This window comes from Brevundimonas sp. C43 (assembly GCF_030732185.1).
Classification (GTDB): Bacteria; Pseudomonadota; Alphaproteobacteria; order Caulobacterales; family Caulobacteraceae; genus Brevundimonas; species Brevundimonas diminuta_C.
Map to the genome: position 1 here is coordinate 332,864 of NZ_CP132231.1, position 55,545 is coordinate 388,408.

At 64.0% G+C, this 55,545-nt stretch carries 53 protein-coding genes, 3 tRNA genes, 3 rRNA genes and 1 pseudogene; 27 read left to right on the top strand and 33 right to left on the bottom strand.

Going from position 1 to position 55,545, the window contains the following annotated elements:
- Positions 1-718 precede the first annotated feature (718 nt).
- Positions 719-3,640 carry an isoleucine--tRNA ligase gene (ileS, locus tag Q9R14_RS01745; RefSeq protein ID WP_306003257.1) on the bottom strand — a complete coding sequence of 974 codons (2,922 nt, stop codon included), beginning with the start codon at positions 3,638-3,640 and terminating at the stop codon, positions 719-721.
- A 316-nt stretch (positions 3,641-3,956) separates the two neighbouring features.
- On the opposite strand from ileS, the gene Q9R14_RS01750 reads away from it, so the two are divergent.
- On the top strand, positions 3,957-4,865 hold the full coding sequence (locus Q9R14_RS01750; RefSeq protein WP_306003258.1) for a hypothetical protein: 909 nt from the start codon (positions 3,957-3,959) through the stop codon (positions 4,863-4,865).
- A gap of 128 nt (positions 4,866-4,993) precedes the next feature.
- On the opposite strand, the gene Q9R14_RS01755 is transcribed toward Q9R14_RS01750, so the two are convergent.
- The 4 genes from Q9R14_RS01755 to hfaA form a co-directional block, all read right to left on the bottom strand.
- Positions 4,994-7,879, bottom strand: coding sequence for an insulinase family protein (locus tag Q9R14_RS01755; RefSeq protein ID WP_306003259.1), 2,886 nt, complete (start codon positions 7,877-7,879; stop codon positions 4,994-4,996).
- Between the two features lie 110 nt (positions 7,880-7,989).
- Positions 7,990-9,249, bottom strand: a complete 1,260-nt coding sequence (gene hfaD, locus Q9R14_RS01760) for a holdfast anchor protein HfaD (protein ID WP_306003260.1) — start codon at positions 9,247-9,249, stop codon at positions 7,990-7,992.
- Positions 9,176-10,192 (bottom strand): holdfast anchoring protein HfaB, encoded by a 1,017-nt coding sequence (gene hfaB, locus Q9R14_RS01765; RefSeq protein WP_039247049.1) that lies wholly within the window; start codon positions 10,190-10,192, stop codon positions 9,176-9,178. The genes hfaD and hfaB overlap by 74 nt, the downstream gene beginning before the upstream one ends.
- Entirely contained in the window at positions 10,189-10,629 is a 441-nt protein-coding gene (hfaA, locus tag Q9R14_RS01770; protein ID WP_306003261.1) for a holdfast anchoring protein HfaA, read from the bottom strand. The genes hfaB and hfaA overlap by 4 nt, the downstream gene beginning before the upstream one ends.
- 119 nt (positions 10,630-10,748) lie before the next feature.
- Here hfaA and Q9R14_RS01775 point away from each other — a divergent pair, with 119 nt between their 5' ends.
- From Q9R14_RS01775 to Q9R14_RS01810, 8 genes are all read left to right on the top strand, one after another.
- Positions 10,749-11,420, top strand: coding sequence for a rhomboid family intramembrane serine protease (locus Q9R14_RS01775; RefSeq protein ID WP_306003262.1), 672 nt, complete (start codon positions 10,749-10,751; stop codon positions 11,418-11,420).
- A 103-nt stretch (positions 11,421-11,523) separates the two neighbouring features.
- Positions 11,524-11,949, top strand: a complete 426-nt coding sequence (locus Q9R14_RS01780) for a CBS domain-containing protein (protein WP_306003263.1) — start codon at positions 11,524-11,526, stop codon at positions 11,947-11,949.
- A 630-nt stretch (positions 11,950-12,579) separates the two neighbouring features.
- Positions 12,580-14,040 (top strand): 16S ribosomal RNA (locus tag Q9R14_RS01785).
- A 181-nt stretch (positions 14,041-14,221) separates the two neighbouring features.
- Positions 14,222-14,298 (top strand) — tRNA-Ile (locus Q9R14_RS01790).
- A 73-nt stretch (positions 14,299-14,371) separates the two neighbouring features.
- Positions 14,372-14,447 (top strand) — tRNA-Ala (locus Q9R14_RS01795).
- A 200-nt stretch (positions 14,448-14,647) separates the two neighbouring features.
- Positions 14,648-17,428 (top strand): 23S ribosomal RNA (locus Q9R14_RS01800).
- Between the two features lie 134 nt (positions 17,429-17,562).
- Positions 17,563-17,677: ribosomal RNA gene (rrf, locus tag Q9R14_RS01805) — 5S ribosomal RNA — on the top strand.
- Together the 16S, 23S and 5S rRNA genes with 3 tRNA genes alongside form the textbook arrangement of a ribosomal RNA operon.
- A gap of 81 nt (positions 17,678-17,758) precedes the next feature.
- Positions 17,759-17,835, top strand: a tRNA-Met gene (locus Q9R14_RS01810).
- Here Q9R14_RS01810 and Q9R14_RS16330 read toward each other — a convergent pair.
- A complete protein-coding gene (locus Q9R14_RS16330; RefSeq protein ID WP_371929774.1) occupies positions 17,792-19,429 on the bottom strand; it encodes a recombinase family protein in 1,638 nt (545 codons plus the stop codon). The genes Q9R14_RS01810 and Q9R14_RS16330 overlap by 44 nt on opposite strands.
- A 403-nt stretch (positions 19,430-19,832) precedes the next feature.
- Positions 19,833-20,063, bottom strand: a complete 231-nt coding sequence (locus Q9R14_RS01820; protein WP_306003265.1) for a helix-turn-helix transcriptional regulator — start codon at positions 20,061-20,063, stop codon at positions 19,833-19,835.
- Positions 20,064-20,580: 517 nt separating this feature from the next.
- Here Q9R14_RS01820 and Q9R14_RS01825 point away from each other — a divergent pair.
- Positions 20,581-20,853 (top strand): hypothetical protein, encoded by a 273-nt coding sequence (locus tag Q9R14_RS01825; protein WP_306003266.1) that lies wholly within the window; start codon positions 20,581-20,583, stop codon positions 20,851-20,853.
- Between the two features lie 468 nt (positions 20,854-21,321).
- Here the strand turns inward: Q9R14_RS01825 and Q9R14_RS01830 are convergent, their stop codons facing one another.
- The gene (locus Q9R14_RS01830) at positions 21,322-21,498 is read right to left on the bottom strand and encodes a hypothetical protein (protein WP_306003267.1); all 177 of its coding nucleotides are present in this window, start codon (positions 21,496-21,498) and stop codon (positions 21,322-21,324) included.
- 431 nt (positions 21,499-21,929) lie between these two features.
- Positions 21,930-25,184, bottom strand: coding sequence for an error-prone DNA polymerase (locus tag Q9R14_RS01835; RefSeq protein WP_306003268.1), 3,255 nt, complete (start codon positions 25,182-25,184; stop codon positions 21,930-21,932).
- 110 nt (positions 25,185-25,294) lie between these two features.
- Between Q9R14_RS01835 and dinB the strand changes: the two genes are divergently transcribed.
- The 3 genes and pseudogenes from dinB (at position 25,295) to Q9R14_RS01845 (ending at position 26,925) form a co-directional block, all read left to right on the top strand.
- Positions 25,295-26,125, top strand: a complete 831-nt coding sequence (gene dinB / locus Q9R14_RS01840) for a DNA polymerase IV (protein WP_371929744.1) — start codon at positions 25,295-25,297, stop codon at positions 26,123-26,125.
- Positions 26,126-26,140: 15 nt separating this feature from the next.
- Positions 26,141-26,368: pseudogene (locus Q9R14_RS16335) on the top strand (DNA polymerase IV); the annotation flags it as partial.
- Complete coding sequence (locus Q9R14_RS01845; RefSeq protein WP_306003269.1) at positions 26,365-26,925, top strand: alpha-ketoglutarate-dependent dioxygenase AlkB; 561 nt, start codon at positions 26,365-26,367, stop codon at positions 26,923-26,925. The pseudogene Q9R14_RS16335 and the gene Q9R14_RS01845, both read left to right, overlap by 4 nt.
- Positions 26,926-26,969: 44 nt before the next feature.
- Here the strand turns inward: Q9R14_RS01845 and Q9R14_RS01850 are convergent, their stop codons facing one another.
- The 6 genes from Q9R14_RS01850 to Q9R14_RS01875 form a co-directional block, all read right to left on the bottom strand.
- Positions 26,970-27,362, bottom strand: coding sequence for an exodeoxyribonuclease III (locus Q9R14_RS01850; RefSeq protein WP_371929775.1), 393 nt, complete (start codon positions 27,360-27,362; stop codon positions 26,970-26,972).
- Between the two features lie 9 nt (positions 27,363-27,371).
- Positions 27,372-27,743 (bottom strand): endonuclease/exonuclease/phosphatase family protein, encoded by a 372-nt coding sequence (locus Q9R14_RS01855; protein ID WP_306003270.1) that lies wholly within the window; start codon positions 27,741-27,743, stop codon positions 27,372-27,374.
- A 4-nt stretch (positions 27,744-27,747) separates the two neighbouring features.
- Complete coding sequence (locus tag Q9R14_RS01860) at positions 27,748-28,317, bottom strand: arylesterase (protein ID WP_306003271.1); 570 nt, start codon at positions 28,315-28,317, stop codon at positions 27,748-27,750.
- A gap of 223 nt (positions 28,318-28,540) precedes the next feature.
- Entirely contained in the window at positions 28,541-29,719 is a 1,179-nt protein-coding gene (locus tag Q9R14_RS01865; RefSeq protein ID WP_306003272.1) for a zinc-dependent alcohol dehydrogenase, read from the bottom strand.
- Positions 29,720-29,736: 17 nt separating this feature from the next.
- Entirely contained in the window at positions 29,737-30,303 is a 567-nt protein-coding gene (locus tag Q9R14_RS01870) for an SRPBCC family protein (protein ID WP_306003273.1), read from the bottom strand.
- A 33-nt stretch (positions 30,304-30,336) separates the two neighbouring features.
- Entirely contained in the window at positions 30,337-30,882 is a 546-nt protein-coding gene (locus Q9R14_RS01875) for a hemerythrin domain-containing protein (RefSeq protein ID WP_306003274.1), read from the bottom strand.
- Between the two features lie 178 nt (positions 30,883-31,060).
- Between Q9R14_RS01875 and Q9R14_RS01880 the strand changes: the two genes are divergently transcribed.
- Positions 31,061-31,975, top strand: a complete 915-nt coding sequence (locus tag Q9R14_RS01880; RefSeq protein WP_306003275.1) for a manganese catalase family protein — start codon at positions 31,061-31,063, stop codon at positions 31,973-31,975.
- Positions 31,976-32,018: 43 nt separating this feature from the next.
- Complete coding sequence (locus Q9R14_RS01885) at positions 32,019-32,732, top strand: Crp/Fnr family transcriptional regulator (RefSeq protein WP_306003276.1); 714 nt, start codon at positions 32,019-32,021, stop codon at positions 32,730-32,732.
- Between the two features lie 9 nt (positions 32,733-32,741).
- Here the strand turns inward: Q9R14_RS01885 and Q9R14_RS01890 are convergent, their stop codons facing one another.
- From Q9R14_RS01890 to Q9R14_RS01900, 3 genes are read right to left on the bottom strand one after another with little or no spacing between them, the layout of a single operon-like run.
- Positions 32,742-33,008 carry a hypothetical protein gene (locus tag Q9R14_RS01890; protein ID WP_306003277.1) on the bottom strand — a complete coding sequence of 89 codons (267 nt, stop codon included), beginning with the start codon at positions 33,006-33,008 and terminating at the stop codon, positions 32,742-32,744.
- On the bottom strand, positions 33,005-33,610 hold the full coding sequence (locus tag Q9R14_RS01895; protein ID WP_306003278.1) for a cysteine hydrolase: 606 nt from the start codon (positions 33,608-33,610) through the stop codon (positions 33,005-33,007). Before Q9R14_RS01895 ends, Q9R14_RS01890 begins: the two co-directional genes overlap by 4 nt.
- Positions 33,607-33,792, bottom strand: a complete 186-nt coding sequence (locus tag Q9R14_RS01900; RefSeq protein WP_306003279.1) for a hypothetical protein — start codon at positions 33,790-33,792, stop codon at positions 33,607-33,609. The genes Q9R14_RS01895 and Q9R14_RS01900 overlap by 4 nt, the downstream gene beginning before the upstream one ends.
- A 167-nt stretch (positions 33,793-33,959) precedes the next feature.
- On the opposite strand from Q9R14_RS01900, the gene Q9R14_RS16340 reads away from it, so the two are divergent.
- Positions 33,960-34,718 (top strand): Crp/Fnr family transcriptional regulator, encoded by a 759-nt coding sequence (locus Q9R14_RS16340; protein ID WP_371929745.1) that lies wholly within the window; start codon positions 33,960-33,962, stop codon positions 34,716-34,718.
- A 60-nt stretch (positions 34,719-34,778) separates the two neighbouring features.
- On the opposite strand, the gene Q9R14_RS01910 is transcribed toward Q9R14_RS16340, so the two are convergent.
- Positions 34,779-35,543, bottom strand: a complete 765-nt coding sequence (locus Q9R14_RS01910) for a Crp/Fnr family transcriptional regulator (RefSeq protein ID WP_371929746.1) — start codon at positions 35,541-35,543, stop codon at positions 34,779-34,781.
- Positions 35,544-35,625: 82 nt separating this feature from the next.
- On the bottom strand, positions 35,626-35,925 hold the full coding sequence (locus Q9R14_RS01915; RefSeq protein WP_306003282.1) for a hypothetical protein: 300 nt from the start codon (positions 35,923-35,925) through the stop codon (positions 35,626-35,628).
- Between the two features lie 245 nt (positions 35,926-36,170).
- Between Q9R14_RS01915 and Q9R14_RS01920 the strand changes: the two genes are divergently transcribed.
- The 7 genes from Q9R14_RS01920 to Q9R14_RS01950 are packed head-to-tail and all read left to right on the top strand — an operon-like array spanning position 36,171 to position 42,499.
- Positions 36,171-37,298 (top strand): glycosyltransferase, encoded by a 1,128-nt coding sequence (locus tag Q9R14_RS01920; protein ID WP_306003283.1) that lies wholly within the window; start codon positions 36,171-36,173, stop codon positions 37,296-37,298.
- 26 nt (positions 37,299-37,324) lie between these two features.
- A complete protein-coding gene (locus Q9R14_RS01925) occupies positions 37,325-38,248 on the top strand; it encodes a glycosyltransferase family 2 protein (RefSeq protein WP_371929776.1) in 924 nt (307 codons plus the stop codon).
- Positions 38,245-39,276: a glycosyltransferase gene (locus tag Q9R14_RS01930; RefSeq protein ID WP_306003285.1), complete on the top strand. Its 1,032-nt coding sequence runs from the start codon at positions 38,245-38,247 to the stop codon at positions 39,274-39,276. Before Q9R14_RS01925 ends, Q9R14_RS01930 begins: the two co-directional genes overlap by 4 nt.
- Positions 39,273-40,373, top strand: a complete 1,101-nt coding sequence (locus tag Q9R14_RS01935; protein WP_306003286.1) for an acyl-CoA dehydrogenase family protein — start codon at positions 39,273-39,275, stop codon at positions 40,371-40,373. Before Q9R14_RS01930 ends, Q9R14_RS01935 begins: the two co-directional genes overlap by 4 nt.
- Positions 40,370-41,074, top strand: a complete 705-nt coding sequence (locus tag Q9R14_RS01940; RefSeq protein ID WP_306003287.1) for a PIG-L family deacetylase — start codon at positions 40,370-40,372, stop codon at positions 41,072-41,074. The genes Q9R14_RS01935 and Q9R14_RS01940 overlap by 4 nt, the downstream gene beginning before the upstream one ends.
- Positions 41,067-41,648 (top strand): class I SAM-dependent methyltransferase, encoded by a 582-nt coding sequence (locus Q9R14_RS01945; protein WP_306003288.1) that lies wholly within the window; start codon positions 41,067-41,069, stop codon positions 41,646-41,648. The genes Q9R14_RS01940 and Q9R14_RS01945 overlap by 8 nt, the downstream gene beginning before the upstream one ends.
- Positions 41,645-42,499 carry a glycosyltransferase family 2 protein gene (locus Q9R14_RS01950; RefSeq protein WP_306003289.1) on the top strand — a complete coding sequence of 285 codons (855 nt, stop codon included), beginning with the start codon at positions 41,645-41,647 and terminating at the stop codon, positions 42,497-42,499. The genes Q9R14_RS01945 and Q9R14_RS01950 overlap by 4 nt, the downstream gene beginning before the upstream one ends.
- Before the next feature lie 140 nt (positions 42,500-42,639).
- On the opposite strand, the gene Q9R14_RS01955 is transcribed toward Q9R14_RS01950, so the two are convergent.
- From Q9R14_RS01955 to Q9R14_RS01975, 5 genes are all read right to left on the bottom strand, one after another.
- Positions 42,640-42,843, bottom strand: a complete 204-nt coding sequence (locus Q9R14_RS01955; RefSeq protein WP_306003290.1) for a helix-hairpin-helix domain-containing protein — start codon at positions 42,841-42,843, stop codon at positions 42,640-42,642.
- A complete protein-coding gene (locus Q9R14_RS01960; protein ID WP_306003291.1) occupies positions 42,840-43,055 on the bottom strand; it encodes a hypothetical protein in 216 nt (71 codons plus the stop codon). Before Q9R14_RS01960 ends, Q9R14_RS01955 begins: the two co-directional genes overlap by 4 nt.
- Positions 43,055-43,255, bottom strand: coding sequence for a DUF2171 domain-containing protein (locus tag Q9R14_RS01965; protein ID WP_306003292.1), 201 nt, complete (start codon positions 43,253-43,255; stop codon positions 43,055-43,057). Before Q9R14_RS01965 ends, Q9R14_RS01960 begins: the two co-directional genes overlap by 1 nt.
- A 109-nt stretch (positions 43,256-43,364) precedes the next feature.
- Positions 43,365-44,090 carry a S9 family peptidase gene (locus tag Q9R14_RS01970; protein ID WP_306003293.1) on the bottom strand — a complete coding sequence of 242 codons (726 nt, stop codon included), beginning with the start codon at positions 44,088-44,090 and terminating at the stop codon, positions 43,365-43,367.
- 29 nt (positions 44,091-44,119) lie between these two features.
- Positions 44,120-45,265 carry a DUF3182 family protein gene (locus Q9R14_RS01975; protein WP_306003294.1) on the bottom strand — a complete coding sequence of 382 codons (1,146 nt, stop codon included), beginning with the start codon at positions 45,263-45,265 and terminating at the stop codon, positions 44,120-44,122.
- 227 nt (positions 45,266-45,492) lie between these two features.
- Between Q9R14_RS01975 and Q9R14_RS01980 the strand changes: the two genes are divergently transcribed.
- Positions 45,493-45,774 carry a SemiSWEET family sugar transporter gene (locus Q9R14_RS01980; RefSeq protein WP_055807903.1) on the top strand — a complete coding sequence of 94 codons (282 nt, stop codon included), beginning with the start codon at positions 45,493-45,495 and terminating at the stop codon, positions 45,772-45,774.
- A 198-nt stretch (positions 45,775-45,972) separates the two neighbouring features.
- Here Q9R14_RS01980 and Q9R14_RS01985 read toward each other — a convergent pair whose 3' ends face one another.
- Both Q9R14_RS01985 and Q9R14_RS01990 read right to left on the bottom strand, forming a co-directional pair.
- A complete protein-coding gene (locus Q9R14_RS01985) occupies positions 45,973-47,397 on the bottom strand; it encodes a DNA polymerase Y family protein (RefSeq protein WP_371929747.1) in 1,425 nt (474 codons plus the stop codon).
- A gap of 7 nt (positions 47,398-47,404) precedes the next feature.
- Positions 47,405-48,160, bottom strand: a complete 756-nt coding sequence (locus Q9R14_RS01990; protein ID WP_306003296.1) for a damage-inducible protein — start codon at positions 48,158-48,160, stop codon at positions 47,405-47,407.
- Between the two features lie 139 nt (positions 48,161-48,299).
- Between Q9R14_RS01990 and Q9R14_RS01995 the strand changes: the two genes are divergently transcribed.
- Both Q9R14_RS01995 and Q9R14_RS02000 read left to right on the top strand, forming a co-directional pair.
- A complete protein-coding gene (locus Q9R14_RS01995; RefSeq protein ID WP_306003297.1) occupies positions 48,300-48,638 on the top strand; it encodes a hypothetical protein in 339 nt (112 codons plus the stop codon).
- Positions 48,635-49,075: a DUF1810 domain-containing protein gene (locus Q9R14_RS02000; RefSeq protein ID WP_306003298.1), complete on the top strand. Its 441-nt coding sequence runs from the start codon at positions 48,635-48,637 to the stop codon at positions 49,073-49,075. Before Q9R14_RS01995 ends, Q9R14_RS02000 begins: the two co-directional genes overlap by 4 nt.
- Before the next feature lie 360 nt (positions 49,076-49,435).
- Here Q9R14_RS02000 and Q9R14_RS02005 read toward each other — a convergent pair whose 3' ends face one another.
- From Q9R14_RS02005 to Q9R14_RS02020, 4 genes are read right to left on the bottom strand one after another with little or no spacing between them, the layout of a single operon-like run.
- Complete coding sequence (locus Q9R14_RS02005) at positions 49,436-49,633, bottom strand: hypothetical protein (RefSeq protein ID WP_306003299.1); 198 nt, start codon at positions 49,631-49,633, stop codon at positions 49,436-49,438.
- Positions 49,626-50,333, bottom strand: a complete 708-nt coding sequence (locus tag Q9R14_RS02010) for an SOS response-associated peptidase (RefSeq protein ID WP_306003300.1) — start codon at positions 50,331-50,333, stop codon at positions 49,626-49,628. The genes Q9R14_RS02005 and Q9R14_RS02010 overlap by 8 nt, the downstream gene beginning before the upstream one ends.
- Positions 50,333-50,779: a hypothetical protein gene (locus Q9R14_RS02015; RefSeq protein ID WP_306003301.1), complete on the bottom strand. Its 447-nt coding sequence runs from the start codon at positions 50,777-50,779 to the stop codon at positions 50,333-50,335. The genes Q9R14_RS02010 and Q9R14_RS02015 overlap by 1 nt, the downstream gene beginning before the upstream one ends.
- Before the next feature lies 1 nt (position 50,780).
- Positions 50,781-51,017, bottom strand: a complete 237-nt coding sequence (locus tag Q9R14_RS02020) for a hypothetical protein (protein WP_295191607.1) — start codon at positions 51,015-51,017, stop codon at positions 50,781-50,783.
- A 479-nt stretch (positions 51,018-51,496) separates the two neighbouring features.
- Here Q9R14_RS02020 and Q9R14_RS02025 point away from each other — a divergent pair, with 479 nt between their 5' ends.
- Positions 51,497-52,111 (top strand): helix-turn-helix domain-containing protein, encoded by a 615-nt coding sequence (locus Q9R14_RS02025; protein ID WP_306003302.1) that lies wholly within the window; start codon positions 51,497-51,499, stop codon positions 52,109-52,111.
- Here Q9R14_RS02025 and Q9R14_RS02030 read toward each other — a convergent pair.
- Positions 52,108-53,754, bottom strand: coding sequence for an amino acid ABC transporter ATP-binding/permease protein (locus Q9R14_RS02030; RefSeq protein WP_306003303.1), 1,647 nt, complete (start codon positions 53,752-53,754; stop codon positions 52,108-52,110). The two genes, Q9R14_RS02025 and Q9R14_RS02030, sit on opposite strands and share 4 nt — an antisense overlap.
- Positions 53,751-55,355, bottom strand: a complete 1,605-nt coding sequence (cydD, locus tag Q9R14_RS02035) for a thiol reductant ABC exporter subunit CydD (RefSeq protein ID WP_306003304.1) — start codon at positions 55,353-55,355, stop codon at positions 53,751-53,753. Before cydD ends, Q9R14_RS02030 begins: the two co-directional genes overlap by 4 nt.
- Positions 55,356-55,545 lie beyond the last annotated feature (190 nt).

Here is a 55,545-nt window from a genome sequence, read left to right on the forward strand (position 1 = left end):
GGTTTGACAAGATGACGCAGTGTCGCGCGGGACGGAAAACGGCTTTGTCTTCGCGGCTACTTGCCTGCGAAGTCTGGAGGGCTGGGCGAAGCGCCGGGACTTCGCCCGGAGTTCTGTTGTGTTGTTACCATTTCGACGAAGGGTGTGACGCTCCGCGCGGAAGGTTGGCCTGCAAGCTCGGGGTGCCGAGCGGTGGCGGTCTTATCGCCTAACCCCATAAGGCTGCGACGGGCGGGTCGGAGCAGCGATCCCCGATTCCCAGTGCGGCCGAGTATCCCCCTCGACCCTGCGACGCGACTGCGGACGTCGGGGCGATTCCCCGACCGATTAGCCCCGGCGCCGCGATGGGATTTCACCACCGCTCCCGTTCCCTCCGTTCTCGCCGCCGCAAGGCCGCAGGCCAAGCGAGCCCTCCATGCGACGAGACAGGGGCATTATGGGGCCGTTTGACTCCGTGGATGGGAGACGGGGGACATAAATCGGCAAGCGGTTGAAATCGCTGCGGATGGACCAGCAGCATTGCGATGGCGGAGCATCGTCTCCTCCCCATGTCATGAGGAGGTGGCTCGAAGCGCAGCGGAGAGACGGAGTCGCTCTTCGCGCATCCTGGCGCTTCAGCGGCGTCTAGAACCCCTCCACCGCTTCGCGGTCCCCCTCCCCACGCGTGGGGAGGAGACGATGTTGTGCTGTCCTTCTCCCCCGAGGGGAGAAGGGTTCGTCAGGCGTGCGTCTGGTCCCAATACCGAACCGCATCGGCGTCGCGGGCCGAAAGGTCGGGGTAGGCGGGGTCGGAGCCGACGTCGGGGACGCGGCGCCAGGAGCGGGCGCATTTGGGGTAATCGGCGACAGCAACCGTGACCGAGATGGTCTCGCCTTCGACAAGATCGGCACCGGATGTGCGGAAGATTTCGGCCGCGTCGAGGCCTTCGAAGGGGGCGAAGGCTGAGGCCGGGGCGGTGACGGTCGGCCACGCGTCCAGGGCGCCGCCGATCAGCTTCTCGCGGCGGGCGGCTTCAAGCGATTCATTGACCACTTCGAGGACTGTATTGATCGCCGCCCAACGCTCGGCTTCGGCCGGGTTGTTCCATTCGGCCGGGGTGTCGGGCATCACCCGCGCGCAGTTGGAGCCGACGTCGGGGAAGCGCGTGGTCCAGGCTTCTTCCATCGTGAAGGGCGTCAGCGGGGCCAGCCAGGCGGTGAGGCGCATGAAGACCTCGTCCATCACCGTGCGGGCGGCGCGGCGACGCACGGCGTCGGGGCGGTCGCAGTAGAGGGCGTCCTTGCGGATGTCGAAATACAGGGCCGACAGGTCGCCGGCGCAGAACTCCAGCACCGGACGGACGACGTCCTGGAAGCGGTATTCGCCATAGGCCGCACGGACCTGGGCGTCGAGTTCGTGCAGGCGGTGCAGGACGAACCGCTCCAGCGGCGGCATCTGGTCCAGCGGCAGGCGTTCCGCCTCGTCGAAATCGGCCAGGGCGCCCAGCAGATAGCGCACGGTGTTCCGAAGCTTGCGATAGGCGTCGACCGTGGTCTGCAGGATCTGTTTGCCGATCCGCTGGTCGTCCGAATAGTCGACCAGGGCCACCCACAGACGCAGGATGTCGGCGCCGGATTCCTTGATGATCGTCAGGGGGTCGGTCGTATTGCCCTTGGACTTGGACATCTTCTCCCCCTTTTCGTCGAGGGTGAAGCCGTGAGTCAGGACCGCCTTGAACGGGGCGCGGCCGCGCGTGCCGCAGCCCTCGAGCAGCGACGACTGGAACCAGCCGCGGTGCTGGTCCGAGCCTTCCAGGTAGAGGTCGGCGGGCCAGTGGGCGGGACGGTCCCCGGTGTAGCCGTTTTTCGGCAGGCGCGGGTCGAGCGTGAAGGCGTGGGTCGAACCGGAATCGAACCAGACGTCCAGAATGTCCTCGACCTTTTCGTAGCGCGCCGGGTCGTGGGCGCCCAGGAAATCGCTGTCGGGCGCGGTGAACCAGATATCGGCGCCGTGTTCGGCGACGGCCGCGACGATGCGGGCGTCGACCTCGGGGTCATGCAGGGGCTGGCCCGTCTGTTTGTCGATGAACATGGCCAGCGGCGTGCCCCAGGCGCGCTGGCGGCTGACCAGCCAGTCGGGACGGCCCTCGACCATCGAGCGGATGCGATTCTTCCCGGCGACCGGATGGAAGGCAGTGGCGTCGATGGCGTTCAGCGCCGTCTCGCGCAGGGTGTCGCCGCTCTTCAGCGGCTGATCCATGCGGATGAACCATTGGGGGGTGTTGCGAAAGATGATGGGCGCCTTGGAGCGCCAGCTGTGCGGATAGGAATGCTCCAGCCGCCCGCGCGCCAAAAGGTTGCCGGCCTCGATCAGCTTTTCCATCACCGCGCCATTGGCGGGGCCGAATTTGCCGGTCTTCTTGCCCTCGGTCTCCAGCACCTTCAGGCCTGCGAACAGGGGGACGCCGGGGTAGTAGGCGCCGTCGGGATCGACGGTGTCGGGCACCTCGTGATGACCGTGAGCCTTCCAGACCTCGAAGTCGTCGGCGCCGTGGCCGGGCGCGGTGTGGACGAAGCCGGTGCCGGCGTCGTCGGTGACGTGGTCGCCGGCCAGTAGAGGCACGGAGAAGCCATAGCCGCTGTCGAGCGCGGCCAGAGGGTGCGCGGTCTCGAGGCCCGACGGATTGATGTCATAGACGCGGGTCCAGGCGGCGATCTTGGCGGCCTTGAACACGTCCTCGGCCAGCTTGTCGGCCAGGATCAGGCGGTCGCCGGGCTTGGCCCAGGGCGCGAACTCCAGGCCCTCCTCCATGGCCGTGACCTCATACAGGCCATAGGCGATCTCGGGGCCGTAGGAGATGGCGCGGTTGGCCGGGATGGTCCAGGGCGTGGTTGTCCAGATGACGATGGACGGCGTGCTGGAGCGGAAGGCCAGCAGGTCGTCGGGATGGTCGTCCGACATGGCCGTGACCGGGAACTTGACCCAGATCGTCGGACTGACGTGGTCGTGATATTCGATCTCGGCGTCGGCAAGCGCGGTGCGCTCGACCGGCGACCACATGACGGGCTTGGAGCCACGATACAGCTGGCCCGAGTTCTTGAACTTGTGGAACTCGGCGACGATGGCCGCCTCGGACGTGAAGTCCATGGTGGCGTAGCGGTTGGCGAAGTCGCCGACGATGCCCAGTCGGTGGAACTGGTCCTTTTGCAGGTCGATGTATTTACCCGCGTATTCACGGCAGGCGCGGCGGAACTCGTCCTTGGACACCTCGTCCTTGCGGCGGCCCTTGGCGCGGAACTGCTCCTCGATCTTCCACTCGATCGGCAGGCCGTGGCAGTCCCACCCGGGGACGTAGTCGACATCGTAGCCCAGGAGGAACCGGCTGCGGACCACGAAGTCCTTCAGCGTCTTGTTCAGGGCGTGGCCGATGTGGATGTCGCCGTTGGCGTAGGGCGGGCCATCGTGAAGGACATAGAGCGGGGCGTTCTGCTTCTGCCGCTCGGCGCGCAGGGTCCCGTAGAGGTCGCCCCACTGTTCCAGAATGACCGGCTCCTTCTGGGGCAGGCCGCCGCGCATGGGGAAGGGCGTCTCGGGCAGGAAGACGGTGTCGCGATAGTCGCGGGCGGTGGATTCAGAGGTGTTTTCGGGGGCGTCGGCCATGGGTCGTCTCGGCGTCTTGAAAATTAGGTCGCTGTTCTCTTCGCCCTATCGCGCCTCGCGATGCTTGAGGGCTTTCGATCCCGGCGTGCACGGGGCCATGAGGCCCAGGAGCGCTACGCCGGGCGGCTAATCGAAATCAGGCGAATGGAGACGCGGACGGTCATTGTGCGGGCGGTCTAGCAGACGGATGCGGCATTGCGCCATCCCGAAGCGCAGACCTCATCAACGGAAACGAAAGGCTTTTGCGGTTTTGTGACGGGAGGATCGGCCGGAATCTTGTTCGGCCGACACGATATTCGCTTGGGAGTTCCCGCCGATGCGGCTGCGGATCACGAAATGGATGCTGGGCCTGGCGGCCGGTCTCGCCGTCTCGGCGGGCGCCGGAGCCGCGCTGGCGCAATGCACGTCCGGCTGCCAGCCGCCGCCCTGCACCTCGTGCGAGCCGCCGCCTCCGCCCGAGCCGCCGCCCTGCAACGGCGGTGGAAACTGCGGTCCCGGCGGCGGTGGAAGCTGGAACGGCAACATCAACACCAACGTCAATGTGAACGTGAACCTTGGCGCGAGCGCCAATGCGAACGCGGGCGCCGGGGCCAACGCCAACGCAAACGCGGGCGCGCGGTCCTACGTCAATGCGCGCGCCGGCGGGTTCTCGGGCAGCTTCGGCGGAGGCGGCGGCGCGGCCTATGTCAGCGTCGATCAGCCCTATCCGACCACCATCCAGGGCCTGGCCGTCGAGGGCGTGATCGCCCAGACCGTGCGCACCCCCTACAGCGCTTTCCGCAGCATGATGAAGCGGGTCGTCATCCAGGCCGTCTGCATCGACGACCGCCGGGTGCCGCACCCCGCCTCGCAGGTTCGGCCGGACCGCGAGATCGCCGAAGGATTCGAGGGCGAGCTGTATCGCTGCCTGTCGGGCACCTGGCTGCAGGCGACCATCGCCGACTACAATGGCGACATCAGCTTCGATCACGGCACGACCCTGACCTGCCGCAAGCATGAGGCGCTGTGGTATGGGACAGGCGGCAAGCTGGAATGCCGGCCCGAGAAGCCCGAGCGGGATTGCAACGAGCGTTCGCTGCTGCGTCGCTACGGCGCCGGGATCAAGATCCTGACGATGTATCGCGAAGAGGAATACACCGAATACCGTGAGGAGCAGGTCGAGAGCGCGACCGTGCTGACCGGGGTGATCACCCTGGACGGCGGCGTCGGCGGCCGGGTGTTCTGAACCGGACCCAAACACGCCCGTTCAGCCGCCGATCAGGCGGGACATGAGATAAGGCGACCGTCGGCTCTCCGTCGACGATCCTGACGACTGGCCCCGGTTCGCGAGAACCGGGGCCTTTTTCGTGGGCGTTATTGCGCCGCCGGCTGAGCCGTGACGGTGGCGCGCCAGGCGCTGTCGGACTTCAGATACTGGCGCGCCAGGGCCTGAAGGTCGGCGGCGGTGACGGCTTCCAGGGTGGCGATCTGGTTGCGGGTCTGGTCCAGCGTGGCCGGATCGCTCTGGGCTTGCGACAGCTGGGTCAGCCAATAGCCGTTGTCGGCCATGCTGCGACGGATGCGCTCGACCGCCGGGCGGCGGGCGCGGTTCAGTTCGTCCTCGCTGATCGGATTGTCACGCAGGTCGGCGGCGATGGCGTCCACCGTCTCGAACAGCTTGGGCAGGGCGGCCGGCGGAGTTTCCGCGGTCACCGAGATGAAGCCGTAGCCCGGATAGGTGTCCGAGGCGGTCGAGCCGGCGCTGGGCGAATAGGCCAGGCCCTGTTTCTCGCGGATTTCGTCGTTCAGGCGCAGTTGCAGCACGTCCGACAGGATCGACAGCTGACGCGCGGTCTTGCGATCTTCGACCTGATCGGTGGTCGGCCAGGCAACGAAGCCCAGCGCCTGTTCGGCGGGCCCGGTGTGATACAGCTGAACCGGCGTCGCGGTCGGAGCCGGGAACTTGCGCACCGTCGAGCCGGCGGGCGGCGTGGGCGCCTCGCCGCGCGAGGGCAGGGCGCCGAAGGTCGAGCCGACGGCGGCGATGACCGCGTCGACATCGACGTCGCCGACGACTGTGATCTCGACCGGACCCTGGGCCAGGGCCGAGCGAACGCCCGAGCGGATGTCGTCGATCTGAATCGCCGCGATCTGCTCGGCGGTCGGGGTCGTCTCACGCGCGTCGCCGCTGGCCAGCAGGCCCGAGGCATCGCGTTGGAAGACGCCGCGCGGCGTGGCGCCCAGCTGAGCCAGAATCTGCGGGAACATGGCCTTGGTCTGCTCGAACGAGGCGCCGCGCAGACCCGGATCGGTCAGATAGGCGGCCAGGACCTGAAGCTCCAGCTGGAGATCGGCCGGCTTGGTGGCGCCGGCGAAGATATAGGCGTCGCCGGCCTGATTGACGGCGGCGCTGTAGGTGCGGCCGCTGAGGACGCGGTTCATTTCGTCCAAACTGAGCTTGCCCAGACCGCCCGGCGCCAGGACGGTGCTGGCCATCGACAGGGGCGACAGGGTGTCGGCAGGCAAGCCCAGTTCGCCAAGACCGGTGCGGGCGCTGACCAGAATCTGGTCGGCGCGGAAGTCCGTCTTCTTGATGTTCAGCAAGGTGCCGTTCGGGAAGCGAACCAGGGTCGCGCCCAGGTCTGCGACTTCGGAACGGGCGGCGGGAACCGCCGGGGCGCCAAAGTCAGCATAGGGCCATTTCAGTTCGGCCTCGGCGGCGCGGGCTTGCACCGGGGTATTGCGCGAGGCCTCCAGCGCCGCGGTGACGGCGGCTTCGCCGCCCTCGACCGGCACGGGGGAGCTGAACAGAAGCAGCGGGCCCTGGCCCTCGAAGACGGCCTTGGTCGCCTGATTGACCTGATCGACGGTCAGGCCTTCGACGGCCTTGTTGAACAGATCGAGATTGGTCTGGGGCGAGCTGAACACCTGGTCGTCGTTCACCGCGCCCAGAAGGCCGTTGGCCAGCGCCGAGGTCGAACGGGTCGCGGCCGAGGCGACGGCGTTCTGAAGCGCGGTGCGGGTGTTGACGATCTCGCGCTGAAGCTCGGCGTCGCTGACGCCGTATTCGGCCAGGCGACGGCTTTCCTGCTCGACGCTTTCCAGCGCGCGCTGCCAGCCGCCGGGATTGAAGGCGACCGACAGGGTGCCGGCGTCCAGGCTGTCGAACAGCGACTGATAACCGGCGCCGGCGCCGATGAAGGGCGGGTTGTCGGCGCGGGCGATCTCGCCCAGGCGACGGTTTAGCACGGCCAGGCCCAGGCCGCGGCGGACGTCGGCGGCGCGCTTGGCGGCCGTGTCGGGGCTGAGGTCCGGGGCCTTGATCCAGTTGATCTGAATGGAGGACTGGATGCCCGGCTCGACCAGGATGCTGGTCTGCGGTTGGCGCGGGGCGACGGTTCCCAGGTCGGGCTCGGGACCATCGGCGGCGGTCGGCTTCCAGTCGCCGAAGGCCGCGCGGACCTTGGCCTCCATCGCATCCACGTCGAAGTCGCCCACGGCGATGAAGGTGGCGCGCGAGGGGCGATAGTAGGCGTCGTAGAAGTCGACGAAGCGCTGGCGCGGCGCGGTGCGGATGATGTCGAGGTCGCCGATGGGCAGGCGTTCCGACAGACGCTGGCCAGGCGCCAGGAGGCCCAGCTGAGTCTTTAAAACGCGATACTGCGGCGTGTCGCGCGTGCGCTCTTCGCCGACGATAACGCCGCGTTCGGAATCGATCGAGTCCGAGGCCATGAGCGCCGCCGACATCATCTCGCGCAGGATGTGCAGGCTGGGATCGACCGTCTCGTCCTTGGTATTGGGCAGCTCCAGCATATAGGCGGTCTGATCGAAGCTGGTGAAGGCGTTGGTGTCGGCGCCGAAGGCGAGGCCCAGGCGTTCGAGGATGCGAAGCATCTCGTTTTCCGGCACGTCCTTGGTGCCGTTGAAGGCCATGTGCTCCATGAAGTGAGCCAGACCCTTCTGATCGTCGCGCTCCATCAGCGAGCCGGCGTCGATGCGCAGACGGAATGAGGCCTGACCCGGAGGCGTCGCATTGTGCAGCAGGGCGTAGCGCATGCCGTTGGGCAGCAGGCCGTAACGGACGGCCGGATCGGCGGGAATGTCGCTGGCGGCCTGGGCCCAGGGGGCGGACGGCGCGACCTGACCGGCGGCCGCCGCAGCGGGCGGCGCGGTCTGGGCGAGAGCAGGGGCGGCGAACGCCCCGGTGGTCAGGGCCAGTCCCGAGACGGCGACAAGCAGCAGATGACGCGCAGAACGCATAATATCACTCCGAAACCGCAACCCCCGATGGCGCGATGCCGGATGTGTAAAGTGTGCTTGCCTTCGCCACAAGCGGGGCCGGCAAACCTTACCGACTTGTCATGTTCGGATCAGCCGCCGGGGCGGCTGATGTAGAAGCTGGCGCTGTTGCCGACGGCGTTGGCGCCCACCACGGCGGTGCGTCCGGACGTGGCCGTGGCGTTGGTGGTCGCGGTGACATTGCCGCTGTTGGTCTGGTTGTTGTTGACGTTGACGTCGCCGCCGCACTGGGAACAGGCATAGCCCGTCACCGCATTGCCGACCGCGTCGGAGCCGACATAGGCGTCATAGCCGTTGACGCCGACATAGGTCGCGTTGGCCTCGACCCCGCCGGTGTTCAGCTGAGTGTTGTCCAGCTTCAGATAGATGTCGTTGTTGCCGGCGACGGTCTCGTTGGCGACGCTGCGGGCCGCCAGAACCGTCTGGCCCTGGAGATTGGTCTGGACGCGGGCGTCGGCGCGGACGCGGCCGGCGTTGGCCTGGTCCGTCTGGATCAGCATGGAGCCGCCGGCGTTGGCGGTGATCGCCTGATTGGCCCCGGCATTGGCGCCGACCGTCAGGTCCCAGCCGTTGTCGACATAGACATCGGTGCGCGCCTCGGTCGTCGAGGCGGCGTTGGACTGACGAATAGCCAGATCCTGGTGCGAGGCGCCGGTCGTATTGGTCTGGACCGCATTGGCGACGGCCTGGGACGAGAAGGTCGCAGGCGCGGGGATGTATTGAACGTCGGCGACGGTCTCGGCGAAGACGGTGGTCTGGGCCCTCTGGTCGATGACGCCGGTCAGGGACGACGAGGGGCCGCCCAGGGCGACGGTGTTGGCGACGGCGGTGCTGGTGGCGAAACCGCCTTGCAGCACGCGGCCGTTCGGCGCCTGGACATAGGTTCCGGCCTCGACCCGGTCGCCGGTCGCGGACTGGCTGGAGTCCACGGCGAAGGTTGCGCGATCGGTGGTAACGCCGAGATAGTTGCCGCGCGCGGTCGTATCGACGCTGAGTTGGCCGTCGGCCTCTCCGTTCACGATAACGGTGCTGGGGGCCACAGTGGCTCCGGTCATCGACTGGCGCGACACTAGGCTGGCCGACGTCCCCGTAACCCCACCCGAGAGCGCATTGCCCTGGGCGCTAGTGCTGACCGTAAGCTGGTCCACAGACACATTGAGATCGACCTGGCCGGTGACATCGCCAGTCTGCGTCTGGGTGCTGGAGCAGGTTTCGCCGGCTTGCGGATCGCAGGTCGGCGTTTGCTGGGCGCTCGCCTCAGTGGCGAGTGCGGCGAACGTCGCCGTCGCGGCCATCATGCCAACGAGACGGATCGGCGCGGGTCTGGCCATTGTTGGTGTCCTGAGTGGGATAGGCCGGATAATAGCCGCCGGTCGGGCCGACCGTGGAATCGCCGAGCGGGTCGTTGGCGGGGTTCAGGCAGATTTCGGGGCCTGGCGCGCCATAGAGGTTGGCCATGAACTCGACCGTGGCCCGTTCGACCAGGGCGCGGACGGCCAGTTGCGTCGGCTCCATCCCGCCCGTGCCGGCCGAGATGTCGAAGACGTTGCCGTTCAAGAAGTCGAAGACGCCGGCCGAGATTTCGCGCCCGATGATCTGCTTCTGATAGGAGACGACATCGACGACCTCGAGCGTGGTCGTCTGGACCAGGCGCAGGTCCATGGCGATGTTCATCACATAGACGCGGTGGTTGACGATGCCAGAGCCGGGGCGGTTGCTGTCGACCTCGCCGCCGGCGATGTCGAAGCCGCCGGAGCGGATGTTGTAGTTCACCTCGGTGATGCCGCCGACGACATAGAAGTCGGAGCCCGGCACCTGACCGGCCAGGATGCGGCGGTACTGGGTGTCTTCGGGGCCCTTGGCGTCGGGAGCCTGGTCGCCGATCAGCTTGTTGTTGGCGTAGCGCAGCTCAAGCTCGGACACTGAGGTGTCGTAGCGTTCGACAATGCGGGCGCCGGCCTTGGCCAGCGCCGAGTTGGCCATCAGGGAGGCGCCGCCGGTGATCTGGCGGCCGCCATCGGACGACACCGTGCCGGTGTAGTCGCTGATCCGGCCCACGGCCATGCGTGGGGAGGGCAGGTTGTAGCGACGGGCGTAGTCGGCCAGGCAATAAAGCGCGGCGGAATAGGGCGTGGGGTTTGCGGTCACCGGCGCATTGCCGATCGGCGTCGCATATTGCCCCGACGGACCCGCGACCGGGCTGACGCAGCCGGCGAGCAGAAGGGCGACGGCCGAGACGGCGGCGGACCCCTTGATGAGATGACGGCGGCTCATGGCAGGTTGATATTCCCGTTCAGGGCCGTACCGGCGTTGATGGCGCCGGTATTGGTCTGGGTCGAGTTGACGATGACGGTGTTGCGGCTGCCCTGGACCACCACGTTCAGCTGATTGCCGATGGCGGTAGAGCCGCCGATGTTCGTGCCGCCGTTGCTGGACGCGCCTGCGCCGGCATAGGCCGAGGCCGCGCCGCCGGACTGGCTGGAATAGGACGAGGCGCCGGACTGGATGATGCCGTTGACGATCAGCCGATTGCCGTTGGCGTCGCGGGTATAGCCGGTCGCGGCCGTATTGGCGGCCGTTCGTGCGCCGCCATAGCCCTGCTGGAAGCGCGCAGCGCCGCCCGAACCCGTCGACTGCGCGTTCGCCGGCACGCTGGCAGCGGCGGCGAAGGCCATGACGGCGGTGGATACAAACAGCCTCTTGGCGGGCATTCCAGGGTTCCTTGCGCACAAACGAACGCCGGACCACGAGCGTGATCCGCACCCCAACCTGCATTAAGGTTATTAAGAAGCGCTTGATGTGACGCGGGTCACTGAGCATTTGTGGCGTCATGTCAGACGCATCCGGTCGATTCGATCCGCCGAACAGCCGCCCGGCGCGAGAGCCGATGTTCAACGTGCCGCTGGTCGTGCTGCTGATAGCGGTATCGATGCCGACGCTCTTTTTCTTCCAGCGCGACCTGCCGGACATGGGCATGAGCATGGCGTTCGCGCCCATTGATCTGGAGCAGGGGCGGTGGGGCGGGCTGCTGACGGCCATGCTGCTGCACGGCGGCTGGACACACGCGATCATGAATGCGGTGGCGGCGCTGGCGTTCGGGACGCCGGTGGCGCGGTTGTTCGGGACCAAGGTTGGTCCGACGGTCTTTCTGCTCTTCTATCTGGTGTGCGGCGTCCTGGCGTCGCTGGGCTATGGCTTGATCCACTGGGGATCCAGCGAGCCGATGGTCGGCGCGTCCGGCGCCGTCTTCGGCCTGATCGGCGCCGCAACGCGACTGCTGGGTGGACAGGGCAGGGTGCTGCCGATGGGCGATCGCCGCGTGATCGGCGCAGCCATCACCTGGATGGCGGTCAACGCCGTGACCGGAATGATCGGCGGACTACCCGGCGCCGAAGGGGCCAGGATCGCCTGGGAGGCCCACGCGGTCGGCTTCGTCGTCGGCTTTCTGGCCGTCGGTCCCTTGGGGCGGATGTTCGGAAACGGCGCCGCGCCTCATCGCTGAGGCGCGTTGATTCCGGACGGGGGCTGAGCGATCATCGCTTCCTGAGCGGCCCTGTCGCCAATTCCGGCCCTGCGGTCGTCTCCTATAGAGAGAAGGGACCGCGATGTTCGTCGCCGAAATCCTCAAGACCAAGGGAAACGCCGTCTTCTCCATCGCGCCGGATATGACGGTGACGCAGGCGTGCGCAGAATTGGAGCAGAAGCGGGTCGGGGCTTTGGTCGTCTGTGACGGCGATCAGGTGGTCGGGGTGTTTTCCGAACGCGATGTGGTCAAGGCGCTGGCGGCCGATGGCGCCGATGCGCTGGCCCGTCCGGTCGCCGACTATATGACGGCCAAGGTGATCTATGCCGAACCGGCCGAGGAGATGTCGGCATTAATGACCCGCATGACCGATCGGCGCATCCGGCATCTGCCAGTCATGCAGGCGGATCGTCTGGTCGGCGTCATCTCCATCGGCGACGTGGTGAAATGCCAGATCGCCGAACACGTCCATGAGGCCGAGAGCTTGCGGACCTATATTGCAGGCTGAGAAGGGCGCGCGCCGTTTGCCGATTCCGGTTTTGCGAGAAACTTCCCCTCTCGTGTCAGAATCCGCTTGCTGACAAATCAGCCTCTCCGTATAGAGCCGCCTCGCTCGGAAACGGGCTGGCCGACGGGGCCGCGGGGGTGAAGATCTCCTAGGTCCCACGGAAGAAAGAAGCGAAAAACTTCTTGCTTTCATCGGTTGGTTTCACTAGGTTCCGCGCTCCAATCGAATCGCCGACGGGTTTTTAGAGGTAAGCCTCGCTTTCCTCCGGTGGTTTCTTGCGGTCTGAAGGGTTCGCTCTTCTCTCCGAAAGATCTCTGAAAAGAGCGGTTGACACGGGGTTTGCGGTTCTCTAAATCGCCGCCTCCGCCGACGACACGGCGTTAAACGGTCGGGCCTCTCCGGAGGTTCCTGGGTCTTTGACATTGTTGATTTGGAAAGAGAAACGCAGGCGGCGGTGTTCTTGCGATGACCCTAGAAGGTCATCATACGACACTGACTATCTGCGGTCTTTTTGAAAAGATACCATGCGTCGGTCTTCGGATCGATGACGTGGGAACTCGTCAATAAAATACGTAGAACTAATGCCAAGGACGACTTCGGTCGATCCGATGCTTAGGTCAGAAGTCAACTCAACCTGAGAGTTTGATCCTGGCTCAGAGCGAACGCTGGCGGCAGGCCTAACACATGCAAGTCGAACGAACTCTTCGGAGTTAGTGGCGGACGGGTGAGTAACACGTGGGAACGTGCCTTTAGGTTCGGAATAACTCAGGGAAACTTGTGCTAATACCGAATGTGCCCTTCGGGGGAAAGATTTATCGCCTTTAGAGCGGCCCGCGTCTGATTAGCTAGTTGGTGAGGTAAAGGCTCACCAAGGCGACGATCAGTAGCTGGTCTGAGAGGATGATCAGCCACATTGGGACTGAGACACGGCCCAAACTCCTACGGGAGGCAGCAGTGGGGAATCTTGCGCAATGGGCGAAAGCCTGACGCAGCCATGCCGCGTGAATGATGAAGGTCTTAGGATTGTAAAATTCTTTCACCGGGGACGATAATGACGGTACCCGGAGAAGAAGCCCCGGCTAACTTCGTGCCAGCAGCCGCGGTAATACGAAGGGGGCTAGCGTTGCTCGGAATTACTGGGCGTAAAGGGAGCGTAGGCGGACATTTAAGTCAGGGGTGAAATCCCGGGGCTCAACCTCGGAATTGCCTTTGATACTGGGTGTCTTGAGTATGAGAGAGGTGTGTGGAACTCCGAGTGTAGAGGTGAAATTCGTAGATATTCGGAAGAACACCAGTGGCGAAGGCGACACACTGGCTCATTACTGACGCTGAGGCTCGAAAGCGTGGGGAGCAAACAGGATTAGATACCCTGGTAGTCCACGCCGTAAACGATGATTGCTAGTTGTCGGGATGCATGCATTTCGGTGACGCAGCTAACGCATTAAGCAATCCGCCTGGGGAGTACGGTCGCAAGATTAAAACTCAAAGGAATTGACGGGGGCCCGCACAAGCGGTGGAGCATGTGGTTTAATTCGAAGCAACGCGCAGAACCTTACCACCTTTTGACATGCCTGGACCGCCACGGAGACGTGGCTTTCCCTTCGGGGACTAGGACACAGGTGCTGCATGGCTGTCGTCAGCTCGTGTCGTGAGATGTTGGGTTAAGTCCCGCAACGAGCGCAACCCTCGCCATTAGTTGCCATCATTTAGTTGGGAACTCTAATGGGACTGCCGGTGCTAAGCCGGAGGAAGGTGGGGATGACGTCAAGTCCTCATGGCCCTTACAGGGTGGGCTACACACGTGCTACAATGGCGACTACAGAGGGTTAATCCTTAAAAGTCGTCTCAGTTCGGATTGTCCTCTGCAACTCGAGGGCATGAAGTTGGAATCGCTAGTAATCGCGGATCAGCATGCCGCGGTGAATACGTTCCCGGGCCTTGTACACACCGCCCGTCACACCATGGGAGTTGGTTCTACCCGAAGGCGCTGCGCTGACCGCAAGGAGGCAGGCGACCACGGTAGGGTCAGCGACTGGGGTGAAGTCGTAACAAGGTAGCCGTAGGGGAACCTGCGGCTGGATCACCTCCTTTCTAAGGATGCTTCTCCAGGCCGTCTCTCACGAGACTGTCTATTGAGGCTCCAATAAACGGCGGAACGCCGCCGTCTCCGTTTCTCTTTCCACTTTCGTCATCGACGCCTCGACCATACGGATCGTTGAGTTGGTGACGCGATCGCGAGCCTGGGTGTTTATGACCCGGCTGTCGCTGCCATAGGCCCGTAGCTCAGGTGGTTAGAGCGTACGCCTGATAAGCGTAAGGTCGGCAGTTCGAGTCTGCCCGGGCCTACCAGCCCTGCTGGACTCCAGCCTTGGACAGTATCGTATGACAGCTCTCCTGGGCTTCGCACCATTCCTGATGGAATGGGGCCATAGCTCAGTTGGTAGAGCGCCTGCTTTGCAAGCAGGATGTCGTCGGTTCGACTCCGTCTGGCTCCACCAGGATCTTGTGATCGCATTCAAGTTTGCCGTCGGCCTTCGGGTTGGCGTGCATTGATATCGTAAAGGAAGAACGTGACCGGCTCCCCTGAGCTTTGAGGTCTTGTTCGAGAAGAAGACATTGTCTGACAAAAATCAGGCTTGGTCCCCCGGCATCTTTCCAGTCGGGCGGAATAAACCAAGCATGAGTTTTGCTGAGAAACGATCAAACGTTGAAGGGCTTCTGACGGATGCCTTGGCGTAGAGAGGCGATGAAGGACGTGGCAAGCTGCGATAAGAACCGGGGAGGCGCTAGCACCCTTTGATCCGGTTATTTCCGAATGGGGAAACCCACCTTTACAGTCTTCCAACTCTGTTTCTTCGGAAGCAGCGATTGGCGGATTGTTGAAAGGTATAATGAGCTGAATACATAGGCTTCATTAAGCGAACCCGGGGAACTGAAACATCTCAGTACCCGGAGGAAAGGACATCAACCGAGACTCCCGTAGTAGTGGCGAGCGAACCGGGACCAGGCCAGTGCTCTTGTGAAATAAAGACGAACGATCTGGAAAGGTCGGCCATAGTGGGTGAAAGCCCCGTAGTCATCAAACAGCAAGAGACTCGAGTAGGGCGGGACACGTGAAATCCTGTCTGAACATGGGGGGACCACCCTCCAAGCCTAAGTACTCCTCTACGACCGATAGTGAACAAGTACCGTGAGGGAAAGGTGAAAAGCACCCCGACAAGGGGAGTGAAACAGATCCTGAAATCGGAAGCCTACAAGCAGTCGGAGCCGCCAAGCGCGGTGACGGCGTACCTTTTGTATAATGGGTCAGCGACTTCATGTGTCGAGCAAGCTTAAGCCGTTAGGTGTAGGCGCAGCGAAAGCGAGTCTGAATAGGGCGCTAAGTTCGACGTATGACGACCCGAAACCAGGTGATCTATCCATGAGCAGGTTGAAGGTTGGGTAACACCAACTGGAGGACCGAACCCGTGAATGTTGAAAAATTCTGGGATGACTTGTGGATAGGGGTGAAAGGCCAATCAAACCTGGACATAGCTGGTTCTCCGCGAAATCTATTTAGGTAGAGCGTCCGACGAATTCCTTGGGGGGTAGAGCACTGGATGGTTGCGGGCTGCGCGAGCGGTACCAATACTAACCAAACTCCGAATACCCAAGAGAACTATCGGGCAGACACACGGCGGGTGCTAACGTCCGTCGTGAAAAGGGAAACAACCCTAACCATCATCTAAGGCCCCCAAGTCACGGCTAAGTGGGAAACGATGTGGGATTGCTTTGACAATCAGGAGGTTGGCTTAGAAGCAGCCATCCTTTAAAGAAAGCGTAACAGCTCACTGATCAAGCGATCCTGCGCGGAAAATGTAACGGGGCTCAAGCCGTGCGCCGAAGATATGGGTTTGCAGTTTACTGCAAGCGGTAGCGGAGCGTTCCGTAGGCCGGTGAAGGTCAGGCGTGAGCCTGGCTGGAGGTATCGGAAGTGAGAATGCTGACATGAGTAACGATAAGAGTGTGAGAGACACTCTCGCCGAAAGACCAAGGGTTCCTGCGTAAAGCTAATCTGCGCAGGGTTAGTCGGCCCCTAAGGCGAGGCTGAAAAGCGTAGTCGATGGGAAGCAGGTAAATATTCCTGCACCAGCTGGAAGTGACGGATGGCTTAACTCGTACCCACTTATTGGATTGTGTGTGCGGGGGCGTTGTCCCAGGAAATAACTCCAGCAGAGACCGTACCCGAAACCGACACAGGTGGTCAGGTAGAGCATACCAAGGCGTTTGAGAGAACTATGCTGAAGGAACTCGGCAAATTGCACGCGTAACTTCGGAATAAGCGTGACTCACCTTGCGCAAGCAGGACTGAGTGGCACAAGCCAGGGGGTAGCGACTGTTTAGCAAAAACACAGGGCTCTGCGAAGCAGCAATGCGACGTATAGGGTCTGACGCCTGCCCGGTGCCTGAAGGTTAAAGGGAGATGTGAAAGCGTCGAACTGAAGCCCAGGTAAACGGCGGCCGTAACTATAACGGTCCTAAGGTAGCGAAATTCCTTGTCGGGTAAGTTCCGACCTGCACGAATGGCGTAACGACTTCCCCACTGTCTCCAGCATAGGCTCAGTGAAATTGAATTCCCCGTGAAGATGCGGGGTTCCCGCGGTCAGACGGAAAGACCCTATGAACCTTTACTATAGCTTCGCCTTGGCGTTAGCGACCGTATGTGTAGGATAGGTGGGAGACTATGAAACCGGGGCGCCAGCTCTGGTGGAGTCGTCCTTGAAATACCACCCTTACTGTCGTTGACGTCTAACCGAGGGCCGTTATCCGGTCCCGGGACATGGCGTGGTGGGTAGTTTGACTGGGGCGGTCGCCTCCTAAAGTGTAACGGAGGCGCGCGATGGTGGGCTCAGACCGGTCGGAAATCGGTCGTCGAGTGCAATGGCATAAGCCCGCCTGACTGCGAGACTGACAAGTCGAGCAGAGACGAAAGTCGGCCATAGTGATCCGGTGGTCCCGAGTGGAAGGGCCATCGCTCAACGGATAAAAGGTACTCTAGGGATAACAGGCTGATTTTGCCCAAGAGTCCATATCGACGGCAAAGTTTGGCACCTCGATGTCGGCTCATCACATCCTGGGGCTGGAGCAGGTCCCAAGGGTATGGCTGTTCGCCATTTAAAGTGGTACGTGAGCTGGGTTCAGAACGTCGTGAGACAGTTTGGTCCCTATCTGCCGTGGGTGTTCGAAGCTTGAGAGGATCTGTCCCTAGTACGAGAGGACCGGGATGGACATACCTCTGGTGTACCTGTCATGGCGCCAGCTGTGCAGCAGGGTAGCTAAGTATGGAATAGATAACCGCTGAAAGCATCTAAGCGGGAAACTAACCTCAAAACAAGGCTTCGCTGAGGATCGTGGAAGACTACCACGTTGATAGGCCAGGTGTGGAAGTGGGGCGACCCATGAAGCTTACTGGTACTAATAATCCGATCGGTTTGATCGTTTCTCAGCAAAACTCATTCGATGATTGCTCCTTGACCAGAGCAATCTAAGACAATGTCTTCTCATCCTTGTTCAGGCTATCGCGCTTCGCGCTGCTTGAGCTTGGATTTGCAATCCTTCTGTCCCCCTGGTTGACCTGGTGGCTATGTCGGAGGTTCCCCACCCGATCCCATTCCGAACTCGGTCGTTAAGCCCTCCAGAGCCAATGGTACTTCGTCTCAAGGCGCGGGAGAGTAGGTCGCCGCCGGGTCTACCAGGCGGACAGAATGATTGCGCAGCCCTAGCGGGCTCTTCTCGAACCGTTCTTCCTTCTCGATACACTACCGTTTGCCGCGGGATGGAGCAGCCCGGTAGCTCGTCAGGCTCATAACCTGAAGGTCGTAGGTTCAAATCCTACTCCCGCACCCAACTTCGTAGTATTTTCGCCGTCTTGGTTCACCAAGGCGGCGATTTTGCCTTGTACGGTCAAGGCAAACTTTCCTCGCTGTTCCAGCGGTGTGACAACCACGGTTTCAATCAACTTGCGCACCAGGTCTCGGGCCTCGGCCGCGGCCTCGCTGTCGCTGCGAGCCAAGGCGCGCTCCAGCGAGTCCACGACGGTCCGGTAATGCTCGGCCACGCGAGGATGCAGGGCGACGACCGACGCCGCCGGCGCTTGAATCAGCTCTCCTTCAATCTGTGTCCTCCGCGCCTCCAGCGCCTCCAGCGCGTCCAGGCGATCCTTGACTGCAGCGCCCGTAAGTACGCCATCGGCGATCTGGTCGACCAGACGTTCGGCGCGGCCCTTCACTTCTGCAATGTCACTGTCGAGTTTTGTTCGAGCTTGGGCAATTCTACGCGCACCATTCCGCGCTGTGAACCTCGGCTCTTCGACAGCCAGCGCCACGCGTTCCGGTGCTAGCAGTCGGTTCTTGATCGCGGCTAGGACGCGCGCTTCAATCTCGGCGCTCTTGATCTCTCGACCTTTTGTGCGTGCCAGTTTTTCGCGGTCTCGTCGCCATGAGCACATAAAGCGTTGGTCGGCGCCGCTTCGGATCATCGGGCCGCCACAAACCCCGCAGGTCAGTTTTCCGCTCAGTAAGTGCCGGGGTCGAACGGCTATGCGCGGGGAGGGCCCCCGTGACGATAAGGTGTTTTCCGCGTAGCGATGCTGAACTTTCGCCCATAGTGCTTCGGAGATGATCCGAAGATGCGGCACCTCGGTCCGAAAAATTTCCTCAGGATCCGCCGTTCGCGCCTGGCGCTTTCCTGTGCGCCTGTCCTTGACCCAGGTTTGACGACCAAAAACCAGGACGCCGCGATACAACTCATTATGGATGACTCCATTGCCGCGCTCGGCATTGCCGTTGATCGTCGACGCGTTCCAACTTCCGCCTCGCGGGCCGGGTATGCTGCGCCGATTCAAGTCGCTTACGATCGCCCGAGGCGATTGGCCGGCGGCGTAGCGCCGAAAGATATCTCTGACGACTTCTGCTTCACCAGGATCGATATCGCGAAGGCCACGGATCGGTTCGCCGATGGCATCGACTTCTCGCCTGATTTTGTAGCCGTAGACACGGCCTCCGGTATGACGACCGGACCGGACGACGCCTTGAAGTCCGCGCCTTGTCTTTCGTCCTGTCTCGCGCAGCTGAAGGGCGTTCAAAGTCCCCATCAACCCAATCTGTAGCTCGGATATGTCGCCTTCGGAGATTGTGCGGATTTTGACGCCGTAAAACCGCAAGTCTTCGAACAGAGCCGCGACATCGGCTTGGGACCGAGAAAGGCGATCTAACGCTTCACAAAGCACGACTTCGAACTCGCCGTTCTTCGCGCCGCGCGTCAGGCTATGCAGTCCGGGCCGGTTTGCTGCGGACCCTCCCGAGATGGCTGCGTCCTCAAACGTCGCAACGATCTTGGTCGCGTCCTTCGCTGCAAAGGATCGGCACGTCGCAAACTGATCCGCGATCGAAGCGACGTTTTGAAGGTCGGTCGAGTAACGGGCATATAGGGCTGCACGCATCAGCTTAGGCTCCGGGCGATGGAAGATCGCCACGGTGCATATCGAGCGTCATACGCGCAAGGATGCGAGCCAAGTCGTCGAGAAGGCACTCGGCGACTGCAACACGGATGCTCGGCCAAATCCCATCGCAGACACTAATCGCGCGAGCGGTGTTGAGTATGATCTCAGTGGATTCGACTGCAGAATCCTGCGAAGGGGGTAAGGCCGTAGCCTCGTCGTAGGATTGGCGATGGCATAATGTTGGAGTGGTTGGGGTAAACCTCTCCAAACAGATAGTGGTGGTGGCTTCTGTTGAAGCCTCTATTGAGCCATTCATTATCCTAAACGCGCGGTTAAATTAAACGATGGTTCAGGATCAGTCTTACGGCTCGATCAGATTGCAAAGCCGTCGGTTAAGGGAAGGTTAAGGCGGCGGTGCGGTCTGATTGAACAACTCAGACAGCCCACAGCCCAGGCCAGCTGCTAGAGCGTAGACCGCCTTGATGCCAACGTTGCGTTCGCCGCGCTCAATGCCGCCGATATAATTTCGGTGGAGCCCGGCTCTGTCCGCCAGCTCCTCTTGGCTGAGGCCGAGCGCAATGCGTCGCGTCCTGACGGCGCGGCCAAAACTCAGCAGTTCAGCGTCAACTTCCACACAACCGCACTTGCGGCTGCCGCCCGATCTTCACTGCACACTATCAGTGTGATTTCTGCGAGAGGTGTGATGGCTAATTTTATCGATATCTCCGAGACGAGCTCCGAACTGCAGCTCATGATCGGAACAGGGTCGCATCTGAACCCAGCAGAGCTCGACCCGTTGATCATGCTTGCATCGCCTAGGATTATGCAGACCGCCGCCCGTGAAGGCTTGAACGACGACGCGCTCACGATCCTTTCGCTATTGCTGATGGTGTGGGTTCCACAGCTACGGGACAATCCCGACAATGGGGGGTTGGTGAAGACGACCCGAGGATCTGGCCGACCTTTCAGAATGGCTGGTGGACAGGGTGCTAGCGTCCCTACAGGCGCTAGGTCCGCATATCCTGATCGATGACCTCGCCCTGTTTGCTGAAGGGGATCTGAAGATTGGCTTGGCGCCTCTGCTCCATCATGGCGGCGCTGACTGCGGCGATATGCTGATCCGGTATTGGAGAGCTCACTATGTGATGAGAATGGGGCCCAAGCTCGAGGCTGCCGAGGAGACCGTCGCGGAGGGGTTGGCGCGAGCGAGGGATCTTGTTGGCGCCGAGGAGCGCGTGGCGAGGCTCAAGGCTCGCTGGGACGCCTATCGAGCCCAGCGAGACGGTTTTGCGCACTACACGGTGTACGGCGCCGGCGCAGACCTGGCCGCTTTCGTGGATGACGTCTCGACGCTAGAGGGATTGTACGACGCAGTGGTTGGTCTGATCGACCCCGCCAATCATGGGCCGCTGACCTTTGCTTAGGGATGCGGCCTTCTTCCGTGTACCAAGCTTCAGGCTCTCGCGATCAGTGCGGCTGAGCTGCAGCTAAACCCGGTCGAGGCGAGGGGTGTTCGCCTTTGAAAGGCAGGCATTCGGACGTGTGTCTCGGTCGCCTTGCCGCCCCGCAGCTTTGGTCACGTGACATGCTGCCGTATACGAGACCCACAGACTTTGCTGGGAGACGCCTCATGATGGATGTTCTTATATTCGCGGCCGGTGGGGTCACCGCATTGGTCATAGCCTGGTTGGTCCAGACCATTTTTCGAGGGCTCATAGAAGGTATGAATGGCGCGACTAGCCGGCGTAAAAAAGGTCGGAGTGGCAGCTGGTTCCGCATGTGGGTCGATGTCTTGACACCGCGTTCCTCCGGCACGGAGGATGTACAGCCCTCGTCGCGGTAGCCCTGCGCGTGCCGGACGAGCGCAGCCGGATCAACGCGAGAGAACTAGGTCAATAAGACTTGCTTGGCTCGTCATGATCGCCGGCGCGGGGCTTTCGATCACACAGCGCTCGCACCATTTTGGAGATCACCGTCTTGATGGCGAGGACCCCCACGATGGTGAACGAGAACACCAAAGCCATCTGCACAAAGTTCATCTGAAAAGATTGCAGCTCAGCGTCGCTCACCGTCGTTCTCCTAGTTAGTTGGGCAGCCAAATCTTCCATCTCGAATGCCATCTGAAACACAGCCTAAAGGCCGCTGGCCCGTGGTCTAAACGATGGAACCAGACGACAAAAAACGTCTAACCCCAGTGGGGGCCATTAGGAATATCATCCTGTGAAGGATGATGCACACCTTACGCACACCTGCGGTAGGATTAGGTTATTGTAAAACAACACAAAAACGCGGGCGCAAAATGGGTTACGGGTAACCTAGAAATCTGCAGGGCTGATTTATCGCAAGAAAACAGAAGATTGTATGGGTTGCGCGTAACCCATTTAAAGACACGTATCTGTTCGCCAGCTTAGCTTCGCCTATCATGGCGGCAGGGGTCCTGATCATGAAGTGGAGATTTCGTGATAGCGATCCTGACAAGCCTTTAGGTCGCCCGTGGCGACTATCGGAAATCCCGCGTCTTTGGTCTGATCGTGTCGAGATGAAGATCGGGAATGTAGATGTCCCGGACCTTGATCGCGCGAGGGGGCGCGTCGCGCGCATCCGGCGACCCGCCGCGATGGAATTCGTCGCCGCGCCCGTGGGGCAGGGGGAAGGCTTCGCCCCGGTCGCCCACCGAGGCCAACAGGGCCGAGGCGTCGTGAAGTCGGGTCGCGACAATGTGGACGACGTCGCCCTCACGCTGAACCTTGCCGTCGACGACCAGCATGGAGGCCGACAGCACGATGCGGCGCTGCTGTTCGTAGAGGCTGGGCCAGATGACCAGATTGGCCACGCCGGTCTCGTCCTCGATGGTGATGAACATGACCCCTTTGGCGCTGCCGGGCTTCTGACGGACCAGTACGAGGCCCGCCACACGCGTGAGCCGACCATCGCGCATGGCCGTCCCATCGGCGCAGGTCATGACGTGGCGTGACTGCAGATCGCCGCGCAGGAAGCTCAGCGGATGATCGCGCAGCGTCAGGCCGATGTGGCTGTAGTCCTCGACCACTTCTCGTCCGGGCGTCATCGGCTTGAGGCCCGGATCGGGCTCCACGATTTCCGGCTGCTGGTCGTGAGCGTCGGCGGCGGCGAACAGGGGGAGGGGGTCGTCCCGCAGCCCCTTGATGGCCCATAGCGCATCCCGACGGTCGAAGGAAAGGGCTGGGCGGAAGGCGTCGGCCTCCGCTAGGCGGACAAGGCTGGCGACCTGGGCGCCGGCGCGTCGCCACAGGTCGTCGACGGAGTGGAAGGCGCCATCCGTCCGCGCCGCCAGGAGGCGGGCGGCGTCGCCGTTCACCAAGCCGCGCACCATGCGAAGGCCCAAGCGGACGGCAAAGCGTCCATCCTCGCCCTCAGGCTCAAGAGTGCAGTCCCAGCGGCTGGCGTTGACGCAGACGGGCCGGATCTCGACGCCGTGCTGCTGGGCGTCACGGACGATCTGCGCCGGCGCATAGAAGCCCATGGGCTGGGCGTTCAGCAGCGCGGCGCAGAAGACATCCGGGTGATGGCATTTGAGCCAAGAGGAGGCATAAGCGATCAGGGCGAAGGAGGCCGCATGGCTTTCCGGAAAGCCGTAGGAGCCGAAGCCCTCAAGCTGGCTGAAGGTCTTCTCGGCGAAGGCGGCGTCATAGCCACGCTCGACCATGCCGCTGATCAGCTTGTCCTTGAAATGGCTGACCCCGCCGGTGAACTTGAAGGTCGCCATGGCCCGGCGGAGCTGGTCCGCTTCCGAAGCGGTGAAGCCGGCGCATTCGATCGCGACGCGCATGGCCTGTTCCTGGAAGAGGGGCACGCCCAAGGTCTTGCCCAACACCTTTTCCAGCTCGGGCTTGGGGTAGACGACGTCCTCCTTGCCCTCTCTGCGGCGCAGATAGGGATGGACCATGTCGCCCTGGATCGGGCCGGGGCGGACGATGGCGACCTCGATGACCAGATCGTAGAAGGTGCGGGGCTTGATGCGCGGGAGCATGGCCATCTGGGCCCGGCTCTCGATCTGGAAGACCCCGAGCGTGTCGGCCTTGCGGATCATCGCATAGGTCCTGGGGTCCTCGGCCGGGATGGTGGCGAGGTCGAGCGCGATCCCCTTGTGCTCGGCCAGGAGGTCGAAGCCGCGCTTCATGCAGCTGAGCATGCCGAGCGCCAGCACATCGACCTTCATGAACTTCAGGACGTCGATGTCATCCTTGTCCCATTCGATGACCTGGCGATCCTTCATCGCCGCTGGCTCGATCGGGACCAGGTCGTCAAGGCGATCGTGGGTCAGGACGAAGCCGCCGGGGTGCTGGCTGAGGTGGCGCGGGGCGCCGATCAACTGGCGCGAAAGCTCCAGCGCCAGGCGAAGCCGCCGGTCCTCCAGATTGAGGTTTAGGTCCGCGACGTGCTTGTCCTCGACGCCCTCGCTGGAATAGCTCCAGACTTGGGACGACAGGGTCTTGATCAGGTCTTCGCTAAGCCCCAGCGCCTTGCCGACGTCGCGCAGGGCGCCGCGCGAGCGATAGCGTGTGACGACGGAGCAGAGGGCCGCATGGTTGCGGCCGTAGGTCTCGAAGATCCACTGCATGACGACCTCGCGCCGCTCATGCTCGAAACCGACATCGATGTCTGGCGGCTCGCGGCGCTCCTGGCTGACGAAGCGTTCGAACAACAGATCATTGCGGCCCGGGTCGATCGAGGTGATGCCCAGCACGTAGCAGACGGCGGAGTTGGCGGCCGAACCGCGACCCTGGCACAGGATGTCCTGGCTGCGGGCGAAGCGCACGATCGAATGGACCGTCAGGAAGTAGGGGGCGTAGTCGAGCTGGCCGATCAGATCGAGTTCGTGCCGAAGCGTCTTGCGCACCCTGTCCGGCAGCCCTTCCGGATAGCGATCGGCGGCCCCGGCCCAAGTCAGCTGTTCCAGCGTTTGCTGCGGCGTCATGCCCGGCGTTGAGACCTCGTCGGGATACTGATAGGCCAGTTCGTCGAGCGAGAACCGGCAGCGGTCGGCGATCTCGACCGAGCGGGCAAGCGCCTCGGGATAGGCCTTGAACAGGCGGTGCATCTCGTGGGGCGGCTTCAGATAGCGATCCGCATGGCGTTCGCGCCGAAAGCCTAGCTCGTCGATCGTGCAGCCGTGCCTCACGCAGGTGACCACGTCCTGCAAGAGGCGTTGGTCAGGATGATGAAACAGGACATCGTTGGTCACGACGGTCGGCACGCCCGCCTGGACGGCGAGATTTGACAGGTCGTGGAGCCGCAGCGCATCGCCGGGGCGTCGTCGCAGCGTCAGGGCGAGATAGGCGCCCGCGGGAAAGGTCGCCTTCAGCCGTCGCAGATTGACGGCGCAGGCCTCGTCCGCCTCTTCCGGAACCAAGATGGCGATCAGGCCCTCCGACCAGTCTTTCAGGTCCGACCAGTCGAGGTGGCATTTGGCCTTGCCGGCGCGGCGTTTCCCCAGCGAGAGCAGGCGCGTCAGTCGGGAATAGGCCGGCCGATCGGTCGGATAGACGAGCACGCCCGTCCCATCGATCAGATCAAGCCTGCTGCCCACGATCAGCCGGACGTCGGAGGCCTTGGCCGCCTCATGGGCGCGGACGATCCCGGCCAGCGAGTTGCGATCCACGATGGCGAGGGCCTCAAGCCCGCACAGCCGCGCCTGTTCGAACAGCAGCTCGCAACTGCTGGCGCCGCGCAGGAAGGAAAAGTGCGAAGTGGCTTGAAGCTCGACGTAGGACATAGCGATTTGGCGGCTGTTCGATCTTCCCGACAACACTCCGGCGAGCCGAATGGCAAGCGTCGCCTTGGACAAATGTTTTCTTTTTGTTCTCGTCTTGATATGCAGGCTGCATGTCCGGCGTCGCCACCCGCAAGATCATCCACGTGGACATGGACGCCTTCTTCGCCTCCGTGGAACAGAGGGATGATCCCGCCCTGCGCGGTCGCCCCGTGGCAGTCGGTCATGCGGCGGCGCGCGGCGTGGTCGCCGCCGCCAGCTATGAGGCGCGGCGGTTCGGGGTGCGGTCAGCCATGCCCTCGACGACCGCCCAGCGGAAATGTCCGGACCTCGTTTTCGTCCCGCCGCGCTTCGAGGTCTATCGCGCGGTGTCGACGCAGATCCATGCGATCTTTTCGGACTACACCCATCTGATCGAACCCCTGTCGCTGGACGAGGCCTATCTCGATGTGACGGCGGACAGGCGAGGCCTCGGGACCGCCTCGGCGAGGGCGGAAGAGATCCGGCGGCGTATCTTCGAGGAGACCGGCCTGACGGCTTCGGCAGGCGTTTCCTACAACAAGTTTCTGGCCAAGCTGGCGTCGGACCAGAACAAGCCGAACGGTCAGTTCGTCGTGGCGCCCGGGCGCGGCGAGGCCTTCGTCGAGGATTTGCCGGTCCAGCGCTTCCACGGTGTGGGGCCGGTGACCGCCGCCAAGATGGAAGGGCTGGGGATCCGCACCGGCGCGGATCTGCGCCGCCAGTCCCTGGCCTTTCTCCAGCATCATTTCGGCAAGTCCGGGCCCTGGTATTACGCCATCGCGCGCGGGCAGGACGACCGGGCGGTCAATCCGGACCGGACGCGCAAATCGAGCGGGTCGGAAACCACCTTCGCCTCCGACCTGACTGATCCGGACGCGATAGAGGCCGGGGTGGCGGCCATGGCCGACGATGTCTGGGCCTAGTGCGAGAAGACCGGCAGTCGCGGACGGACGGTCACCGTCAAGGTCAAATGGGCGGACTTCCAGCAGTCGACGCGAAGCCGGTCCCAGTCCGAGCCCGTGGCCTCCCGCCAGACCCTGCACGAGGTCAGTCGGGTGCTGGTTCGGTCCCTCTACCCGCCAAGCCGGGGCGTGCGCCTGGTTGGTGTGAGCCTGTCCAATCTGGAGACGACCGGCGCCGCGGCGAACCAATTGGCCCTGTCGTGATCGAACTATCGCAGATCGACCTGTTTGGCGATGCACCGTCGCGGACGCCCGTGGTGGCCGGCTTTGACTATTGGGCAGACGTCCTGTCGGCGCCCGAGCAGGCCGCGCTTGTCGCCGCGCTCCAGACTCTGGCGTTCAAACCCTATGAACATCTGGGTTATCTGGGCCATCGCCGGATTGCCGCCTTTGACCGCAAGCGAGATGGGCCTGAGTGGCCAACGTTTCTCTCGACCCTAATGGTGCGCTTGGCGGGTCGTCTCGATCTGGACGGCGCGGCCTTCGTCCAGGTTCTGGTCAATGAATATGCGCCAGGCGCCGGAATCGGCTGGCATCGCGACCGACCCGTCTACGGCGAAATCCTGGGCCTGTCCCTGCTCGCGCCCTGCGTGATGCGGCTGCGCCGTCGCCAGGGGGCGGTCTTTCTGCGCCGAAATGCGGCGCTGACGAGCGGCTCGGTCTATCGCCTGTCGGGAGAGGCGCGCGCCGCCTGGGAGCATTCGATCACGCCGATGACGGCCTTGCGCTATTCCATCACCTTCCGGACCCTGGCCGCCTGACGATTGCTGGGTCGATTGACGTCCAGCGGTCCGGATCGGTTGGGTCAGGCGAGATCGATCCAGACCGGCGCGTGGTCGCTCGCGCCCTCGGCGCCGCCCACCGCGCGGTCGACCCCGGCGTCGGTCAGCCGTTCCGCCGCAAGGCCGTTGAGCAGCACATGGTCGATCCGCAGACCGGCGTCGCGGGGCCAGGCGTCTCGGAAATAGGACCAGAAGGTCCAGGGCGGGGGATCGTGCGGGAAGCGCTCGCGCAGGGCGTCGGTCCAGCCCTGGTCGAGCAGGCGCTTGAAGGCGGCGCGGCTTTCGGGCTGAAGCAGGGCGTCGGCCTTCCACGAACGGGTGTTGTAGATATCGGCGTCGGTCGGAACGACATTGTAGTCGCCGCAGAGAACGACCGGCGCTTTGGTCGAATAAAGCGACGCCGCATGGGCGATCAGCCGGTCGGCCTAGGCCAGCTTGTAGTCGAACTTGGGCCCGGGCCTGGGATTGCCGTTGGGCAGATAGAGGCAGCCGATCAACACGCCATTGACCGCCACCTCTTTGTAGCGGGCCTGGGGGTCTTCAGAGTCACCCGGCAATTTGCGTCTTGTCACGACCGGCTCGCCGATCCGGCTCAGGATTGCGACGCCGTTCCAGCGCTGTTCGCCAACCCAGGCCGCATCGTAGCCGGCCGCCTTGATCTCGGCATTCGGAAACTGGCTGTCGGTCGCCTTCAGCTCCTGAAGGCAGACCACGTCGGGCTCGGCCTGTTCGAGCCAGCCGAGGAGATTGGGCAGGCGACGATTGACGCCATTGATGTTGAAGGTGGCCAGCCGCATCCGGTCACCGTGTCCGCAAGGCCGCCAAGGCGGCTCGCACAGGGGGCGCGAGGGCGTCAGCCATCTTCCCCACGCCAGCGGCGTTGGGATGAATTCGGTCCGGTAAGACATAGGATGGGTGCAACGCGACACCGTCCATCAGGAACGGCATCAGGGGCACATTCGCCGTGCGAGCGACCTCGGGATAGACCGCGTCGAACGCCCCGGCGTAGGCGCCAAACCAGGGCGGCGCCCGCATGCCGCTCAGCAGAACGGGGATGTCGCGCTGTCGAAGTTTGTCGATGATCGACAGAAGATTATCCCTGACGTGATCGGCCGGGACCAACTGCATCATGTCGTTGGAGCCCAAGGCGACGACGCAAAGATCCGTTTGCGCCGGCACGTCCCGATCAAGCCGTCGCAAGCCATCCCTTGTCGTGTCGCCGGACACGCCAGCACCGATGACGCGAACCGCAGGCGTTTCGCTCGCCAGTCGCGCCGCCAGTTGGCGCGGCAAGCTTTCGGCAGGCTTGAGGCCATAGCCGGCGGTGAGCGAGTCGCCGAGAAGCGTTACGACCTGTTCAGCGTCGATCACGAAATGCTCTCCCGTCACGGAATGATGAGGCGGGCAGGTCGAGATCGGAATTCGAGTGGTCAGCGAGCAGCAGGTTCAGCGTCATGGCCTACACAAAGGCTCGCTGAACCTGTCCTGTTCCTGCCAGATCACCTGAAAACAATCCCCAACTCTGGCCGTGATGCGCTCAGACGTGTGGCTGTCCATCGTCTTCACGCAGTGAGACTTGAACAACGGCCGTCGATCAGCCGTGCGGCTTCAGCACGACCTTCGTCCATTCGTTCGGATTGTCATGGAAGTTCTTGTAGGCCTCCGGCGCCTGCTCAAGCGGAAGACGGTGGCTGATCAGATCCGTCGTGTCGATCTTGCCCTCCATGACCAGCTCGAGGAGCTGCGGCAGATATTTCTGCACGTGGGTCTGGCCGGTCTTGATCGTCAGACCCTTCTGCATGAGGGCGCCGATCGGCAGCTTGTCGCCGATCCCGCCATACACGCCAGGGATCGAAACGCGGCCGCCCTTGCGACACGCCATGATCGTCTCGCGCAGGACATGCTGGCGATCCGTGCCCAGCTTGGTCTCCTGCTTCACCGCATCGATTATGTTGTCCGGAGAGAAGCCATGCGCCTCCATGCCCACGGCGTCGATGCAGGCGTCCGGCCCGATGCCAGCGGTCATCTCCATCAGGGCTTCTCGAACCTTGATCTCGTGATAGTTGAGGACTTCCGCGCCGTTCGCCTTGGCGAGCTCCAGTCGGCGTGGATGATGGTCGATGGCGATGATGCGTCCGGCGCCCATCAATCTGGCGCTCTTGATCGCGAACAGGCCGACCGGCCCGCAGCCCCAGATCGCCACCGTGTCGCCGGGCTCGATCTCGGCGTTCTCGGCCGCCATCCAACCCGTGGGGAAGATGTCGGAAAGGAACAGTACCCGCTCATCCTCGATCCCATCGGGCACCACGATCGGTCCGACGTCGGAATAGGGGACGCGGACATATTCCGCCTGGCCGCCCGCATAGCCGCCGGTCAGGTGTGAATAGCCGAACAGGCCGGCGGCCGGATAACCGTAGGCCATTTCAGACGCGTCGGACTTGTCGGCGGGATTGGAGTTGTCGCAGGCCGAGAACTGCTGCTTGCCGCAATGGAAGCAGGAGCCGCAGGCGATCACGAAGGGGACGACGACCTTCTGGCCGACCTGAAGGCTCGTGTTGCCACGGCCGATCTCGACGACCTCGCCCATGAACTCATGGCCGAGGATGTCGCCATTGGACATGCCGGGAATGACGCTGTCGTAGAGATGCAGGTCTGACCCGCAGATGGCGGTCGCCGTAATCTTGATGATCGCATCGCGGGGATTGACGATCTGGGGATCGGGGACCGTGTCCACCTGAACATTGTGTTTGCCGTGCCAAGTCAGGGCGCGCATGGGACTTCCTTCCGGGATCAGAAATGAGGGTCGGCGCGCGGCGCCGCGTCGGGAGCCTTGGATGTCGAGATTTCGCCCGTCTCCATCAGCTGTTTGAAACGTCGCAGCTCTCGCCGGGCCTGGACCCGGGGCTCGCGCTGCATCACCTTGGCGACCAGTTTGCCAACGACGCCCGCCGGCGGGTCGTAGCTGATCAGGACACGCACCTCGGTTCCGCGGCCGAAGGCATTGTCGCGAAACTCGATCCAGCCTTGGTGATCGATGTCGCTGTCTTCTGTGGATCGCCAGGCGATGTACTCGCCGGGACGATCTTCGGTGATCTCGCTGACGAGTTCGATCTCGGCGCCGGCGGGGCCTGCGACACTCCAACTGGATCGAACGTCATCGAGAAGATCGACAGACTTCACGTTCTCCATGAAGCGAGGCAGGTTTCTGAAATCGCGCCAAAAATCATAAAGTTGTTGGCGGGGCCGGTTGATCATAACGGCGCGGACGCTGGTGGAGTTGTAGGCGCCTTCCACATAGTCGTCGTCATGGAAGGCTGGTGACTGGACGTCGGCGTCTGTCGAAAGGGGGGCGGACATCGTGGATGCCTCCTTGATGTTGGACGGTAGGGATCAGGCGGCTTGAGATTGAGGCGCGCCAGCGTAGCGTTCGAATTCTTCGGCGTAACGAAAGGCCAGACGGACCTGGTGGTCGCCCTTGGCCTTCAGCGTCAGGAACCAATCGCTTTCTTCCTCGAACATATGGGTGAGAACGGCGCCTTCGATGTGGGCCCACTTGTCCAGCCAGGCGGGCTTTGAGGGCGCGATGTTTTCAAGCTCCGCCATCTGAGCCTTCGTCGTCGTCTGCTCGAGATAGGCGTGGGCCGCGTGCATCTTTTCGCCGGCCTGACCGAGGGCGGGATAAAGGACCAGTTCCTCGGCCAGCGCATGGCCGTTCAGTACGACGGCGAGGGCATCGCGCGCGGCGTTTCTGTCGACGGCGGTCCTGGCAGTCCGGCCGCAGGCGAAGGCGGCGCGGATGGCGTCGTGATGATCGAGCACCAGCGAAAGCCAGTCTCCAGCCTGGGAGGCGGCCCGGGCCTTTTCCGTCGCCGCCTTGCGCGTCTCGTCGTCAGGCTGCGGGGTGACGGCGGCGAGCGCCTTGTCGATGAGGGACATCAAACCTCCCGTGAAAGAAGGTTCAAGAGCCGCTCGGAGTTGTCCGTTCCGACTGTCCAATAACGGGCACAGCCAATGTCTGTGCTCGACAGTAAAGGGATTAAGGTTCGAAAACCGACCTTCGGAACAGCACTCGAAATGGCCCGGTTAGCTCGGCTTCGACCCCAAGGAGCCAACCATGTTCATGCACAACAAGCGCCTGATGTATACGGTCAGGGTAGCCGAACCGAACCCGGGTCTTGCCACCCTGATGCTTGAACAATTCGGAGGGCCGCAGGGCGAGCTCGCCGCAGCTATGCGCTACTTCACCCAGGCTTTGGCGGATGAAGATCCGGGCCGCAAAGACATGCTGCTCGACATCGCCACGGAGGAGTTGAGCCACCTCGAGGTCATCGGCTCGATCGTGTCCATGCTGAACCGGGGCGTGAAAGGCCAGATGGCTGAAGCCGCAATGGAGGAGGCGGATCTGTACGCCTCACTGAACAGCGGCGGTGAAAGTCATACGACGTCCATTCTCTATGGCGGCGCGCCTGCCCTCATCAACTCGGCCGGTGTCCCGTGGACCGCCGCCTACATCGACTCGATCGGCGATCCCGCTTGCGATCTACGCTCCAACATCGCCGCCGAGTCCCGAGCCAAAATCGTCTATGAACGCCTGATCAATTGCACGGACGATCCCGGCGTGAAGGACGCGTTGAACTTCCTGATGACGCGCGAAGTGGCGCATCAGAAGTCTTTCGAGAAGGCCCTCTACGCCATGGAGCCGAACTTCCCGGCGGGCAAACTGGTCGGCCTGCCCGCCTTCGCTGACAAATACTACGACATGTCCCAAGGCGAGGGCGATGTCCGCGGGCCTTGGAATGAGGGGGAGCAGTGGGAGTTCATCGACGACCGTGAACAACAGGGCGCCGTGGACGGCGGCGACGGCTCCGCCAGCGTTTCACTCGGCGAACTGGACGCCGCCGCTGTCCAAGCCTTTGCCGCCCGAACAGTTTCGGACCCCGACAGCAATCCTGTGACCGGCGCTGATCTCGGGGCGGGACCTGGCGCAGGGACCACGACTGAGCTGATCGAGGACGAAAGCGTCAGTTAACCCATGTAAGTGCGCGAAGCCCGGAAAGTCGCAGGATGCGCCTATGCTCGATCATGCGACACCGTCCGGAGAGACCTCGCCAGGTCTAGAGCCACGCGAGGAAATTCTTTCGTTGTGGCGGGCGTTCGACACGCTTTCCTTCGACAGTCGCAGTCGCGCGCTGCGCCTTGGAGAGATCACTCCCGTCATGTCGGGCGGCCCCTATCGTCCGGAAGGCGAGATCGCTGTCGTTCTCGAGGGCTGTCTTCTTCTCGATGACGGGAAGCGGGGAACCCATTGCGGCGTCGCTGCGGCGGGCGATCTGGTCGATATCGCAGGGGGAAGCCAAGGGCTGTGGCTGACAGACGGCTCGCTGTACCGGGCGCCCGTGGCGGCCTTCTGCCGGGAAGCGGGTGAGGAAGGCGTTCAGTTTCTTCTTGCCGGCGGCGTCAAACGACTGAAGTCGATGGAGGCGCGGTTGAGGTGCGCCATGTCGCATGGGTCGATCTCTCGCGTCGCCAGCTTTCTTCTGGATATTCATCGCGCTACCGGGGGCTTCGAGATCGCTCTGTCACAATCGAATATCGGTGAGTTGCTGAGCCTGCGGCGATCCAGCATCAATCAGGCGTGTCAGAGCCTTCGCGCCGCCGGCGCCCTACGCACTGTGCGGGGACGTATCCTTTTGAAGGATGAGGCCAGTCTCGCGAGCTTGGCCTGCTGTCACTATCGTCCGCGGTATCCAGCGTTGGCCAAGGCGATGGCGGCCGAGGCGGCCTAGATCAGATCATCACCGGTCTCGGAACGGTCCGCCGAACACATAGATGCCGGCATGGACGAGCTTTGCGATCAAGTCCGGCGAGAGCGGCGACTGGGCTGCATCGACGTCGGCGATCCACCGACCATCGCGCCACAGGGCGACAGCCTGACCCATCGCTTTCGCGCGCTGGGAAGCCTGGGTCATGGCTTCAGCCATGTCGTTAGCGATCAAGGTCTCCGGCTCTCCGCCATCACGGTAGCGCAGCTGATAGCGCAGAATGGGAGGATGGGCTGTCATGCGACCCAGGCCTCCAGCACCTCTTGGCATGCAGCAGTTTCGACCTGCAAGCTGAAGCGGTCGCTGTAGAGCGCCAGAAGGTGATCGTGAGGTTGGTCAGCCGAACTGCAGACCCCATCGCTGACCACCACGATGCGATAGCCCAGATCAATGGCTCCAAGCACTGTCGAGAGAACGCAGACGTCAGTTTCCGCCCCCGTTACTATGAGCGTATCGACACCCTGATCTCTAAGCGCCGCATGTAGGTGCGTGCCCGACCAGGCGGAATAGACCAACTTGTCGACGATCTGCGCGGGCGGCGCGAACCGCTGAAGCGGAAGCGCCAGATCCAACAGCGCCGGATCGAGCGCGTTCTTCGTCATGGTCGACCAACGCCGCCAGTAGTCGCGCCAGGCGCCCGAGGCATCGTCGGGCGTTGCGGCGGGGATGAATCGGGTGAACCACAGCTTTTCAGGCCTTGCCGAACATAGCGTCTCGATAGCCGGAAGGGTTTTGGCTGCCCAAGGCGTATGCCATTCGGTCCCTTCCACGAACATGCGCTGCATATCGATGCAGAGGTGCGCCGTTGTTCTCGGAATGCGCGTCTTCAGGCCGTGTGTCACGGGCTACGTCCTGGCGTCTCTTCACCCCGGTGGTGTTCGCTCACGCCCTGCTCGACTTCGGTGCGGGAGAAGACCTCCTCCTGTCCCGCGTCGAGCAATTCGTCCTCGGGTCCGCCCAGACCGCCCTGCGCCAAGCCGCGCGTCTGATCAGTCGTATCCGTGTGTGGGGTGCGTCGGGTCATGTCGCCTTTTCACCGATCAAAAGACAACCAATCCTGGTGCGTCCGCTGGGTTTCATAGGTGCGATTCTGGACAGGCTTTCAGCCCGTCAAACGCTCGCTCTGCGATGGGTCGGACTGCTCTTTACATGGGTTAGTGCAGGCTTGTCGGGTTTGAGGGAACGCGGGGCATGGATGAGGACCTGCCGCCCCCAATCGATTCGCCGTCCGGTAAGCCGGGCCGGTTGGGGGAATTCGGCGCTCTGTCGTCTCGCGAGCGTGTCGCGCTAGCCGGACTTCTCGAGCCGGTCCAGCATTGGCCTCGTCACCACGTGTTGCGTCATGAGGCGGCCGAACCTTCTCACCTTTATCTCCTGACCAAGGGCTGGGTCGCATCGTCTGTCGCGCTTGCATCGGGCAAGCAGCAGATCGTGAAGGTCCATCTTCCGGGCGATCTCCTGGGAGCGCCGAGCCTATGCCTGACGGCGACGGTCGACTGCCTGACCGCCATGACGCCCATCGCCGTGCGCGCCATATCAAGGTCCCGGCTGATGACGACATTCGAGGCCTATCCGCGGATTGCGCTTTCGCTCTTTCTGAGCGCGCAGAAGGAGCGCGTCGCGTTGATGGAAAGTCTGGCTGTGGTTGGTCAGGCGCCCGCCCATGTTCGCATCGCCGCCACCCTGACCAATCTCTTCGATCGATTGTCCGAACGCGGCGATGCGCCGGGCGGCATCTTTCACATGCCCTTGACCCAGCGCGATCTCGGCGACCTGATCGGCGTTACGCCGGTGCATGTGAATAGAACTCTCCGCGAGATGGATCGCCTGAAGCTGATCAAACGGTCCGACCAGACGATTTCGCTTCTCGATGTCGATCGGCTTCGTCGCGTCGCTGGGCTGCCGGTCAGGCATTATGTGTCCGGTCGAGACTGGATCGCGAGCGTCTGACGACGCAGGCGTGGAGATTTATGCGCCCAGCGGCCGGGCGCTAATCCGCTTCGGATAGATTTAGGCCGTCCGCCGTCTCGCGATCGACGCGCCGCTTGAGGACCATGACAGCTTCAGATCGAGATAGGACGCGTCGAAGGCGACGCGCTTGGTCAGAGCTGTCCAGTCGTTGATCGACACCTGACCATTCCGCCATCGTACCAGGCCCGTGTCGCGAAGGACTTTGAGCGAGCGGTTCACATGGACGCTCGACATCCCCAGCATATCCGCCAGGTCCGATTGGGTGAGAGGGCATTCGAAGGTGTGGTCTTGGGCGAGGGCGACGGCTTCCAAACGAAGGTAGAGCTCACAAATCAGCTGACCCAGCCGCGTCACTGCGTCCCTGCGCCCCAGCGCCACCAGCCACTGTCGGTGGATGGCCGCATCAATCAGCGTTTCAAGCCAAAGCGCTCGCGCAAGACGAGGGGCGTGTTCGGTCACACGCTTCAAGTCGGCGTGCTGGACAACCGCGACGGTGACGTCAGACAAGGCAACAAGGCTGTGATCCATCGTCTTGAGAAGAAAACCATGCAGATCGATGAAGTCCCCAGGTAGGTTTATCGCTGTGATCTGACGACCGCCGTCCGCCAGGGTCGAAACTCGGCCGACAAATCCCGAGAGCAGCAGCGTACTGAATGTGGGTCGACTGCCCTCTTCCACTAAGGCCTCGCCTGCTGCGGCGCGACGGCGTCCAGTCAGGAGTCCTGCAAGTCGTCCGCGATCGTCGCTCGAGAGGTCGCCGAGGCGGTGAAGTTTGACGTCGATGAGCGCTTCCACGGACGTCATCCTTGCGAACAGGGTCGCCGGGACGCTTCAGCCCTCGTCATAGGATCAACGCGACGCAGCCGATGGCCGGCTCGCATGTGGGTCATCCGTCCTTGGCGCCGAATTCGACGAATGCGGCGCGTATCGCCTGTTCCTCGTCATCGGTTTCTGCAGACACGACGACTTTGACACGCCCGGCGATCGGCACGTCCGACCGAGAGCTGACGCTGGGGCTGCCGCCTTCGACGTCTCCGCCCGAAGGCCTGTCTCCAACCGTGTTCGCCTCGCCTTCAGGGGCAACCTGAATGGCTTCTCGTTCCATGCCATGGGTTTGAACGAGCCGTTCGACCACGAGCTCGGCGTCTCTACGGGTTGCAAATGTGGAGACGACAAGGTCGGTCATGGTTGGGTGCTTTTAGCTAGTCCACTGAACGCGCTGCGTAGTTTATCGCTCCAAGGCTGACCGCTCTCCGCAGCACTCGCGAGAGTGCATCAGATCATCTCAATTTAATGCGCTTGGTTCCGCTGGCTCCAAAGGCCGAACGCCTCCCATCTGCCTGAGACCACTTTCGCACACAGGAACGAATAGCCGCGGCATAGCTTTGACCTTCAGGCTCTACGCCATGGACCGATCCGAGGGGGATCGGGTTGTCGATCACGGCGGTACGGATGCGCATCGGCGTCATCGCACATCTCAAATATCCGATCGCAGAACCCTTCGCCGGCGGGCTGGAGATGCATACGCATCTCCTCTGTCGCCAACTGCGGCTGAACGGTCATGACGTCACTCTGTTTGCAGCGACCCTGTCCGACCCGGAGTTAGGCTTGGAGGCGATCTGCGACCAGACGGAAATCGCCAAGGTCGGGACGGCGGAGGCGGGCGACGTCGCCTTTTTCCGAGAGCATCACGCCTATCTGTCATTGGTGAGCCGGCTTCGTCGCAGTTCGTTCGACGTCATCCACAACAACAGCCTGCACTATCTGCCGGTCTCGATGGCCGAGACCTTGCCCATGCCGATGGTCACCACCCTCCACACGCCGCCGTTTTGCTGGCTGGAAAGCGGTATCCGCGAAGCGAGCGCGCCGTCCGCACGGTTCGTCGGCGTGTCGGAGGCGATGCGTGAACAATGGAGTCGGGTGCGGCCGATCGATCAGGTCATTCTGAACGGAATCGATCTGGAGCGCTTTCCGTGGCGTGCGCATCACGACGAACCTGGGCATTTGATCTGGTATGGGCGGATCGTGCCCGAGAAGGGTCTGCATCTGGCGCTGGACGCGGCGGCATTGGCGGGTGTCGCCCTGCGGTTCGCGGGCCCGATCCTCGATCAGGCCTATTTCGATGCCGAGATCGCTCCGAGATTGACGCGCGAAACCACCTATATCGGCCACCTCGATCACGAAAGGCTCTCGCAGGAGATCGGACAGGCGGCCGCCTTCGTCTGCACGCCGCGCTGGGACGAACCCTACGGGTTGGTGGTGGCCGAAGCGCTGGCGTGCGGCACGCCCGTCGCCGCCTTCGCGCGCGGCGCCATTCCCGAGATTCTGACACCCGACTGCGGCGCCCTGGCGCGCGCGGACGACGTGCAGGATCTGGCGCGCGCCATCGTGCAGGCGGTCGGCCTGTCTCGGTCGGCCTGCCGCGCGCGCGCCGAGGCGGCCTGCGATGTGCGCCGGATGATCACGGCCTATGAAGGGCTCTATGGCGAGATGATCCAGGCGGCTGCGGCGGGTCAGATCCAAGCCAATGACGCGCTCGAAGATCGGCTGATCGCGTGACGGGGGAACCGGCCTTCTGCGTTTGCGTGCCCGCGCGGAATGAGGAACGGCGTCTTCCTGTGCTTCTGGCCGCCCTGGCCGTGCAGGATCTTCCAGGCAGGATTTCGGTCGCGCTCTGCATCAATAACTCCACGGACGGTTCGCTCCATCAGGCGCAGGCAGCGGCCGATCGGTGGAAGGATCGACTGGACATCGTCGTCGATTTGCAGACCTTCCCAGAGCATCGCGCGCATGCTGGCTCAGCGCGCCGTTCGGCCATGTCCGCCGGTCTCGAGCGTCTCGCAGATCAACCCAATGGCGTTCTGATCTCGACGGACGCCGACACGCGGCCGCCGCCGAACTGGCTGTCCGCCAATCTCGCAGCCGTCGCGGATGGAGCAGATCTGGTGGGCGGACGGCTGGTGCTGGATGAAGCGGAATCGATCTCGGCGGATGTCGCGGCTCTGCGTCGACTATGGGACGCGTACTGGCGTGAAGTTCGCGCGATCGAGGACGAGATCGACCCTGCGCCGCATGACCCGGCGCCTCGGCATGGCGATCACACCGGGGCCAGCCTCGCCATCACGACGGCGGCCTATCGATCAGCCGGCGGGGTGCCGGAACAGCCGACGGGCGAGGATCGGGCGCTTGTGATCGCCGCTCAAGCGCAGGGGGCCAGGCTTGTGCACCCCTTGGCGGTGTGGACACGAGTGTCGGCACGAACTACGGGCCGCGCCGCCGGGGGGATGGCGGAGGATATGACCCGCTTGTTGGATCAGGCGCGGAACGGTGGTCCGATCATGGCGCCTGATTTTTCGCATTGGCGGCAGCGGGCGAGGTGGCGCCGGGGTCAGCGTCACGACGCGACGAGCGGCAGGCGGCTGACGGCTTTGGAAACCCGGCTGCCCGCCATGCCGCTCGACATGGATTTACGAAGTTGGGCCGACGGCGTTGCGAGAGCCGCAGCGTGAGGGCTCCGATCGGCTACTATGTCCACCATCAGGGCGACGGCCACCGTCAGCGGGCTCTGGAAATCGCCGCCGCCGTGCCCGAGCGCTTTGTCCTGCTCGGAACGGGACTGAAAGGGCGAACAGGAGACATCGCCTGCGTGGATCTGGAGGATGACAGGCCCCATAAGGGAGACCGCTTCTCCGGCCAGGATGAAGCGCCTGTCCGGCCTCAGGCGCTGCATTACGCCCCCTATCATCACGCGGGCGTCCGCGCGCGAACCGCTCGGTTCGCTCAGTGGATCAGCGACACCAAGCCGGCTCTGATGGTTATCGATGTGTCAGTCGAGATGGCGATGCTGGCCCGGCTGTGTGCGACGCCTGTCGTCTACGTCCGCCTCGCGGGCGATCGATCGGATCCGGCGCATCTGGACGCCTTCCGCGGCGCAGAAGCCTTGCTTGCGCCCTTTCATGAACAGCTGGATGGAATGGGGGCCGGCGAGGTGCGCGATAAGACGCACTACTTCGCCCCCCGGCGCGATTCAGGATTGAAGCGTGGATCAGGCGTCCTGGTCGTTCATGGGCGGGGTAGCGATCCCTTGGATGGCGCCAAGCTGGCGGCGGCTGCAGAGGCAACGCCCGAGAAAATGTGGAACGGTGTTGGGCCGATCGAGCCTCCACCGGTCATGCCGCCCAACCTCAAGCTGGCGGGCTGGATCGACGCCATCGGCGATGAGATCCAAAAGGCCGAGATCATCGTCGGAGGCGCGGGAGACGGCCTGCTGAATGCGGTGGTTTCGGCCGACAAGCCCTTCGTCTGTCTTCCCGAGCCTCGCGCCTATAATGAGCAGATCGCGAAGGCCGCACGGTTGGCGGATTTGGGCTCCGCCGTCGTTCTTGCGCAGTGGCCGCACGCTCACGAATGGCCGGGCATCCTTCAGTCAGCACTCTCACTGTCACCCGCTGATCGGCAGCAGATCAGCGGGCAGGGACTTGGCGCCGCCGGACCCTGGCTTGTCGACCTCGCATCAGAATTTGAGGCACGCCGATGACAGCCCTGGAAGCAACGCCGACCGCGTCATCGCCTCTGGAACTTGAGGTCAGGTTGGCGGCGCTGGGTGCCCGCTACGACGCCGCGCCGCGATATCCCGCTGAGAGTATGACGCTGCTCGCCTCGGAGGGTTGGGGTAAACGGTTCGCTCCGGTCCAAAGCGGCGGAACGGCCTATGACGATCCACTCCACGAGGCCTTGGCCTTGATGAACGCTCTACGCAGCGTGGGACGGTCGGATCTCAGCGTCGGCCGATTGTTCGAAGGACACGTAAACGCCCTGGCGCTGTTCGACTGGTACGCGGACCCGGCCCAGAAGGCTTGGCTTGGGAAGGTTCTGGCGCAGGGCGGCTGGTTCGGCGTCTGGGCGACGGAACCGCCGCCCGGCGTTCGTCTGGTCGGCGACCGGCTGCAGGGCGCCAAGATGTTCGCGACCGGCGCGGGCGGACTGGAATATGCGATCATCACCGCCCAGCCGGAACAGGGCGAACGTCAGTTGATCGTCGTGCCGGCGAACGAACCCGACAGGGCCGATCTGAGCGGATGGCGCGTCCGCGGCATGCGCGCGACGACCAGCGGGCGCTATGAGGTGACCGGGTTGACGGTCGATGCCGATCAGCGGCTCGGACGTCCCGGAGACTATGATCGCGAACCGCGTTTCACGGCGGGAGCCTGGCGATTTACGGCGGTGCAGTTGGGCGGCGTCGAAGGCCTGGTCATGGCGATGCGTGACGCGCTGTCCGACGCCGCGCGCGCCGATCCCATCCACCGCTCGCGCTTTGCCGATGCAGTGGTTGCGGCGAGAACGGCTTGGCTCTGGGTCCGCGAAGCCGCGATCCGCGCGGCCTCCGAAGCGCCGGACGCCGGCGATTTCGCCCGCGCCACGCGCGGCGTCGTCGAACGCAGCGCCCTCGATGTCATGGAATTGGCGGCGCGGTCGGTCGGGACGCGCAGCGCCTTCGACGGCGAGCGCATCGACAAGATCACCCGCGATCTCAGCCTCTATCTTCGGCAGGCCGGACCAGACTATGCGAAGGATCAGGCGGCCAAGACCTGGCTGGATCGCGATCTTTGGGGCGAGGGCGACGCCCTATGGTGAGCGAGAAGACCGGCCGACTGGCGACCCTGGCGCTGGAGCGTTCACCCTGGCGATCCGCGCGGTGGCTGGTCGTTGCTCCGCATGCCGACGACGAGACGTTGGGCGCCGGCGCCTTGATCCATCAGGCGGCGGCGACGCAACATTTGGCAGGCGTCGTGATCCTCACCGACGGCGCGGGTTCGCACGACCATCCGGACACGGCTTCCCATGCGAGGCTTGTCCGGACCCGACGCCTGGAGGCGGGGCGCGCGGTTCGACGGTTGGCGGGGGATGCGGCTGCGGCGCCCGTGTTTCTGGATTGGCCTGATGCTCAGCCAGCTTCTCCTGGCAGCACGGTATTCGAGGCGACCGCGCGTCGTCTGGCCGCCCTGTGCCGCGATCGGCGCGTCGATGCGATCGCCGTCACTGGACCAGACGATCCCCATTGCGATCATCAGGCAGCAGCCCAGCTGGCGCGCCGCGCGGCCGTGACGGCTCGCCGGCCGGTCGCCGTTTTCGATTACGTCGTGTGGGGGGCGGCTCCGTCCAAGGCGAAACTGCGGATCACGACGCGACCTCTAAGGGCCGGCCTCAGAGCGTACGCCTTATCGAGCCATCAAAGTCAGTTGACGCCGATGTTCGGCCAAGGGTTCCGGCTTGAGAAGGAGAGGGGGCTGCGCGCCGCCTCGGACACCCTTTACCGGCGCGACGCCTATGGCTGAACGCTCGCTTCCCGCCGCCTACTTCGAAGGCATCTTCGCCGAGGACGCCGATCCGTGGGACCTGGCCTCTAGCCCCTATGAGGCCGCCAAGTTCGATCGCACCACCGCCGCCCTGTCGGCGCGGCGAGCGGCTTTGGCGCTCGAGGTCGGCTGTGCGGGTGGCGTCCTGACCGAGCGGCTGAGCGCGGTCTGCGACCGTCTGCTGGCGATCGACGTCAGTCCGACTGCCTTGGAGCGGGCGCGTCAGCGTTTGTCGGGGCGGCCGAACGTCCGGTTCGAGGCCGCGGCCTTCCCCCGGCACTGTCCGGCTCTGGACGGGCTGGATCTCGTTGTCTTGTCCGAGGTGGCCTATTACTGGAGCGACGCCGATCTGGACCTTGCGGCGCAACGCATCGCCGACGGTTTGGTCGAGGGGGGACGCGTCCTTCTGGTGCACTGGACCGGCGAGACCGATTATCCCCAGACCGCCGACGACGCCGTGGAACGCCTCTGGCTTGGATTGTCGGCTGTCATGAAAGTGGATCTCGCCGAGCGGCATCCGAACTATCGGCTGGATTTGTGGAGCCGCCAATGACCACCCTGTCCGCGCTCACGCTGGTTCGCAACCGGCAAGCCCATCTGGACCGACTGGTCGAGGGATTGTCCCTCAGCGCCACGCCGCCCGATGAACTAATCGTCGTCGACATGAGCGATGCGCCGGTGACGCTGCCGCCGGTGGATTTTCCGGTCCGCATCGAACGTCTGGCGGGCGACGACTTGCCGCTGGCCGCCGCCCGAAATTTGGCGGCCGCCATGGCCTCAGGCGATAGCCTGCTGTTTCTGGATGTGGATTGCATCGTGTCGTCGGCAGTTTGCGACCGGATGCAGGCCGTGCTCGCCGAGCATGACGCCGTCGTCTGTCCAGAGGTCCTCTATCTCCCCGCCGGAGCCGTCCGGCGGGGCCCCCTGTCGGAAGTCGATCTGAGCGCCGCCGGGCGACCCCATCCCGTGCGCCCCTTTCCACGGGAAGGCGAAAGCCCGGAGGGCAATCCGGGCCTGTTCTGGTCTCTGGCTTTCGCGCTCCGTCGCTCGACCTTCCATCGGCTTGGTGGGTTTGACGAAACCTATGTCGGCTACGGCGCCGAAGATACGGACCTAGGCTTTCGAATCGCGCGAGAAGGCTTGCCGCTCATCTTCGCCGGCGGCGCACCGGTCTTCCACCAGCACCATGAGGGCTATGATCCGCCCCTGCAGCACTTCCGCGCCCTGATCGCCAACGCCAAACGCTTTCACGCCGCCTGGTCGATCTGGCCAATGGACGGTTGGCTAAAGGCGATGGCGGATCTCGGACTGGTCGACTGGTCGTCGGAGGGATTGACCATCCACCGCGACCCTACGCCGACCGAAATCGCCGCCGCGCGAAAAGATCCTGAAAATCCCTTTTAGGACTACCGTCTTTTAAGTCGCAGGCTCGCCGTACTTATGAAACTCAACGAGCCGACGCAGTTCAGTGTCCGACTTCCCAAGAGGAAAAGCGATCTTGATTAGGGGGCGGCCACGCAGTGGAGTCGTTATTGCGAAGGTGGCTAGGTCGTTGATCTCGTGGCTTTTATCGAAACGTGCGCTTCAACGCCATCAGTCTTGCCGCTCAGACCCGGTACCTCATCCAGCTGCCGAAGGCTGGTGAAACGACCTCTTTCCTCACGATAGCGAACGATCTCAAACCCATGGCCGCGCAACATCTGAATTCCGTCTAACGTGTCGGCGCTGGCGGTGTTGAGGTCGATCATCTCTCGTCTTCGTCAACTGTGCCGGCCGGCCGGTGTCCGAGGGCGAAGTCGATGGCTTCGATATCCACCTTCAACTTCACCAGATCACGGATGCGCTCGTGGTCGCCGGACGTCGCGGCGGCCGCTGCGGTCAACCACACTTCGGTCGTCAGCTGCTCGCGGATGGCCAAAAGCCGGGCGGCGACAGCATCATTATCCTGGATCACCGACACTATTTCAGGTCTGTGATCGCTTCGCCGGCCTCTTCTTCCTCGAGGAGAGCGGCATTGTTGGCGTTTGCGGACAGGCGCACCTGATTGCCCTCGACCTCGGCGACAAGGCCGCCAGAAAGGTAATGATGGTGATCGCTGTGCGATCCGCTGTCGGCGCCGATCACTTCCATATGCTCTTTGATTTTCGAGAGGTCGATCATGGCGGGTCTCCGTTTGCCTATGCCATCAACGAGGCGCGACGCGCGGCGTTCCAGAGACGAAAGCGGCGGGGCTGTGTATGTGCGTCTGGGCTGGACGCTGGCGAGAGCCTCACCGATAAGACCGGCGGCTAGCCCGCACCATTTCCTCGACCCAGTTCATGAGCAGAGTGGCGTAAAGCCGCTGATGGGCGGGATCGCGCATCGCATGGGTCGCTTCGGCGATGATCCTGTGGCTGAACGAGTTCGCGTTCTTGAAGGCTGCCTGATACGAGGCGATGACTTCGGGCGGAATGCGATCGTCCTTCCCCGATTGCACGATGAGGACGTCGCCCTCGAACGCGGCGCAGGCCAAGAGCGCTTTGTCTTCCTGCGGCGTTCGCAGCTGTTGTCGATAGGCGCGCACCGCGTCCTTATCGAGCTTGGCCTTGGGGACCTCCCAGTGCGCGTCCGGATAGAGGGCCGGGACACGCAGCGCCAACCAGCGCACGTCACGGATGCTCGTCAGCAGAGCCGACAAATAGCCTCCGTAGCTCGTGCCGATCACGCCGATCGCACCGGGATCGATCAGGGGCTGGGACGCCAAGTAGTCATAGGCCGCGGTCACGTCGTCCAACCCGTTCTGCCGGGTGACCTCGTCTCGGCTCGCATCGCTCTCGGCATGGCCTCGAAGGTCGAAGGTGAAACAGATGCAGCCCAGTCGAGCGAGATCCTCGGCCAGGCCAAGATCCTCTTCCTGATCGCCGCCCCAGCCGTGGACAAACAGAAAACCCGGCACGGGGGATTCCGGCGTCAGAAGCGTGCCAGTCAGCTTCTGTCCGTCGACAGACAGCCGCACCCGCCCTTCCTCGACGTCGTCAGGTTCAATCACGCCGTCCTCGTCACATATTTCGTCATCGGCCCGACGTTGGGGTCCTCACCCCGGAAATAGACGACATCCTCCGGTCCGACATCGGCGAGGCCGTACACTTCGACCGTTGCGGTTTCGACGGAGGTCAGCGCCGGCGAGGCGGCAAACGCCTCGAGTGCGGCGATCTCCGCGCCCGTCGCCCCGCCGACCCGCCACGACTGCTCCAGCACGCCTACACGCCTTCGCCCTCGCGCATCCTTGCCGGCGAGGACATCATAGTTCCGGCGGGTCAGGACCAAGTCGGGATAGGCGCGCTGAGCGGCGTCGTCGAACACGGCGGCGCAACGCACCGCTTCCACCGCCTCGGGGGTCAAGCCGAGGTGGGTCAGTCGATCGAGATCGCCCCTGACGCACCTCAGTCGTGAACCGCCGTATACCTCGCGTCCCCTGTGGTCCGTCGTTTCCCGTTGATCGCCAACGTAGCTGATGCGCAGTCCGCCGACCGACAGGGTTCCAACGCTGTAGGTTTCGACGCCGAGCAGGTTTTCTTCAAGGACGACGCCGAAGGCGGCGATCTGCGCCTCGTCCTGATCGGCGATGACGGAGATGAGCGCTTCGGGCGTTTCGACGACCGTCTGGCCCAGACCTGCCTTGGCCAGGACATCCTTGACGCGGACAGGCCCGGTCTTGAGAAGGCGTCGACCAGCTTCGATTGCGTCGTCGACGGAGAAGGCGGTGTAGCCTTCCAGAGCCGCATCCCCCAGACGTTCGGCCATGGTGTTGGACCAGCCGGTCGGGCAGGTCGCGGACCGATCGATCAGGCCGTGGGTGATTGCCTTGGTGGCGATGAAGCGGTGTGGCACGCGGCCGCCCAACAGATTGCTTGAGGTGAAGACCGTGCGCGAGATCATGTCTTCACCGACCAAGGTGTCGCGAGGCACCAGCAAGACGTCGGGTCCGACGTCTTCCGCATCTTCAACGACATCAATGACCGGGAGGCGCAGAAGGCGCGCCAGGCGAGAAACAAGCATTTCTCTGGACGCCTGATCATGCAGATTGCCTGGATTGTGTCCGTCTGGATCGAAAAGCGCGATGCCGGCGAGCGCGGCCGCATTGGTGAATGAAGGCATCGGGGCGACGCCCGATGGATTGACAATGGTCATGGCGGTCAGCGCTCCCTGCCAAGGGTCAACCCAAAGAGCTATCAACGGTTCAGCACGCCAACTTTTCTTTTTGCGCGATCCGGCGCGTCGTCATTGGGACGACAGGCCGGTGCCGCGACGTGGCACTAATCAGGGTGGGAAATGTCCTATACCCGAGCGGCTTCGCCACTGAAGAGGTGCGTTTTCGCACACAGGAACGGTGAGCCAGGGGGCGTCGTTGCCCATCCATGAGCGACCTGACAGCCAATATCGTGGGTACAGCGGCGGCGGTCTGCTCAATTACGAGCTTTGCGCCCCAAGCCCTCAAGATCTGGAAAGAGCGCGACGCGTCTTCGGTCAGCCTCAAAACCTATTCGCTCACCGTCACCTGTTTCATCCTCTGGGTGGTCTATGGCGTCATGACCCGAGCCTGGCCGGTGACGGTGTCGAACAGTTTTGCCCTGGTTATGGCGGCCTGCGTCCTGATCATGAAGTGGCGGTTTCGCGATGGCGATCCTGACGAGCATTAGGTTGCATCTACCGGCTACCGCGTATCCTTCGCCTTGCCCGGTGCCTGTCAGACGGGGCCCGGTACAATCGGTATTGCTGGGGAGAGCCATGCAGACATGCTAGCTGTCCGATCAACAAGCGGCAGCCAAGGCCGACGGTCAGCGATTCCGAGACAGCGCGGACCACTCGAGATTGACATTGATCCCGGTCGAAAGGCGTCAGCCGAAGAGCCCGTGGAGCCACCAGGTGAGATCGCCGGTCTGAGACTGTTCGCCATCGCCGCGTCGAAAGACCCAGAAGCGGTGCCCAGCCTCGTCTTCAAGCTGGAAATAGTCGCGCACGGCATCGCGTTCGCCGTCACGCCGCCACCATTCGCCGAAGATCCGCTCAGGGCCGTCAGCGCGCCTGACGCGATGACGGACGCCGCGCCAGCTAAAGGCGACCGGCGGCTGATCGGGCAGAAGCGCGACGGCCTCGATAGCTTCGGGTTGGGCGAGCAACCGGGAAGGGCGCGGCCAGCGACGGGTCCATGTCTCAGACACCGGCGGCGCGGTCGGCGGCAGTTTGCGGATTGAGCGTTCGGGCACGTCGCTTTGCGCCGGGGCCAGCCGGTACAGGTTCTGCGGGCCGAGACGATTGGCGAGCAGATCGACGAGATCGCCGATGTCCGGGGTCGCCGGGCCGCCCAGATCACCGGCGCTCGGCGACCAGTCCAGCGGCAGCACGACCGGCGCCGCCAGGACCATGGCCTCCACGCCGAGGCCAGGATCGACGGTTTCGATCTTGTCGCAGAGCAGGCGTGTTAGCCGCGCGACATCGCGGACGGGGCGCGCCAGGCCGACGCGGATGGCCTCGGTCCGGTTGTCGATCCGTTCAAACCGCAGGTCGAGCCGCGACGCGCCCAGCCCTTGAGCTTCGAGCGCACCGCTCAGGGCTTCGACCAGTTTGAGCGTGTAGCGGGCCAGGGTCTCGGGCGCGCCGATCGGCTCGGCGAAGACCCGTCGGACCTGGATCAACTCCGGGGCGTCGATCGGGGTGATCGGCTCATGGGCGCGGCCGTAGGCCTGATCCAGGCGACGGATCAACTCCGGTCCGAAGCGCAGGGCCAATGGCGCGCGAGGCTTGGCTTCCAGCTCGCCGATGGTGTCGATCCCCAGACGCACCAAGCCATCGACCATGTCGGCGGGCAGGCGCAAAGCGCGCAAGGGCAGGCGACGAATAGCAGGCCCCCCGCGCGCGACGACGATCGTCGGTTGGGCAAGGTTGCGGGCCAAGGCGTGGGCGGCGCCCCAGGTGTCGGCGAGGGCGGCGCGGGCGCCCAGACCGACAGCGGAGGTCTGGGCGATCAGATCCTCGAGCAGGCCCTCATCGCCGCCATAGCGGTGACCGGCCCCGGTGACATCGAGCACCAAGCCGTCAGGCGGGTCGGCGGCCACGATCGGCGCATAGCGCCGCAGCGACCAGAGGGCGAGTTGGTCCAGGGCGGCCGCGTCCCCGGCGGGGTCGAAGGGATGAACGACCAGATCGGCGACGAGGGCCCGGGCCTGGGTCGCGGCCATGCCGGGATACAGGCGATGGGCGCGGGCGGCGGGGTCGGCGGCCAGAACGACGCGTTTGCGGCCCTGGCGCCCGATCAGGACCATCGGCGTATCAGGCGACGGCGCGTCGGGTCCAAGCCGGCGTCGCAGCCGATCGGTCGGCCAGGTGGGGAGGTAGAGCGAGACGACCCTTCTCATCGCAGGCTTCCAGTTCGAAATCCGCGCAGGCTCCGGCGCGGCAGCGGATCAGTTCGACAAACCAGCGCGGGCGGCCGACGCCGGGCACGGGCAGGGGGGCGGAGGGCAGGGCGGTGACCCGCCAGCGGGTGGCTGCGGCGGTCGGCTGGCCGAAGTCCGCCGCCTCGGCCTGACGTCGCCATCGTCGGACCGCCAGTCCGAGCGACCCGGTGTCCTCGGCGACCAGCTGCAACCGCCTCGACGCCGTCATGGACAGGCGGGCCACTTCGCCGACGACCGCGCCGAAGCCGCCGTGACGCAGGCCGTCCTCGAAGGCGGCCAGCAATCCGGCCTCGTCGCCGGCCTCCACATAGATGACTCGGTTCGAGGACAGCCCCGCCTGCTCCAGCGCCGGCGCGAACAGGTCCGGGCGGGTCACACACCAGAGCACCGGCCCCTGGGTGCGCGCTGCCACACCGGCCGCAAACAAGGCGGCGACGGCCCCGTCGATGGCCCCATCACCGCCGCCAGCCACCTCATGCAGCGCGCCGAGCGCCAAGCCGCCGGCGGGCAGCCGGCGATCAAGCGCGGCCAGGCCGAACGGCAGCACGCCGCCAGGCGGACGTCGACCCGCCTCAATGCGTGCAATCTCCGCGCGGAGCGCCTGGAAGGATGGGGAGGCGGCGTACATGTTCTCCTGAAACCGAATGCGAGCTGAATGTTCCGCATTTGTTCTTATTCAAGCGTGTGAGAGTCAAGGCGGATCGCAACGGCGTTGTGGATCGCCCTGTGGGCGGCGCCATCCCGGTTCGCTGTGCGTTGTCCCGACGATGACGCAGCCCCTCCGATATCCCACGACCCCCGACGGCCGCTATTTCGTGGTGCGAGGCCGGCTGTGGCGGTGCTCCAATCCTGCTCTGTCGGCGGAGGCGAGGGACGAGCTGGTGCATGATCTGATGTCGGCGCGCCGGGCGGTGCGGACGGCCCTGGAGGCTGAGGATACGGATGCATTGGTCGCAGCGAGGCGTAGCGTCGACAAGGCCAAGGTGGGGTTGGGTGAGCGGGGCCCCGTGTGGTGGACCGACGGCTCGCCGGATCTCAATCGACACATGGCGCGAAACACCCCCTATGCAGATTGGTTCGCCAGTCTGGGCGAGACGGCCGAATGACCACAGCACTCGACCGTTTCGTCCTAGCTCAAGACCCCGTGTTCGAAACGGCGATGGCCGAGCTCGCGGCGGGTCGCAAGACAAGCCACTGGATGTGGTTCGTCTTTCCCCAGGCCCGGTCGCTGGGACGGTCTTCGACAGCCGCCTTCTATGGCATCGGATCGCTCGCGGAGGCGCACGCCTATCTGCTGCAGCCCGTTTTAGGGGCGCGTCTCATCCGCGCAGCCCAAACCGCGACCACGGCGCCGGCGGCGTCGGTGCATCAGCTGTTCGGATCTCCCGACGATCTCAAGTTCCGCTCGTCGATGACGCTGTTCGCCGCCGTGGCGCCCGATCCGAGTGTGTTCGATGCGGCGCTCGCACGTTGGGAGGCGTCGCCTGATCCCATGACGTTGGACCTGGTGGCGTCCGCCCGGCTTGGACCAGACCACCTTTGATGGCGCGGCGAACTCCCGGCCGCGCGATGTTCTATCGTCGTTGGCGGCCGGGTCAGTGTGCGCGTGATCGATCCGCCGGTGACGGCGACCATGATGTCGCGAATCCGAATGCCGTCCACGATGGTCTTCGGCCGTGCCGTCTGCATCTCAGCTAGGCGTTGGATCCAGTCATCGACGCTGATCTCGATCAAACCCGGCAGAAGCGTCTCGTCGTCCGCCGCGGCGGTTTGGAGTGCATCCAACGCGTCATTCAGTTCATCACTCGTCATGGCGAGGCTTCTAAATCGAGTCGCCATGCGCTCGCGAGCGAGTGGATGAACGGGCGTACGGGCGTATGGGATTGGGACGCTTGGTCGTCCGTCAGCCGACGCCTGCGAGACGACCGCAGAAGGCGAGGACGCTGGTGATGACGATGCCGAGGAGGACGATCTTCAGACGGCTCCACGTCCTCTGGAAAAGGGTCGGGATCTCTGGCTGGAGTTTGGTGAAGTCTTCCGGACGATAGGGCGCAGCGTGCGCCTGATCTGCGCTTTCCAAGTGTTCTTCAGGGTCAGGCATTAAGGATCGCCAGTGCGCCGTCGGGCAGCGGGCGCTGAAGCGCCTTGGCCGTTTCCCACGGCGCCGTCATCCAGGCCTCGATCTCGTCGGACTGCGTCAGGATCACCGGCATGGCCTTGGGGTGAACCGCGCCGACCTCGGCGTTAGGTTCGGTCGTCAGAAAGGCGAAGACGTCGATCGTCTCCATGCCGGTCTTGATCTTGCGGACGCTCGTGTGGGCTTGGAGGTGGATGCCGGCGAAGAAGGCGAGCGGCTTGGGTTCGTCTCCCGCAAGCTTGAACCAGACGGGTTGGTATTTTGCGGCCGCGTCCCGGCCGGGTTCGCTGAAGGCGGTGAAAGGCACCAGGCATCGAGATGCCGGCGACAGATGTGGGCGCCAATGGCTGGAGCGGGTGTTGCGGACGTTAGTCGTGCCGCTGTCGGGTTCGAACTCGAGGATCTTCTGAAAGTCGACCTCGCCGCCTTTGGCCCTTAGCTTGTCGGCGCGCTTCGTCGCATTGTCGAAGATCATCTTCTGGGATGACGGCATGCCCCAGCGCGCCGAAGCCAGAATGCGCTCTTCGCCCTCCCAGCGCACGATCGGCGCGGGATAGTCGGGATAGACGTCGCCCGGCGCGAGGTTTCCGACGGTCGACCGCATGGCGTTCGCCGCGTCCAGTATGGCCTGGGGGCCGGAGCGCTGGCGGTACAGGTTGCACATCAGGCTCTGGCCTTTTTCAGGGCCGCAGCCAGGGATTTGCGCTCCGCCTCATAGGTCACCTCTGCCTCCTGACGCGCCTGATTCAGCGTGGCCTGTTGTTCTTCAAAATCAGTCCTTACCGCCTGATGGCGTTCATCCAGATCGGCCAGCGCCGCCTGCAGCTTTTCAATTTTGGCGGCCTTAGCCCTGGACGGTCCCCGAGGTTTGGCGGGTTTGGCCTTGCCGATCTTGCCGACATCGATCGTAAGGCCGCGCTCGACGACCTCGCCAGGAGAGGCCAGGGCGGCCTCGTAATCTGGTCCGCCGGAAAGCTGGCTGGCCAGGCCGGTTGCGAACAGATCCTGCTTTGAGCCCCAGGCTTCCAAAGCCTTGGGTCGCGAGCTTGTGGCGACGGTGAAGGCATGGAAGCCGTCGGACCAGGTGAAGACCTTCAGCTTGGCCGCCATTTCAGTCGATCAGTCCGCGACGCTGCATGTCCATGATGATGGGATCGGTCAGCGAAGCGATGACCTCCATGTCAAAGGCGTCCTCCGCTTCCGTCTCATCGGCAAACGAGCGTGGTTGGTTCTGGCGTAGGGTTGAAAGCCGCCAGGACGACTGGACCACCTGCTGCCGAGCCAGATGCTCGATGCGTTGAAGGCGAACGCCGGCGCGCCATCTGATGAGGGTCTTGCGTGTCGCCATCAGTCGGTCCTCCCGGCCGAACCCTGACACGCAGGCCGACGAATGTGGAGTCGCGAACGCGCAAAGACCGCGTTCGAGCGCCATCGCCAACAAGGTCAGGCGTCAGCGCTCCAGCTACGTCTGGCCTTGACTCGTTGCGGACTTTGAGAAAGGCCGGTTTGCGGCAAGGGCCTACCCAATCGCAGCGGGCCGAGGAATAGCTCCCATCTGATCGATGCCGGCAGATCAGGAGATCTGTCCAGCATCAGCAAATTGTCGCTGTTCCTCTTTGAGTGATGCAAATGCTGAAGCACTCTCAGTTCGTACGTCGGAAATAGACTGCTTCGCGCGTGCTTAAGGGGTGATAGAAGGCGAGCATGTTAAAAGTCCGCGCGATGCTGACGGCCTGTGCCGACCGGCCCACGAGTTCAGCCTGCTCAGGCTGTGGCGCGCGCGCGTTCAGCGTCTGCGACGCGTTGTCGGAGGTCGATCTTGGGCGATTGGATTCAATCGCAGAACGCGTGACGCTGGCGGGCGGCGACGTCCTGGCCAATGAGGCCGAATCGGTCGTGAACGTCTTCAACATCACATCGGGCGCGGTCCGGACTTACAAGCTGCTGCCCGATGGTCGCCGCCAGATCACTGGTTTCCTGTTCGCCGGGGATTTCATTGGACTGACGGCGGGGGCGACCTACGCCTTCTCTGCTGAGGCGATCGAGGACACGACCGTATGTCGCTTCCGGGCCTCGGAATATCGGGCCCTGGCGCGAGAGCGGCCCAGTCTGGAAGCGGCCTTGCTGAGCCGGGCGATGCATGAGCTGACGGCGGCGCAGGATCAGATGCTGCTGCTTGGTCGCAAGACCGCGCGTGAACGCGTGGCCAGCTTTCTGGTGACGATGCTTTCGCGCGATCCCTTACGCCCCGCTGGCGACAACGCCGTGCGACTGCCGATGACCCGATCCGAGATCGCGGACTATCTCGGACTGACGATCGAGACCGTCAGTCGCGAGCTGACCAAGTTGAAGACCAGCGGCGTCATCCATGCCGTTTCCCTGCACGACTTGCGAATCGAGCGCCCTGACCGCTTGAAAGACATGGCGAACGGCGCATCCTAGGCGGCCATGTCATCCGGGGGGCAGGTCAGACGAAGATGTCTGTCGCTGTCCAGCCCTTCGACCCGGATGGAGCGGTTGCAGAGCGCCATCGGCAACGCCCGGTGGCTGACCAAGATCAGGCCTTGCCCCCGCGCGGACAGGCGGTTCTGAAGGCGGTCCATGACCTGGGCCTCCGTCGCGGCGTCCAGGCCTTCCGTCGGTTCGTCCAGTACCAGCCAGGGCGCATCGCGCAGATAGGCGCGCGCCAAGCCAAGACGCCGTCGTTCTCCGCCGGATAGCTGCTCGCCGTTCGGTCCGACGGCGGTATCCAGGCCCAGCGGTTCGGCGCGAATTCGGTCGCCCAGCGCGGCGTCGTCCAGCGCCGCCCACAGGGCCGCATCGTCGGCAGGTCCTGCAAGCAACAGGTTCTGGCGCACGGATCCGTTCAGCAGTCGGACGTCCTGGGCCGCATAGGCGAACAGCCGGCGCCGATCTTCCGGCGCGATGTCGACGGCGTCCAATCCACCGAGCCGCATCTCTCCGGTCTGGGGCGTTCGCAACCCGATCAGGCGTTCGATCAGCGTCGTCTTGCCAGCGCCCGATGGGCCGAAGACGCCGAGGCGACAGGGCGGCGTCAACTCGGCGCCAAGGTTAGCAAGACCGAGCGCCGCGCCGCGGAGCGGTCGGCCGTGACGAGGGGACGCCGTGGGCATGGCGGCGTCTAGGCGAGATAGGGCCTGGGCGGCGGCGCCGTTCTGGTGCAGGGCAACGACCAGCCCGCCGGCGGATTCGACACCCATCACCGCCGCCAGGGCTGCGAGCGCGATCAGCGGCAGGTCGGCTGAGGATGCGGCGGGGATGACGACGCCGACCGCGAGGGCGCTCGCCGCAGCCTGCCACACGGCCATCCAGCCGCCCGACCGGGTCAGGGCGATTTGCGCCGTGTCATGATCGGCAGCGACCAGCGCGATCTGCGCGCACGCCCAGTCGTCCAGACCGTAGGCCTTCAGCTCGGGCGCGGCGGCCTCCAGCGCGGCGAGGCGATCCTTCAGCGCGCCGGCGCCGATCTGGACTGCTCGGCCGGCCGGATCGGCGAGGCGGCGGGCGATCAGAACGCCGCCCACGACGGCTGCGACCATGGCGAAGAGCAAGGCCGCGCCGGCGAAAGGGGAGGCGAGGCCGGCCAGCAGCACGGCGGAAACGGCGCCGGCGCCCAGGCTCCAGAGCGCTGAGCGCCGCACGAAGAGGGTCTGAACCGCATCCACGTCCTGAACCAGCCGGGCCGAGACCTCGCCGGACGACAGGTTCAGAGCGCGCTCGGCCGAGCCTGTGGCGATGGCGTCGAACAACTGTGGGCGCAGGCGGGCCAGCGCCTTCAGGGCAGCCTCATGGCCCGTGACGCGCTCAACATAGCGCCCGCCGGTGCGGACGATGGCCAGAAGGCGGATGATGGCGCTGGGCATCATGTAGTTTAAGCTCTGGGCGGCCGCCGCGCCCGCCAGGCCCGCAAAGGCCGCGCCCGTGATGAACCAGCCCGACAGCCCCAACAGACAGACGGCCGCCACCGAGACGACAGCGCCGCCGGCCGCAGCGAGCCGAAGCCGGGCGCGCTGGGCCTGAGACTGGGTGGCGATAAGGCCGGCGATGCGTGACGGGACTCTCATAGCGTCACCACGCGGTCGGCCAGAGTGGCGACGGCTGGGGAGTGGGTGGCGATCAGGGTGGTGCGCCCGCGCGCGGCCTGACGGATGACGTCGAGCATGGCGCGTTCCGAGGCTGGATCCAGATTGGCGGTCGGCTCGTCCAGCACCAGCAGCGGCGCCCGCTTCAAGATGGCGCGGGCCAGGCCCAGGCGACGTCGCTCGCCGCCCGACAGTCCGCCGCCGCGCTCGTCGATGGGGCGATCGAGATTGCCGGACAGGCCGGCCGTGCGCGCCGCCATAATGATGCGGCCGGGGCAGGCGGTGCGATCCGCCAGGGCGATGTTCTCGCCCAGGGTCCCAGGCGTCACGATCGGGTGCTGGCTGGCCCAGGCGACCCGCCCGGCGATGTCGCCGCACTGGCTGAGCCGCGCGCCGCCCACCTCGACCTCGCCGCGCGTCAGGGGCGCGAGGCCGAGCAGCAGATGCAGGAGGCTGGACTTGCCCACGCCGCTGGCGCCCATCAGGGCCACGATCTGGCCCGGCGCGATGTCGAGGTCGAACCCGTCGATGACCAGCGCTGAGCCTTCATAAGCGATGGCGACATCGCGAAAATGGATGGCGGGCGCCAGGTCGCCGATGCGCGTGCGCTGGGCCGGGCGCGGGTCTGGCATGATCAGGGATGGGGCTGCGGCCTCGGCGGCCTGGCGATCATGATAGGCGGCCGCCAGGCGGCGCAGCGGCGTATAGACTTCGGGCGCCAGGGCCAGAACGAAGAAGGCGCGCGAAAGGTTCAGGGTCTCGGGAACCGGGAAGGGCAGCAGCCGCAACAGGTTGAAGCCGCAATAGACGGCGATCAGCGCAACCGACAGAGCCGAGAAGAACTCCAGCACGCCCGACGACAGGAAGGCGATGCGCATGACGCGGGCGGTGCGACGCTCCAACTCGTCCGAGGCCTGGGAGATCTGCACCGTTGTGCGGCTAACGGCGTCGAAGGCGAGGATGGCGGGCAGGGTGCGGATACGGTCGATGAACAGGCCGGACAGCCGCTCAAGCGCCTGAAACTGACGACGGCTTTCGCCCGCCGCAGCCGTGCCCGCCAGGGCCATGCCGACGATGAAGGGAAACAGGGTGAACAGCAGGATGCCCGCCGACACCGGACTGGCGATCGCGGCGGCGGCGATGATCAGCAGCGGCGACACTCCGGCGGCGAGGCGCAAGGGCGCAAACCGCGAATAGTAGCCGTCCAGCGCGCCGACCCCCTCTACCAGGGCCGTCATCTGCGCGCTGGATCGCCGTCCTCGCCCGAACAGGTCTGACAGCAGGCGGCCTCGGACGTCGGTCTTTACCGCCCGACCCTGCTTCGCGCCGACGATCACGGCGGCCTGGCCGATCAGGCCGCGCGCGATCAGACTGAACACAGCCAGGGCCAGCCACGGCGCGGCGGCGGCCGGCGATACGGTCAGGCTTGAGATCGTCAAAGCCAGCCCCGCCGCGAAGCCGATCGCAGGCGCGACGTCCGCAATGGTCAGGACGCCGGTCAGCAGAGCCAGTCGCCTCCATGGACGACCGATCTGATTTAGCCAGGCGGCCGCAGAGACAGGGACGATTGGCACGGCGCTCATCAGCGGACTCCAGCGCTCGGCGCAGGCCGCGCGCCACTGGGCGAAACGTCGTTGGACGAAATGTCCAAGGACCAAGCGTCCAATAGGGCCGGGCGTTCGCCGCCGCTTTGATCGAGATCAAGGCGGGCGTCCCGCGCACCGCCTACGGCCGACGAAACGTCGGTCCAGCAGACCGATTCCTCGGAGCAAC

Excerpts from the sequence above, each read along its gene's own strand:
- ileS (WP_306003257.1), bottom strand. The coding sequence starts at position 3,640 with ATGGCCGACGCCCCCGAAAACACCTCTGAATCCACCGCCCGCGACTAT.
- Q9R14_RS01750 (WP_306003258.1), top strand. The coding sequence starts at position 3,957 with ATGCGGCTGCGGATCACGAAATGGATGCTGGGCCTGGCGGCCGGTCTC.
- Q9R14_RS01755 (WP_306003259.1), bottom strand. The coding sequence starts at position 7,879 with ATGCGTTCTGCGCGTCATCTGCTGCTTGTCGCCGTCTCGGGACTGGCC.
- hfaD (WP_306003260.1), bottom strand. The coding sequence starts at position 9,249 with ATGGCCAGACCCGCGCCGATCCGTCTCGTTGGCATGATGGCCGCGACG.
- hfaB (WP_039247049.1), bottom strand. The coding sequence starts at position 10,192 with ATGAGCCGCCGTCATCTCATCAAGGGGTCCGCCGCCGTCTCGGCCGTC.
- hfaA (WP_306003261.1), bottom strand. The coding sequence starts at position 10,629 with ATGCCCGCCAAGAGGCTGTTTGTATCCACCGCCGTCATGGCCTTCGCC.
- Q9R14_RS01775 (WP_306003262.1), top strand. The coding sequence starts at position 10,749 with ATGTCAGACGCATCCGGTCGATTCGATCCGCCGAACAGCCGCCCGGCG.
- Q9R14_RS01780 (WP_306003263.1), top strand. The coding sequence starts at position 11,524 with ATGTTCGTCGCCGAAATCCTCAAGACCAAGGGAAACGCCGTCTTCTCC.
- Q9R14_RS16330 (WP_371929774.1), bottom strand. The coding sequence starts at position 19,429 with ATGCGTGCAGCCCTATATGCCCGTTACTCGACCGACCTTCAAAACGTC.
- Q9R14_RS01825 (WP_306003266.1), top strand. The coding sequence starts at position 20,581 with ATGGGGCCCAAGCTCGAGGCTGCCGAGGAGACCGTCGCGGAGGGGTTG.
- Q9R14_RS01835 (WP_306003268.1), bottom strand. The coding sequence starts at position 25,184 with ATGTCCTACGTCGAGCTTCAAGCCACTTCGCACTTTTCCTTCCTGCGC.
- dinB (WP_371929744.1), top strand. The coding sequence starts at position 25,295 with ATGTCCGGCGTCGCCACCCGCAAGATCATCCACGTGGACATGGACGCC.
- Q9R14_RS01855 (WP_306003270.1), bottom strand. The coding sequence starts at position 27,743 with ATGCGGCTGGCCACCTTCAACATCAATGGCGTCAATCGTCGCCTGCCC.
- Q9R14_RS01865 (WP_306003272.1), bottom strand. The coding sequence starts at position 29,719 with ATGCGCGCCCTGACTTGGCACGGCAAACACAATGTTCAGGTGGACACG.
- Q9R14_RS01870 (WP_306003273.1), bottom strand. The coding sequence starts at position 30,303 with ATGTCCGCCCCCCTTTCGACAGACGCCGACGTCCAGTCACCAGCCTTC.
- Q9R14_RS01875 (WP_306003274.1), bottom strand. The coding sequence starts at position 30,882 with ATGTCCCTCATCGACAAGGCGCTCGCCGCCGTCACCCCGCAGCCTGAC.
- Q9R14_RS01880 (WP_306003275.1), top strand. The coding sequence starts at position 31,061 with ATGTTCATGCACAACAAGCGCCTGATGTATACGGTCAGGGTAGCCGAA.
- Q9R14_RS01885 (WP_306003276.1), top strand. The coding sequence starts at position 32,019 with ATGCTCGATCATGCGACACCGTCCGGAGAGACCTCGCCAGGTCTAGAG.
- Q9R14_RS01890 (WP_306003277.1), bottom strand. The coding sequence starts at position 33,008 with ATGACAGCCCATCCTCCCATTCTGCGCTATCAGCTGCGCTACCGTGAT.
- Q9R14_RS01900 (WP_306003279.1), bottom strand. The coding sequence starts at position 33,792 with ATGACCCGACGCACCCCACACACGGATACGACTGATCAGACGCGCGGC.
- Q9R14_RS16340 (WP_371929745.1), top strand. The coding sequence starts at position 33,960 with ATGGATGAGGACCTGCCGCCCCCAATCGATTCGCCGTCCGGTAAGCCG.
- Q9R14_RS01910 (WP_371929746.1), bottom strand. The coding sequence starts at position 35,543 with ATGACGTCCGTGGAAGCGCTCATCGACGTCAAACTTCACCGCCTCGGC.
- Q9R14_RS01915 (WP_306003282.1), bottom strand. The coding sequence starts at position 35,925 with ATGACCGACCTTGTCGTCTCCACATTTGCAACCCGTAGAGACGCCGAG.
- Q9R14_RS01935 (WP_306003286.1), top strand. The coding sequence starts at position 39,273 with ATGACAGCCCTGGAAGCAACGCCGACCGCGTCATCGCCTCTGGAACTT.
- Q9R14_RS01945 (WP_306003288.1), top strand. The coding sequence starts at position 41,067 with ATGGCTGAACGCTCGCTTCCCGCCGCCTACTTCGAAGGCATCTTCGCC.
- Q9R14_RS01950 (WP_306003289.1), top strand. The coding sequence starts at position 41,645 with ATGACCACCCTGTCCGCGCTCACGCTGGTTCGCAACCGGCAAGCCCAT.
- Q9R14_RS01955 (WP_306003290.1), bottom strand. The coding sequence starts at position 42,843 with ATGATCGACCTCAACACCGCCAGCGCCGACACGTTAGACGGAATTCAG.
- Q9R14_RS01965 (WP_306003292.1), bottom strand. The coding sequence starts at position 43,255 with ATGATCGACCTCTCGAAAATCAAAGAGCATATGGAAGTGATCGGCGCC.
- Q9R14_RS01975 (WP_306003294.1), bottom strand. The coding sequence starts at position 45,265 with ATGACCATTGTCAATCCATCGGGCGTCGCCCCGATGCCTTCATTCACC.
- Q9R14_RS01980 (WP_055807903.1), top strand. The coding sequence starts at position 45,493 with ATGAGCGACCTGACAGCCAATATCGTGGGTACAGCGGCGGCGGTCTGC.
- Q9R14_RS01985 (WP_371929747.1), bottom strand. The coding sequence starts at position 47,397 with ATGGTCCTGATCGGGCGCCAGGGCCGCAAACGCGTCGTTCTGGCCGCC.
- Q9R14_RS01990 (WP_306003296.1), bottom strand. The coding sequence starts at position 48,160 with ATGTACGCCGCCTCCCCATCCTTCCAGGCGCTCCGCGCGGAGATTGCA.
- Q9R14_RS01995 (WP_306003297.1), top strand. The coding sequence starts at position 48,300 with ATGACGCAGCCCCTCCGATATCCCACGACCCCCGACGGCCGCTATTTC.
- Q9R14_RS02000 (WP_306003298.1), top strand. The coding sequence starts at position 48,635 with ATGACCACAGCACTCGACCGTTTCGTCCTAGCTCAAGACCCCGTGTTC.
- Q9R14_RS02005 (WP_306003299.1), bottom strand. The coding sequence starts at position 49,633 with ATGCCTGACCCTGAAGAACACTTGGAAAGCGCAGATCAGGCGCACGCT.
- Q9R14_RS02010 (WP_306003300.1), bottom strand. The coding sequence starts at position 50,333 with ATGTGCAACCTGTACCGCCAGCGCTCCGGCCCCCAGGCCATACTGGAC.
- Q9R14_RS02015 (WP_306003301.1), bottom strand. The coding sequence starts at position 50,779 with ATGGCGGCCAAGCTGAAGGTCTTCACCTGGTCCGACGGCTTCCATGCC.
- Q9R14_RS02020 (WP_295191607.1), bottom strand. The coding sequence starts at position 51,017 with ATGGCGACACGCAAGACCCTCATCAGATGGCGCGCCGGCGTTCGCCTT.
- Q9R14_RS02030 (WP_306003303.1), bottom strand. The coding sequence starts at position 53,754 with ATGAGAGTCCCGTCACGCATCGCCGGCCTTATCGCCACCCAGTCTCAG.
- cydD (WP_306003304.1), bottom strand. The coding sequence starts at position 55,355 with ATGAGCGCCGTGCCAATCGTCCCTGTCTCTGCGGCCGCCTGGCTAAAT.